Here is a 55,908-nt window from a genome sequence, read left to right on the forward strand (position 1 = left end):
CAAGATCACCCCATACCTTATCCTATCGGCGCTTCATTTGCCATGAGCGCGCCCCGAAACGCTATTCCCAGGACATCTGCCATGACCGACATCTCGCTCGAGCCGCTCGATCTGGCTGCGCTTCTTTGCAGCCGGGTCTGCCATGACGTGATCAGCCCGGTCGGCGCCATCGTCAACGCGCTCGAGGTTCTGGAGGAAGACGATCCCTCGATGCGAGATTTCGCACTCGAACTCATCAAGAAGAGCGCGCGCAGCGCGTCCGCCCGCCTGCAATTCGCCCGGCTGGCCTTCGGCGCGGCAGGGTCGGCGGGCGCGATGATCGATCTCGGCGATGCTGGCACGGTCGCAAATGGCTTTCTGAACGACGACAAGCTCTCGCTCGACTGGGAGGCCCCGCGCGCGCTGCTGCCGAAGAACCAGGTCAAGCTCGTACTCAACCTGCTGATCCTCGCGACGCAGGCCGTGCCGCGCGGCGGACGCCTCGTCGCCCGCACCACCCTGGAGGGCGAGCAGGGCAGCTTCCATATCACCGCCACCGGTTCGCATGCCCGCATTCCGGCCCATGTCGAGGACCTGCTCGCCGGCCGCTCCGAGACGGGCACGATCGACGCTCACGCCGTGCAGCCGCTTTATGCCGGCATGGTCGCCCGCGCGGCCAACATGAAGGTCGCCTTCTCCATCGACGGCGACACCGTGACGATCACGGCCGACAAGACGGACTGAGCCATTCCGGCCGAGAGCGCAGGAACATCGCGCTTTCAGTCCTGTCTCAACCGATCATAAACCCTTCCGCTGCATAGATGGGCGTAGCATTGTTGCGTGGGTAATGGTCTTCGGCATGGACGAATTGCTCCAAGAGTTCCTTGGCGAGACTGGCGAGCATCTCGACACCGTCGACAGGGAGCTCGTGCGCTTCGAGCAGGAACCCAATAATCGCGACATCCTGCGCAACATCTTCCGGTTGGTTCATACCGTGAAGGGCACGTGCGGATTCATTGGCCTGCCGCGCCTCGAAGCCCTGACACATGCGGCAGAATCCGTGATGGGCCAGTTCCGCGACGGAGCAACCGTGAACGCGATTGCGGTCACCGCGATTCTGGAGACCATCGACCGCATCAAGGAAATCATGGCGGAGCTGGCCGACAAAGGCCAGGAGCCGACCGGCAGCGACGAGGTCCTGATCCGCGAATTGCAGGCGCTGGCAGACCAGGCCAAGAAGGAGCTGGCACGGTCCCCCTCGGTCAGCCCGTCGGATCCGGTCGCCGCCTACCTGGCCCGGCACGCAGTGTCGGCGACCGATGACGGCCTCGACCTCGTCTTCCAGAGCGCACCCGGGCCACAGCGCGGACCGGACGGGCGCATCGAAAGCGCCGCCCGCCACGATGCAGCCGCCGACGACGCCTCCCCCCGCGAGAGCCGCTCGGTGGGTCCGGCGAGCCTCCGCGTCAACGTCGATACCATCGAACATCTGATGACGATGGTCTCGGAGCTCGTGCTGACCCGCAATCAGTTACTCGAAATCTCGCGCCGTCAGGATGACGCCGCGCTCAAGGCGCCGCTTCAGCGTCTATCTCTGATCACCGCCGAGCTGCAGGACGGGGTGATGAAGACCCGCATGCAGCCGATCGGCAATGCCTGGTCGAAGCTGCCGCGCATCGTGCGTGACCTCAGCGGCGAACTCGGCAAGCGCATCGAACTCGTCACCGAAGGCGCCGACACCGAGCTCGACCGGCAGATCCTCGACCTGATCAAGGACCCCTTGATCCATATGGTGCGCAACTGCGCCGATCACGCGATCGAACCGCCGGCCGACCGTATCATTGCCGGCAAGCCGGCCCATGGCACCATTCGCCTCGCCGCGTATCACGAGGGCGGGTCGGTCACCATCTCCATCTCCGATGACGGCCGCGGCCTCGACTTCGAACGCATTCGCCGCAAGGCGCTGCAGCAGGGTCTCGCCCATGAGGGCGAGATCGAGCGCATGAGTGAAGCGCAGCTCAGCCGCCTGATCTTCAACGCCGGCTTCTCGACCGCGGAGAATGTCACCGCGATCTCCGGCCGCGGCGTTGGCATGGACGTGGTCAAGTCGAATATCGACGCCATTGGCGGGTTGATCGATATCGCCAGCACAGCCGGTGCCGGCACCACATTGACCATCAAGATCCCGCTCACACTCGCCATTGTGGCAGCCCTGATCGTGGCCTGCGGCGAACAGCGCTTCGCCATCCCTCAGATCGTCGTGCGCGAGCTCGTGCGCGTGAAGGCGGGGGCGGATCACCGCGTCGAGCAGATCAACGGCACCCCTGTCCTGCGACTGCGTGGCCGCTTGCTGCCGATCATCGCACTTGCCGGATTGCTGAACGCAGGTCCCGCAGCTGCAGATGACGGGTTCATCGTGGTGACGCAGATCGGCGAACGTCAGTTCGGCATTTTGGTCGACAGCGTGTTCCACACCGAGGAAATCGTCGTCAAACCGATGTCGACGAAGCTGCGTCACATTCCGATTTTCTCCGGCAACACCATCCTTGGCGATGGCGCGGTCGTCTTGATCGTCGACCCCAATGGCGTCGCAAGCCTCGTCGGGGCGACGACCTCTGCCGATGCCCCCGAACAGAACCCGACCAGCGGACCCTCCCCTGTCGGTGAGCGCACGACCATGCTGGTGTTTCGCGCCGGTGCCGACAGCCTGAAAGCCGTACCGCTTTCGCTCGTAACACGGCTGGAAGAGGTTGAGGCAGAGCGGTTCGAGATCAGCGGCGGTCGCGTGCTGCTGAACTATCGCGGCCGTCTGATGCCGATCATCCCCGTTGGCGAGACACAGGTGAAGAGCAAGGGCCTGCAGGCACTCGTGATCATCGCGGAAGGCGAGCTGACCATGGGCCTCGCGGTCGACGCGATCGTCGACATCGTCGACGAGATTCTCGATGTCGAGTTGCAGGCCATGCTCGACCAGGGCACCGTCGGGTCGGCGATCATCAGGGGACGCGCCACCGAGATCCTCGATCTGGCGCACTACTTGCCCAAGGGCGATCCGAACTGGTTACGGGCCAGCCGTCGCGAAGGCGTTTCCAGCAGCGCGCATGTCCTGATGGTCGAGCCGTCCGAATTCCTGCGCGAAATGCTGGCCCCCGTCCTGAAGGCTGCGGGACTTCGCGTAACACTGGCCGCCGATATCGCCAGCGCCCGGCAGCATGTCGCCGCTGGCGGGCTCAACGGCGTGTTGATCGATCTCGACCGCTACACCGAAGCGGCGCTCGGCTTTGCCGCCGAACTGCGTGAGGGTGAAGACGGTGACGCGGTCCGGATACTCGGCATGACGACCTTCGCCACCCCGGAGCTCTATGCACTGGCAACACAGGCGCGCATGGACGCCATCGTCGCCAAATTCGACCGCCGCGCCTTGCTCGCCGAGCTGGCAGACAACCGTTCCAGGCTGAGGCAGGCGGCATGAGCTCGAAGCAAATCCAGACACGCCCCGCCCCTGACACGACGGGCTTCACGGAATCCCTCGATTACGTCACCGTGACCATTGGCGAGCAGTTGCTCGGGCTGCCGATCGGCCGCGTGCAGGACGTCTTCAATACCAGCCGCATCACGCCGGTGCCACTGGCGCCGCCCGAAATTATCGGCCTGCTCAACCTGCGCGGGCGGGTGGTAACCGCACTCTGCCTGCGCAAGAGGCTCGGCCGGGAGCCCCTGCAGAACGGAGCCAAGGAGTTGGTTGCGGTCGGTATCGATCATGGCGGAGAGGCCTACGCACTGATCGTTGACGCGGTCGGCGAGGTGATACGTCTCGATCATTCCACGCTGGAGCCGGTGCCGGTCCATCTCGACCGCGCCTGGGCCGCCCTGGCGGCCGGCGTTCACCGCCTCGAAGACCGTCTTCTCGTCGTGCTCGACATCGACGCAGTGCTGAAAATCGACCTGCCTTTGGCTGCCTGAGCCGCGGCCCGCCTATTCTGGAGAGTGACCATGAAATATTGCCTCGTCGTCGATGACTCAGCGGTGATCCGCAAGGTCGCGCGCCGCATTCTTGAGGGGCTCCAGTTCCGGATCGCAGAAGCCGAGGACGGCGCCCGGGCGATCGATGCCTGCAAGGGCGAGATGCCGGACGCTGTGCTGCTGGATTGGAACATGCCGATCATGGACGGCTATGATTTCCTGCGTACCCTGCGGCAGATGCCAGGCGGCAAGCGCCCCAAGGTCGTCTTCTGCACGACCGAGAACGACATTGCCCATATCGCACGCGCCATGCACGCCGGCGCCGATGAATACATCATGAAGCCGTTCGACAAGGAGATCGTCGCTTCCAAGTTCCATCAGGTCGGCCTGCTGTGACACAGCGCGCCGCGGCCCGTGCTGTCGCGGCATGTTTCTCGGTGGGCCATTCGTGGCTCGACCAGCCAACCCTGCATTCGACGCACAGGGGTCGTGCCGAATGGTGAGCCCTCGCTCATCCAGCCATGGCAGAACAGCCATACGTCCGAAGACCGTCGTCATCGCCGACGACTCCGTCGTCGTGCGCGGGCTGTTCGCACGCTGGCTCGGCGAGAGCGGCCAGTTTCATGTCGTTGCTGTAGCTGGCGACGGTGAGATGGCCGTGGAGCATGCCACGCGCTACCGCCCCGATATCATGGTCCTCGATCTCGACATGCCCGGCCTCGACGGTCTTGCAGCACTGCCCCAGATCGTCAGAGAGAGCCCGAAGACTGCGATCCTGCTGGCAACGACGCTGACGGAACGCAACGCCCGGCTGGCCCTGCAGGGCATGACCATGGGCGCCATGGACGTGCTGCCCAAGCCCGAAAGTCGCGCCGGCTTGACACTGTCGCTGGATTTCCGGAGCGAATTCCTGATCAAGCTCGGCAGCATCGCCCAATCCTCGCACGAAGCCTTGCTGCCCTTCAGCGAAGTCCCGCCCGACGCGGGTCTGCCCAGCGGCATCATGGATCTCAGGCCGTTGATCTCGATGATGCCGCGCTACCTCGTCATCGGCGCATCGACAGGCGGCCCCCGTGCAGTGGCTAAGGTCCTGACCGATATCGGCGAAAGCCTCCAGGATCTGACAACCCTCGTCGTCCAGCATATGCCTCCGCTTTTTACCGCATCCTTCGCGGAACAGCTCTCCGGGCAAATCGGAGTCAGGGCACGCGAGCCGTTCGATGGCGAACGGCTGAGCAGAGGCACGGTCTATATCGCGCCCGGAGGGCGCCATCTCGGCATCGATCGCAGGCTCGGCCATATCGTCGCGAGCATCGGGGACGGGCCGCCCGTGCGCTTCTGCAGGCCCGCCGTCGATGTGCTCTTCAGCGAGGCCGCCAATCACCTCGGTCCGGCCGCCCTCGGCCTGGTGATGACCGGAATGGGCAGTGACGGCACGGACGGCGCCGGCGCGTTGCGCCGCGCCGGCGCCGCCGTGATCGCACAAGATGAAGCGTCGAGCACGATCTGGGGCATGCCAGGTTCTGTCGTACGCGCCCGCCATGCGAGCACCGTCGTCGCGCTCGACGGCATCGGCCCGGCCATTCGTGCGCTTGTGCGTGGAGGGTCCCCCGCATGACGGAGGCCGATTTCGACTTCCTGCGGACACTGCTGCACCTGCGCTCGGGTCTCTCTCTCAGCACCGAGAAGCGCTACCTCGTCGAGAGCCGGCTCGGTATCCTCTGCCGAAAACGAAATATCGCGGGGCTCGGTCCGCTTGTGCAGCGCCTTCGGCTCGAAGGCGATCGCGGCCTGGAAAATGCCGTCGTCGAGGCGATGACCACGAACGAGACCCTGTTCTTCCGGGACCGGACCCCATTCGATCTGTTCCGCAATGTGATCCTCCCCGAGAAACTCGCCGCGAATGCTGCCCACCGCTCCCTGCGGATCTGGTGCGCCGCCGTTTCGACCGGACAGGAAGCCTATTCGCTGGCCATGATCCTGGACGAGATGGCGGCGCAGCTGGCGGGCTGGAAGATCGAGATCGTCGGAACCGACATTTCCGCCGAAGTCCTGGAGCGCGCCCGCGGCGGGCTCTACACCCAGTTCGAGATCCAGCGCGGCCTGCCGATCCAACTCCTGCTGAAGCATTTCCGGCAGGAAGGCGACAAATGGCGCATCTCCGAGCAGATTCGCGCGATGGTCGAGCTGCGACAGCACAACCTGCTCGATCCGAGCGGTCATTTCGGCCTTTTCGACGTGATCCTCTGCCGCAACGTGCTGATCTATTTTGACGTTCCGACCAAGGCGCGGGTCATGGCCGCATTGGCCCAACGGCTCGCCCCGGACGGAGCCTTCCTGCTTGGCGCCGCCGAGACGGTGATCGGGATCACCACCAGCATCGTGCCGGACAAGCAGCATCGCGGCCTCTACCGCGATGGCCGCTCCGGCAAGGCTCAATCGCCCGGCCTCGGCTATCCCTTCGACCGATCGCGTCCACTGCCCGCGGCCGGCTCCCGTCTCTAATCATCGGACTGGATATCGTATCCGGTCCGATGATCGAACCTTCTGTGCTTGCATCGGCTTTCCCAAAAACCGCAATCCCCTCTTCGGGTCGATGCTCGAGGCCGCTGTTGCCACAAACAAAAACCCCGCCTCTCGGCGGGGTCCCGTCAACCTGTCGTGTACATCCGACGATCAGGCTGTATCTCTTGTCGCATCCGATCGTGACGACCAGATGACACTGATCACGCTGGAATGCGTTCCTCGACATCGTTCGGCTCGCGCAGCACGTAGCCGCGGCCCCACACGGTTTCGATGTAGTTCTTTCCGTCCGACGCATTGGCGAGCTTCTTGCGGAGCTTGCAGATGAAGACGTCGATGATCTTGAGTTCCGGCTCGTCCATGCCGCCATAGAGATGGTTCAGGAACATCTCCTTGGTCAGCGTCGTGCCCTTGCGGAGCGAAAGCAGCTCCAGCATCTGGTATTCCTTGCCGGTCAGGTGCACGCGGGCCGCATCGACCTCGACTGTCTTGGTGTCGAGATTGACGACGAGATCGCCCGTGGTGATGACCGACTGTGCATGCCCCTTCGAGCGGCGCACGATGGCGTGGATGCGCGCAACAAGCTCGTCCTTGTGGAAGGGCTTGGTGAGGTAGTCGTCGGCGCCGAAGCCGAGGCCCTTCACCTTGTCCTCGATGCCGGCCAGACCGGAGAGGATCAGGATCGGCGTCTTCACCTTCGCGACGCGAAGGGAGCGCAGCACCTCGTAGCCCGACATGTCCGGCAGGTTGAGGTCGAGGAGGATGATGTCGTAATCGTAGAGCTTGCCGAGATCGACACCCTCTTCGCCCAGATCGGTCGTATAGACGTTGAAGCTCTCTGATTTGAGCATCAGCTCAATGCTCTGGGCGGTTGCGCTATCGTCCTCGATCAGCAGAACCCGCATGTCACGTCCCCAATTTCGCCCCGAGGCAAGCTCGACCACATTCTCATCCGAACCCTCATGGCTCTGGACGACCAGGCGCTTGCCCGATGAAACGCCACGCGACACGCTACTGGGAAAATGGTTAACAAACCGTGATTCCCGAGCGCAAGCGCTTCCAGGGAGAAAGTGAACGATCCTTGTCGAGGTGAGTCGAAATTGACACGGATCGGGAGACCTTCGCCCGCGAAATCGCCTTTCGCGGAGGACTGTTCCGAGGAACAGGGACAAAAAGCCCCTGCAACACGACACAGCCTCGATGCACAGTGTTAATCACAGAGGTAAATGAAAGATTGACGGGACGGGGAATGAGCGGCGCAAAGCACGGTATAGACAGGTTATCCGACCTCGCCGCCACAATCGGCCACCTCGATGCGGTAACGACATTCGGCCGCGTGACGGGCGTGCGCGGCCTGATGGTCGAGGTCTCCGGACCGATCGGCGCGATGAGCCTTGGCGGGCGCATCGAGATCGAAATTGCGCCGGGAACGCGTGTCCCTTGCGAAGTGATCGGCTTTTCCGGCGAAAAGGCGCTGGTGATGCCCTATGGCGGCCTCGACGGAGTCCGCCGCGGCTGCCCCGCCTATGTGGATAAGGCAGCTCCTGGCATCCGGCCGACCAATGCCTGGCTCGGCCGGGTTGTCGATGCGCTCGGAAGACCTGTGGATGGCGGCCCGCCCCTGCCCCAAGGAGAACATCTTAGCGCCTTCCGCGCCGACCCGCCGCCCGCCCATGCGCGGCGCCGCGTCGGCTCCCCGCTCGATCTCGGCGTTCGCGCGCTCAATTCCTTCCTGACCTGCTGCCTTGGCCAGCGCATGGGTATCTTTGCCGGCTCGGGCGTCGGCAAGTCGGTTCTTCTCTCCATGCTGGCCCGCTACGCGCGTGCCGATGTCAACATCATCGGGCTCGTCGGCGAGCGCGGCCGCGAGGTCCAGGAATTCCTGCAGGACGACCTCGGCCCGGAAGGCCTGGCGCGCTCCGTGGTCGTGGTAGCCACCTCCGACGAGCCGGCGCTGATGCGCAAGCAGGCCGCTCTCACCACCCTCACCCTGGCCGAATATTTTCGCGACCAGGGCGCGCAGGTGATGTGCCTGATGGACTCGGTCACGCGCTTTGCCATGGCGATGCGTGAAATCGGCCTTGCCGCCGGCGAGCCGCCAACGACCAAGGGGTATACGCCGACCGTCTTCGCCGAGTTGCCGCGCCTGCTCGAACGCGCCGGCCCCGGCATCGGCGAAGGTGCCATCACCGGTCTGTTCACGGTGCTGGTCGACGGCGGTGACCATGACGAACCCGTCGCCGACGCGGTGCGCGGCATTCTCGACGGCCATATCGTCATGGAACGCTCGATTGCGGAGCGTGGGCGCTACCCGGCCATCAACGTGCTGAAATCCGTGTCGCGCACCATGCCGCGCTCCTGCGACCCCTCCTACTATCCCGTCGTCCAGAAGGCCCGCGCGACGCTCGCGACCTATTCCGACATGGAGGAGTTGATCCGGCTTGGCGCCTATCGCCAGGGCGCATCGGCGGAGGTCGACGAGGCCATCCGCCTCAACCCGCAGCTCGAAGCCTTCCTGAAACAGGCCAAGGATGAGGCAACATCACTGGGGGAAGGCTACGCCAGACTCGCAGCCATCATGGCGAGCTGACGCGGCGCACCAGGATCAGCATCGCCAGCAGCGCACCGGTCTGGATCGCCGCCGAAATCATCAGCGTCGCGCTGCTGCCAAAGCGCTCGATCATCACCGCAAAGAGCAGCGGCGCGGCTGCGAAGGTCAGGTTCTGCGGAACCGTCAGCCGCCCGAGCATGGTCGCAAAGCCGCGCCGACCGAACAGGGAGAGCGGCAAGGTGGCGCGTGCCACAGCAATGACACCCATGGCGGCGTTGAAGGCAGCGACGAAGACGATGGCCGAAAGCGCGGTCCCTGACGCCAGCGCCATGTAGAGGCAGGAGAGCGGTCCGAGCACGAGGCCGACCAAGGCCACACGCTCGACAGCGAAGCGTTCCCCGGCCAAGACATCGACCAGACGCGCCACAAGCGTTGCAAGCCCGCCAAGCGAAGCGATCGTGACAGCCGTGGCGCTGGTCAGTCCGGAATTCTCCAGCAGACCGATGAGGTGGAGCGGCAGCCCCCAGGAGACCAACCCGCTTGCCGAGAAGGCGAAGGCCAGCAGCCAGAAGATCGGGCGACGCTCTTGCGCAGGCACCCTGCCCTCTTCGGCGGGCAGGGCCGCCGCTGTCGGGCCGGCAGCGGACGCATGAGCCGTTGTCACCGGGATGGCGAGATGGATCGGCAGCACGATCACGATCTGGATCGCGGCAAAGATCAGCAGGGCCACGCGCCAGCCATAGGCAGCGCAAAGGGCTGCGGACAACGGCCAGAACACGCTTGAGGCAAGTCCCGTGACCAGCATCATCACGCCGATGACGCGGCGCGTTCGCTCCCCCATCAGTTGCGCGACCGTAACATTGCCGACATTGGCCAGAGTCAACGAGTGGCCGATGCCAATGACGAACCAGGTCGCGAGATAGCTGATCGGCCCCTGTGCCGCCGCAAGCAAGGCTAGCCCCAGCGCACAGATGACGGCCCCGACACACATGGCACGCCGCGTTCCGCGACGATCGAGATGTCTTCCGACCATCGGCGCGACCACCGCACCGGTCACGAGCAGGATGGTGATGCCTCCGAAGACGATCTCCCCGCTCATCCCGAGCTCTCGGTCGAGATAGGCGGCCAGGACCGACGGTGCGTAATAGGTCGATCCCCAGCCGATAATGCGGGTGAGAGCGAGGCCGCAGAGCAGCGGCCAATGCTCCGGAAGGCGTGATGAGGCGGGCAAGGGAAAGCGATCCGGGAGGGAGAGACGGGCGAACGCCCTGATAACCGACGCAGACTCTATAGGGGACACCCAGGCCACGGCAGCAGCAGCGACGCGGGCTCAATATGCGTCGAAAGCGGGCGGCCTCGGTAAGAAACGGTCAACCTCCTTGCGCCATTGTCCTTTTCGTCTCGCGGATCAAGTTCCGGCGGCGAACCGAGGGGTCGGGGAGCCGCCATGCGTAACCAGGAGTTGGACACGACATGAAGTCGCGAGAGACCCTCTTGCGTCTCAAACGCTTCCAGGTGGACGAAAAACGTCGCCGGGTAAGCCAGATTGAGATGATGATTGCGGATTTCCATCGCATGGCGACCGATCTGGATCGCGAGATCCAGAGCGAGGAGACACGGGCCGGTATTTCCGACCCCGCTCATTTCGCCTACCCGACCTATGCCAAGGCAGCGCTTGGGCGCCGCGATAACCTGCGGCAGTCGGCGGATAATCTGAAGGGCCAGCTCGATGAGGCCAAGGCGGAGCTTCAGGAAGCGTTCGAGGACATGAAGAAGGTCGAGATTCTCGACGATCGCGAGCGTGCGTCCGAGCGGGCAGCCGAAGCAGCGCGCGACCAGTCGATGATGGATTCGATCGGGCTGCGCTCGCGCGCCTGACCGCTCGGCTTCAAGGGTCTTACACGGAGATGGGGCGGAAGGCCGTTAGCCTCCCGCCCCTTTTCTCATTCGATTACCGGATGGTGCGGCACGGAATCGCGCGGCATATGCCCCGCCAGCCGCGGATCATCGTCGACCTCGACACTGCGCTTGAAGACCGTGAAGCCCGAGCGCTGATAGAATTCCAGCGCGCTCTGATGATCGAGCGTGCAGGTATGCACCCAGAAGCGTGAAATCGGCTGCGCCCAGGCCCGTTCAAGAGCCCGATTCATCAGCCAGCGGCCGGCGCCGCAGCCGAGCACGGCTTCATCCAGCCCGAAAAAGCTGAGCTCTCCCTCTCCCGCCACGCGGAAATCAAGCTCCAGCAATCCAACGTCGCGGCCATCGGCCCGAACGGCGAAGAACTCGACGGCTGGGTCCGCCAGGATCGCCTCGATCTCCACCACTGGCTTGACCAGCCGACTGAACCACATCCAGCGCTCGCCGAGCACACGATAGATCGCGAGATAGCGCGCAACGTCCCTCCCGATCGGCTCGAGCGAGAAGCCCGACAGGCCGGGCGGGTCGGCCCGCTTGGCCGGCGGCGCGAACATCTCGAGAGATGTGACGATCGCCGCGATCTTGCCGGGCGGAAGGTCGGTGATGCCGGTCAGGCTAATGGAAATGCTGTCGCTCATGGTCCTGTCTGCGGTATGTTAGCCGAGTGGCCGACGCTCGAAGCCTGCGCCATCGAGGCTGCCGGATAGCGCCGCGATCATGACATGATCCCGGGCGAGAGATCAGGTCGTACGGTGCATGCCCCATTCCCGTCAGGAGAAGCTGTGGCGCGCCGCTTCAACCGAATGAGGATTCTTTCGATGGCCAGACGTGTAAAGCTGAAGCTCGCCGCCGTTCTTTTCGGCATCGCGACACTGGGCGGTGTCGCTGTTGCACAGCAGCATCAGGGCCACGGCACCATGCAGGGCTCGGCGACGAGCGCTGCGGACACGCCGGCGACGACCGCCTACAAGGCCGCCAATGACAAGATGCACAAGGACATGGCGACCTCCTTCACCGGCGACGCCGATGCCGATTTCGTGCGTGGCATGATTCCGCATCATCAGGGCGCCATCGACATGGCCAAGGTCGTGCTCGCTCATGGCAAGGACCCGGAAATCAAGAAGCTGGCCACCGAGGTCATCTCCGCCCAGGAGAAGGAAATCGCCTTCATGCGGGATTGGCTGAAGAAAAACGGAAAATAGGCCTTCCATGCGGCCAGGCGAGGGCAACGCCGCTTGCCCTCGCCTTCCCTCGCTGGCACACAGGCAAAGGTTCGCTCCGGCCGGCTTCCCAGGCCTTCCCCTGCGCGCCGCGACACCGCCTTCGACGCCTCCTCGCAGCCTGCCGGTTTCATGAAACGCTATCTCGACTATCTCTGGCCGCTCATCGGTCTCGTCGCGGTCGTCTGGTCGGTCGAGTTGCTCTGGGACAAGCTCAAGGCCGAGGCCGGCACGGACGCCTCCGTCCAGGCATTGCTGGAACAGGGAACGCTCTGGCAGAACATCAAGATCATTGCGGCCGGCATCGGCCAGAAGATCGCCCTGATCTCGCCGGACGCATTCCTGCACGCGGCCCTCGCAACGCTCGTCGCCTACGCTGCCCTTGCCTGGTACGACCGCATCGCCCTGATCCATCTCGGCAAGGAAAAGGGCATCTCCTGGCCCTATATCGCGCTTTGTTCCTTCGTCACCTATGCGCTCTCGCACAATATCGGCGCCTCGGTCTTTTCAGGCGGCATGGTCCGATTCCGCGCCTATACCGCGAAGGGCCTGTCGACGGCCGATGTCGCTGTTCTGGTGGCGCTGTGTTCCTTCACCTTCGCCTTCGGAACCATTCTGCTGCTCGGGCTCGTCCTGATCGGGGAGCCTCAGATCCTGCGCCCGCTCGGTCGGCTCTCGCATTGGTTCACCCTCGGCGACACGACTGCCCGGCTGATCGGCTTCGGGCTGCTTGCCTTCGTCGGGCTCTACACGGTCGGCTCCTGGCTGAAGTTCAGGCCGCTCAAGATCGGCAAGTTCGAGTTGATCTATCCCCGGCTGCCGGTCGTTGCCCGGCAATATCTCGCTGCGCCTCTGGAACTGATGGGTGCCGCTGGCATCATCTATTTCGCGCTGCCCGACCAGGGGAACCCCGGCTTCTTCATCGTGCTCGGCGCCTTCCTCCTCTCCTTCTCGGCCGGGCTGCTCAGCCAGGTGCCGGGCGGGGTCGGCGTGATGGAAGCGGTGTTCCTCGCGGTCATGCCGGGCGTGCCGGCGCCGGCCGTCTTCGCGGCGCTGCTGATCTGGCGGCTGTTCTACCTGATCCTGCCGCTGGTGATTTCGCTGCCGATCGTGCTGGCCTTCGAGCGCGGCCAGCTCAGGAAGAACACCCGCATCGCACCGCCACCCTGACGAAGGATGATGCCAAAAACTGGGAACCTGCGTTCGGCATCATGTGCTCGAGTATGTCCTCAGCGCCTGAGCGCGATCGCAGCCGCGCCGAACATCAGCACCGCGCCGATTGCCTCCGACGGGCCGAATGGCTCGTGCAGCACGACAACGCCAGCTGTGACAGCGATGGCGGGGCTGACGAAGGCGTACAGCCCGGCATGGAAGGCTCCCCAGTCGCGCAGCAGCCGCATGTAGATGGTGAAGCCGATCAGCGAGCCGCCGAACACCAGGACGGCAACGGCCGGCCAGACCGGCCATTCTGCGAGAGCGCGCATGTCAGCCAGTGTGACGGGCTCAACAGCGAACGAGACCGCAGCAAGGCCGAGCGCGCCAATGATGGTCTGCCAGCCGGCCAGTGTCAGCGTCGGCATGGTGCCGGCAATCCGCCGCGTCAGAACGGCGCCGAAGCAATAGAGCAGCGTGCCAAAGGCCACGGCCGCCAGCCCCCAGATCTCCATCGGATCGCCATGCGCTGCGTTCCAGCCGCTGGAGGCCCGGGTCGCGAACAGAAAACCCAGCCCGATGAGCCCGAGCACGATGGCCGCGATGCGCTGTCCGGTGATCCGCTGCCCCTCGATCAGGCGGCTCGCGATCAGCGTATAGATCGGGATCGTCGCGAGATTGACGATGGCAGCGAGCCCCGACGGCGCATGGGCGGTCCCCCAGAACAGGAAAGTATAATTGCCCGTGTTCACCAGAAGCGCGGTGATCAGCAGGCGGCGCCGCGCTGCCGGCGGAACCGCGAGAACGTCGCGCCCGGCCCAGAGCAGCATCAGGACACCGGCGATCGTGAACCGCGCCGCGGCAAGGAAGATCGGCGGGACATGGGCCGAGCCAATCTTGACCGGCAGGAAGGTCAGCCCCCAGACCAGGCACATCAGGGCGAAATAGAAGGCGTTGCGCGACATAACCCGGTCCTTAGCGATGCCGAAACGACAGGACCAATGCCGGATTGGCGACGGCTGCATGGGCGTGACGCAGGCGAGCGTCCTGCGCTTCCGCGCCGTCTGTCACGGGTTGCGCTCTGAACAATCTACTATAGAAGAATCAACGCTATGATAATGGACGACTTAACGTCAAGGCTTGCCGAGCGCATGCGGATCGAGCGGGAAAGCCGCGGCTGGAGCCTGAGCGATCTCGCCGACAAATCCGGGGTGTCTCGCGCGATGATCAGCAAGATCGAGCGAGGAGAAGCGAGCCCGACCGCTGTCCTGCTCGGTCGGCTTTCCGGGGCCTTCGGGCTGACCTTGTCGAACCTTCTGGCGCGAGCCGAGACGCCGAGCGAGTTTCTCCGACGCTGCGCGGATCAACCATTCTGGCGCGATCCCGAAACCGGCTTCACCCGGCGCGCCATTTCACCGGCGGGCGAAGCAGGCATCGAACTGGTCGATGCCGAGTTGCCGCCGGGCGCGCGTATCTCGTATCCCGCAAGTTCCTATGCTTTCATCAGGCAGCAGATCTGGGTGCGGTCCGGCACGCTCGACTTTCGCGAAGGCGAGACGACGAAGCAGCTGCAGGCCGGCGACTGCCTTGAACTCGGCCCGCCCAGCGATTGCTGCTTCAGCAATCCCGGACCGGAACCAGTGCGCTATCTCGTCGTCGTCGTGCGCCGCTGAGGCCAGCTCAGACGCTTCCCACCGTCTTCAGCCGGACGCGCGGATGGATTTCACCCTGCGACAGGACGGGGGTTTCGCGGCGGAAGCGTTCGATGATCTGACGCACGAACGGTCGTGCCATGCCCGAGGTGACCAGCGCAGGCATCTCGCCGATACGCGCCGCGTCCTCGAAGTTGTCGCGGACCTGATGCACGAATTCCTGCAGGCGCGAGGGCTGCATGGCCAGATGCCGGTCCTCGCCCTGGCCGACGATCGACTCGGCAAAGATGCTCTCCCAGGCCGGCGAGAGCGTGATGATCGGCAAATGCCCCTGCTGGTTCGAGAACTGGGCGCAAATCTGCCGGGCCAGCCGCACCCGGACATGTTCGGCGATGTCGCGCGGGTTCTTGATGCCGCCAGCGACTTCGGCGATGCCTTCGACGACGGTGGCGAGATCGCGGATCGAGATGCGCTCCGCGAGCAGCAGCTGCAGCACGCGCTGGATTCCCGTGGTCGAGATCTGGCTCGGCACGATCTCCTTGACGAGGTCGGCATGGTCCTTGGGCAATTCGCGCAGCAGTTTCTGCACTTCGCCATGCGAGAGCAGCTCCGGCATATGCGACTTCAGCACCTCGGTCAGATGCGTCGAGATCACGGTGGCCGCATCGACCACGGTGAAGCCGCGCAGTTGCGCCTCATCCTGCAGTGACGCGTCGATCCAGGTGGCAGGCAGGCCGAAGGTCGGCTCCAGCACATTGTGGCCGGGCAGGTTCACGCTGCCGCCCATCGGGTCCATGGCCATGAACTGGCCAGCATAGACGATGCCGTGCCCCGCATCGATCTCCTTGATCTTGATGTAGTAGTGATTCGCCTCGAGCTGGACGTTGTCGACGATGCGCACCGCCGGCATCACGAAGCCGAGCTCGGCCGCGAGCTGACGGCGCAGCGCCCGGACCTGATCGGTCAGCCTGTCCTGCCCGCCCGCCGCGTTGACCAGCGGCAGCAGCCCGTAGCCGATCTCGATCTTGAGTTCGTCGAGCTTAAGCAGATCGTTGAGCGTCTCCTCCTTCGGTGTGCCATCGGCGGCAAGCGGCGATGCAGCCTGCGCAGCCTCCGCCACCTGAACTTCCCGTGCCTTGGCGATCTGACCGAAATGGCGCGCGAGCCAGGCCGATCCGCCGGCTAGCAGCAGGAAAGGCAGCATCGGGATACCGGGCAGGATCGCGATCAGCAGCATCACTGCCGCCGACATGCCGAGCGCCTTCGGATAACCTGAGAGCTGCCTGCCGAGCGCCTTGTCGGCCGCGCCACGCACACCGGACTTGGAGACCAGCAGGCCGGCCGCCGTCGAGACGATCAGGGCCGGAATCTGGCTGACGAGGCCGTCGCCGACGGTCAACTGTGTATAGGCGCGCGCCGCATCGCCAAAGCTCATGCCCTGCTGCGCAACGCCGATGATGATGCCGCCAAGGACGTTGATGAAGGTGATGAGCAAGCCGGCAATGGCGTCGCCGCGCACGAATTTCGAGGCGCCATCCATCGAGCCGAAGAAATTGGCCTCGTCCTCCAGCGCCTTGCGGCGCTCCTTGGCGACATCCTGATCGATGAGACCGGCCGAGAGATCGGCGTCGATCGCCATCTGCTTGCCGGGCATGGCATCCAGGGCGAAGCGCGCCGCAACTTCGGCGATGCGGCCCGAGCCTTTGGTGATGACCACGAAATTGACGATGATCAGGATGGTGAAGACGATCACCCCGATCACGAAATTGCCGCTCATCACGAAATTGCCAAAGGCTTCGATGACGTGGCCAGCGGCGGCACTGCCTTCATGGCCGTGAGCAAGGATCAGGCGCGTCGAGGCGAGATTGAGCGCCAGCCGCAGCATCGTGACGATCAGCAGCACGGTCGGAAAAGCCGAGAATTCCAGCGGCTCCTCGATGAAGAGCGCCGTCATCAGCACCAGTACGGACAGGATGATCGACAGGGCCAGGAGCATGTCGAGCAGCAGTGCCGGCAGCGGGAAGATGAGCACCACGAGGATGCCCATGACGCCGATGGCAAGAAACAGGTCGGGCCGGTTGAGGAAATTCCCCATGGCGCCGCCGCTGGGCATCTTGAAGCCGCCACCGGCGCCCGCCGCTACATCCGTCATCGACCAGTCCACTCCCCGTCGCGACGCGGCCGTCAGGCAACCATGCCCCTCCAGCTTCCGCGACGATACCCGGCAATTCTTGCCGGGTTCATGGTGAACGAATGGTTAAGCCAGCCGGAAAATCGGACCGTGGAACCCCTTCCTGAATGGATCGTTATTGAACTGCCGCGTTCTGGCCCCATTCGACCGAACAACTCGCGGGTGGGGGCGACATACTGGCTTCTCTGGCCGACTTGATTGGAGATATTCGTGGATAGACGTTCTTTTGTTTTGAGCCTTTTCGGTGGCCTCGCAGCGGCCGGCCTTGGCGGAGCCGCCATTGCCCAGGCAGCGACGGGCAACGCCACCCAGACGCCGGAGATGCTGCCTGCGAACGAATTGAATGCTGTAGCCAAGGCCGCGCTTGACCGTACCGATGCCGATTTCACTCAGGTGGTGGTCCACGAACGCACCGTCGTCCGGCGGCCGCGTCCAGCCTACCGGCGTCCGGTTGTGGTGCGCGAGCGCGTCGTCGTGCGCCGCCCCGCCCCGCGCTATCGCCGTCCCGTGGTGGTGCGCCGAAATGTGATCGTGCGCTGAGACGCTGGATTTCGGGAAGGCGGTGTCGGAAGGCACCGCCTTCTTCACATGAGGCGAAGCCATGACGGCACGCCAGACGATGAGGGAGGAGCGTCATGCCGCCGCACCATGCGGCTCTGCCCGCGGTCATCGCGACGGACATCCCAGCCAGGCTCGATCGCCTGCCCTGGTCGCGCTTTCACACGCTGGTCGTGGTGGCGCTCGGGATCACCTGGATCCTCGATGGGCTGGAAGTGACCCTTGCCGGCTCGGTCTCGGGGGCACTGAAGGAAAGCCCGGCCCTGCGCTTCACCAATACGGAAATCGGCCTAGCCGGCGCCACCTACATCGCCGGCGCCGTCTTCGGCGCCTTGTTCTTCGGCTGGCTGACCGACAGGCTCGGCCGCAAGCGCCTCTTCAGCATCACCGTTCTTGTCTACCTCGCAGCCACGGCCGCGACGGCGTTCTCCTGGAATGTCACGAGTTTCCTGATCTTCCGCTTCTTCACCGGTATGGGGATCGGCGGTGAATACACCGCGATCAACTCGACCATTCAGGAACTGGTGCCGGCGCGCGTGCGCGGATGGGTCGATCTCGTCATCAACGGCTCGTTCTGGGTCGGAGCAGCCTTGGGCGCAATCGGAGCGATCGTCCTGCTCGACCCCGCCACCATCAACCCCGAACTCGGCTGGCGGCTCGCCTTCTTCATCGGCGCAGCGCTTGGCCTGATCATTCTCATCTTGCGGCGCTGGATCCCTGAAAGCCCGCGCTGGCTGATCAGCCATGGCCGCGCTGAGGAAGCGGCCGCGATCGTGACACGCATCGAGGCGCAAGCCGGCGCCAGCTACAGCACCAATGAAGGCCTGGCGCAGATCCGCCTGCGACCACGACCGGCGACACCACTTGGCGAGGTCTTTCACTCCCTCTTCGTAACGCATCGCCGGCGAGCGCTGGTCGGGCTGGCTCTGATGGTCTCCCAGGCCTTCTTCTACAACGCGATCTTCTTCACCTACGCACTGATCCTGACCGATTTCTATCAGGTGCCTTCGCATCTGATCGGTTGGTTCATCCTGCCCTTCGCCGCCGGCAATTTCCTGGGTCCGCTGTTGATCGGCCGGCTCTTCGATACGCTGGGCCGACGCATCATGATCTCAGCGACCTATGCTCTGTCGGCGTTCCTGCTGGCCGGTACCGGCTATCTGTTCGCCCGGGACCTGGTGACCGCCTCCCAGCTCACCCTGTGCTGGAGCGTCGTGTTCTTCTTCGCATCCGCGGCCGCAAGCTCGGCCTATCTGACAGTGAGCGAGACATTTCCCGTCGAGATGCGCGCGCTTGCCATCGCGGTCTTCTACGCCATCGGCACCGGAGCGGGTGGCATTGCAGGCCCCTGGCTGTTCGGCGCGCTGATCGACACCGGGTCGCGAGCAAGCGTCTTCGGCGGCTACCTGTTTGGTGCGGCCCTCATGCTGGGCGCGGCCATCATTGCATCGCTCTACGCGGTCCGGGCTGAACGACGCCCGCTGGAGAGCGTCGCCCGACCTTTGAATGCGGCGGATTGAGCCCGCTGGACAGCGCGGCCGATGCGAGAGGGAGCGTGATCAGTTGGAACAATGCGCTGCGACACGCGTTAGCATCTGGCACCATTTCGGGGAGGCCGAAAGGGTGGCCGAAACCCTGTCTGGAGGACGCCGTGGATAGACGTTCGTTCATGATGACCCTGTTCGGCGGCATGGCCGTGGCCAGCCTTGGCGGGATGGCCAGCGCCGCAGCGGCCGAGCCCAAGCTCATTCCCACCCCTGAACCGGCCGAGGATGAAGGCAAGCTTGCCGCGGAAACCAGCGAAGCGCTGGACAAGGCGGACGCCGAGTACAGTTATTATTACAGGCGACGCTATTATGGGTATCGCCGCCCCTATTATCGACCAAGATACTACTATCGGCCGCGGTACTATCGCCCTCGGTATTATTACCGACCGCGGTATTATCGGCCCTATTACCGCCGTCGGTACTATTACTGATCTCGTCGGGATCGCCCCGGGTCAGGCAACACTGACGCGCGCCTGGCCCGGCTCGGCAACCGCAATGCCGGCCGAGGTATATTCGCCGAGCTTGTTGCGTAGCGTACGGATCGAGATTCCGAGAATCTTGGCCGCATGCGTGCGGTTGCCGAGGCAATGGTCCAGCGTATCCAGGATGAGGTCGCGCTCGACATCGGCGACGGTCCGGCCCACCAGGCCGCGCGTGACGGCCTCGGCGGTCTGAACGACACGGCTTGCGACGTCGTGCCCCGACGACGGGCCCAGCGTCTCGCCTTCTGGCGTCACCATCGCATCAGGACCGATCTCCGCCCCCTGGGCCAGCAGGACTGCGCGGTGAACCGTGTTTTCGAGTTCCCGCACATTGCCTCGCCAGCCATTGGCCAGCAATGCCTTGCGGGCATCGGCCGCGATCGGACGCAAGGGCATGCCGTTGATCTCGGCATATTTCTTCGCGAAGTGATCCGCCAGAACAAGAATATCGCCCGGCCGCTCGCGCAAGGCGGGCAGCCGCAGATGCACGACGTTCAGCCGGTAGAACAGGTCTTCGCGGAAGGAACCTTCGCGAACAGCTTCGCCGAGATTCCGGTTTGAGGTCGCGATGATCCGCAGATCGACCTTCACGGGCTGCGAGCCGCCCACGCGGTCGATCATCCGCTCCTGAAGCGCGCGCAGGAGCTTCGCCTGCAGGCGGACATCCATCTCGGAAATCTCGTCGAGCAGGAGCGTGCCGCCATGTGCCTCCTCGAACTTTCCGATGCGCCGCGCGATGGCGCCGGTAAATGCGCCCTTCTCATGGCCGAACAATTCCGATTCCAGCAGATTGTCTGGAATCGCTGCGCAATTCACGGCAACGAAGGGCTTGTCCTTGCGCAGCGATTTCTGATGCAGATGGCGGGCAATGACCTCCTTGCCGGTTCCGCTCTCACCGGTCACCAGGACAGGGGCCTCCGAGCGCGCAATCTGGCCGGCAAGCTGCACCACCCGCTCCATGGCCGGATCGCGCCAGATCAGGCTGGACTGATCGGCCGCAACCGCTTCCAGCACGGCCGCGATCAGCTCCGGATCAGGCGGCAGCGGCACATACTCGCGCGCGCCGGCCTGGATCGCAGCGACCGCCGCGCGGGCATCGGTCGAGGTGCCGCAGGCGACGATCGGCGTGCGGATGCGCTCGCTCTCCAACGCCGCGACGAACTTCGCGATCGGCTGGGCGACATCGATCATCAGCAGGTCCGCGCCCTTGGCACGCAACACCGCCAGGGTCTGATCGAGGCCGTCAGTATGGGTCACGGCTGCGCCGTGCGAGATGGCGATCTTGGCCGCAGCGATGATCTGCCCCTTGAGACCGCCGACAATGATGAGGCGCATGGCTCAGGCCTTTCCGGATGAGTGCGTAGCAGGCCGCGTGAACATCACCGGTCGGCCTTGATAATTTCGGTCATTGTGACGCCCAGGCGATCCTCGACGACGACGACCTCGCCGCGCGCGACCAGGCGCTCGTTGACGAAGATGTCGATCGCTTCGCCGACGCGCCGGTCGAGTTCAAGCACCGCACCCGGGCCGATTTGAAGAAGATCGCCAACCGCGATCCGCGACGAGCCGAGCACGGCAGAAACCGTGACGGGGACGTCGAAGACCTGTTCCAGATCCTCGGCGGTTTTGATCGGAACGGGCCCCGAGCGAGCGACCGAAGCGGCGTTGTGGTCGAATGAGAGATCGGCCGGGCTTAGCGGAGGCAGGTTCAGATCGTTCTCCTGGCTCATTGCGATCCTCCCTGGGTGAGGTTGGGCTGGGGCATATGGCCAAAGATGCTGCGCACGGCTTCTTCGACCTTCTGCTCGATCAAGGCGCTGTCGATGGCCATGCCGCCATCGGCCCATTCGATGCGGCCATCACCCGGCCCGATATCGGATTGCCCCAGGACAACGAGGCGGCCGGCAAAGCCGGTTTCCCGGGCGAGCCCCGCCAGCATGCTCTCCATCGTCTCGACCGCGTTCTCGTGGACACGCACCACCAGATGCGGGGCGAGGCGGGCGTGGCTCAGGCATTCGCGCACCACAGCTTCGATCCTCGCGAGCGGTCGCTCGGCCAAGGCCGCGCCGGCGAGGGTCTGCGCCGTCACAATGGCGACCTGGGCGGCCTGTTCCTCGATGGCGAAGGCACGCTTGTCCTCCTCGACGAGCAGCCGCTCGACCGATCGCACGAGATGGGCAAGCAGCCCGTTCAACTGCGCATCGGCCTCGCGCCGCCCCTGCTCCTGCCCGGCGGCAAACCCTTCCGCGCGCGCCGCCGCCAGATCCGCTTCGCTGACGGCACGCCGGTTGCCCTCGCGAAAGTCAGTTCCGAACATGAATTTCTTGGCGGTGCTCATCGTCAGTAGACCAACTCGTCTTCGGAATTGCCCTTGGACAGAACGATCTCGCCCTTGTCGGCAAGGTCCTTCGTCAGGGTCACCATCTTGGTTTGTGCCTCGTCGACCTCCTTCAGTCGAAGCGGCCCGAGGCTTTGCATGTCGTCCTGCATGTTCTTGGCAGCGCGCTGCGACATGGCGCCGAAGAAGAAGGCGCGCATGTCCTCGCTGGCGCCCTTCAGGGCCCGGGCCAGCACATCCTTGTCGACCTGCCGCATCAGGGTCTGCAGCCCCGCTTGATCAAGCTTGGCGAGGTCCTCGAACGTGAACATCAGCGCCCGGATACGCGTGGCCGATTCCTGGTTGGACTCGTCAAGCGCCGACATGAAGCGGATCTCGGTCTGGCGGTCGAAGCCGTTGAAGATCTCGGCCATCATCTCGTGCGGGTCGCGCCTGCGCGTCTGCGTCAGGGTCGCGACGAATTCCGAGCGCAGCGTGTTCTCGATGTGGTCGAGCGCTTCCTTCTGCACCGACTCCATCCGCAGCATGCGGGCGACCACTTCGATCGAAAGTTCGTTCGGAAGGTTGCGCAGGACATTGGCGGAATGCTCGGGCCGGATGCGCGACAGGATCACGGCGATGGTTTGCGGGTACTCGTTCTTCAGGAAATTCGCGAGCACAACAGCGTCGATATTGCCGAGCTTCTGCCACATGTTTCGCCCGGCCGGTCCGCGGATCTCCTCCATGATCAGCGCAACCTGATCGGAGGGCAGGATCTTCTCGAGCAGCGAAATGGTGCGGTCGAAGGAACCGGTGATCGCGCCTGCGCTCGAGAGCTTGCTGACGAAATCAAGCATCAGCCGCTCGACCATGTCGGAATCGACCGTTCCGAGCTCGGCCATAGCGCGGGTGATGATGCGGATCTCTTCGTCGTCGAACTCCTGCCAGATGGGGCGGCCGTGGTCCTCGCCGAGCACCAGCAGGATGACGGCGGCCCGCTGCGGCCCACTCATCCCAGCATAATTCATCGGCACCGGTACGGGATCGTAGTCGGAGGCATCGCCTCCGTCGCTTCCGGAATTGCGTGTCGCGATCGATCGGGTTGCTGCCATGCCTCAGGGCCCCGTCACGCCGGCGCTTTTTCGTGAATCCAGCCGCGCAGCACCGCGACCGTGTCGGCCGGGTTCTGCGTGACCATTGCGCCGATCTTCTCGACGGACTGCGCCTTGAGCTGACCCTTGATCTGCGCGATCGCCAGCATCCGCTCCGACGGCGCCTCGACCTCGACGGCCGTCACTTCTCCATTGGGGCCAATGACCCGCGGGCTCGCAGGATCGCCTGTCCCCTCGTCCTGGATCATTGCCACGCCGTTGCGCATGAAAGTCGGGATCGGACGCACCGACTTGTCGCTTGCGAGCACCTGTTTCAGCAGCGGACGCACCACCACCATCAGCACGATCAAGGTCAGCAGCGAGATGACGCCCATCTCGAAGAGCCGAATGACGTCCTCCCGGGTGAAGGACATCAGCTGTTGCATCATCGTCTGCTCGGTGAGGTCGGCAACGGCCGGAGGGGCCTCGGCAAAGCGCAGATTGACGACCTCGACCTTGTCGCCGCGGGCCTGGTCGAAACCGACAGCGGTGCGAACCAGCTGATTGATGCGCTCGAGCTCTTCCGGGCTGCGCGGCTGATAGCCGAGCTCGCTGCCCTGACCACGGGTGTAGCTGCCATCGACCAGCACCGCGACCGAGAGCTTCTTGACCCGCCCACCTTCGAGGACCTCGGTTCGAGTCGTACGCGAGATCTCGTAATTCACCACCTCTTCGTTCTTGGCGGAGACGTCTCGCTGGTTCTGGGCGTTCTGTCCCTGCTGCTGCGCGCCGGGCAACTCGTTGCCGACGGTGACGGCGCCGTTCTGCGCCTCGTTGCTGGCGGAGTTTTCGGTGCGATTCTGGCTCGACCGGATGACCTTGCTCTCGGGGTCGAACGTCTCCGAACGGCTCTCGATGCGGTTGCTGTCGAGGGTAGCCGAAACCTGCACGCGCGCCCGCCCCTGCCCGACGATGCTGGCGACGATGTCCTCGATCTGTGTCTTGATCCGCTTCTCGATCGCGGTCTGCCGCTCGTCGAGCCCGAGCCCGGCCAGCCCCTGCTCGCCCTGAGCGCCATCGGCCAGCAGTCGGCCGCGCTCGTCGACGATCGAGACACGTTCCGGCTTCAGGCCGTCGACGGCGGAGGCCACGAGGTGACGAACCGCACGAACCTGGGCCGGATCGAGTTCGCCTGCGAGTTTGAGCGCGATCGAGGCGCGAGGCGGTTCGCGATCGCGCTCGAACAGGCGCTTCTCCGGGATGACGAGATGGACGCGCGCCGCCTGCACCCTGCCGATCGAACGGATGGTCCGCGACAGTTCGCCCTCGAGCGCCCGCAGATGATTGATGTTCTGGACGAAGCTGGTCGATGAGAAGGCGTCGCCCTTGTCGAAGATCTCGTAGCCGACGCCGCCGCCGGAGGGGATGCCCTTGCCGGCGAGGTCCAGTCGCAGGCGAGGCACGTCAGTCTTGGCGACCAGCACGGTCTGGCCATCGCTGCGCAGTTCGTACTTGATGCCCCGGGTGTCGAGATCCTTCAGGATCGCGTTCACATCCTGGGTCGACAGATCCGAGAACAGCACGCTCATGGCGGGTTGCGACATCTTCAGCATGACGAAGCCGAAGAAGCCGACGAGCGCGAGCGTGACTGCCAGCATTGCTGCCAGCCGGGCTGCCCCGAATTTCGAAAACTGCTCGACGATCCCGTTCACGCCGTCATCCGTTTCACAACCCCGTCAGAGCAACGCGCGCAACGCCGCTCACTAGGCAAGTTTTTCCCAGTGCATGGTTAGCAACCCGTTAATTTCCGAGACCGGGCTGTAAAGAATGCTGTTGATGGGCCTGTGTCTCGGCGACCTCCACCCGCCGCGCGCGCCAGCGATCAGAGGCCGATACCGGGCAAATCCCGTTTCCTCCGACCCCGATTTTCGTTTAGACAGCACGCAACGTCGGAGGAGAACCGAGTGGCAGGCCAAGGCGAGCATCACGAATTCCGCTCCGGACACGGGGCTGTCGAAGGATCAAGCGATCGCTCGTTCGGGCTGGTCTTCACCGGCGTGTTTGCGCTGCTAGCCCTCTATAATGGCTGGCACCACGGCCGAGCCTGGCCCTGGCTCGTCGGAATCGCCGCAGTCTTTCTCGCGATCACGCTGGTGCGCGCTTCGCTGCTCGCGCCTTTGAACAAGCTGTGGACCCGCTTCGGACTGCTGCTCGCCAGCATCGTCAACCCGATCGTTCTCGGGCTGCTGTTTTTCGCCGTCTTCACGCCGATCGGTCTCCTGGCCCGGCTTCTCGGCAAGGACTTCCTGAAGCTTCGGCACAAGCCTGACGCCGCGAGCTACTGGATCCGCCGCGATCCGCCGGGACCAGAGCCGCTCTCGATGAAAGATCAATTCTAATGGGGCAGCCCTGATGTCGTTTCTGAGAGAGTTCTTCCGCTTCATGAAGGCCCGGAAGAAGTTCTGGCTGATCCCGATCCTGCTGATCAGCCTGTTGTTCGGCGGCCTGCTCGTGCTGACGCATGGCAGCGCAGTAGCGCCCTTCGTTTACACCCTGTTCTGATCGGGCCTGCATGCGCGTTCTGGGGATCTCGGGCCTGTATCACGACAGCGCCGCCGCGCTCGTCGTCGATGGCACCATCGCGGCCGCTGCTCAGGAGGAGCGCTTCACCCGCAAGAAGCACGATGCTGATTTTCCGCATCGCGCGGTCGAGTACTGCCTCTCGGTTGCCGGCTGCGGATTGGACGAACTCGACGCGGTCGTCTTCTACGACAAGCCCTTCATCAAGTTCGAGCGACTGCTAGAGACCTATCTCGCCTTCGCCCCGCGCGGCTTCAGCTCGTTCCGCATGGCGATGCCGCTCTGGCTGCGTGAAAAGCTGTTCCAGAAGCACATCATCGGCAAGGAGCTGCGCAAGATCGCGCCCGGCTTCGAGGCTGAGAAGCTGCTCTTCACCGAGCACCATCTCTCGCACGCCGCTTCGGCCTTCTACCCCTCACCCTTCGAGGAAGCGGCCGTTCTGACCATGGATGGTGTCGGCGAATGGGCGACGATGACGCTCGCCATCGGCAAGGGCAGCGATCTCAAGATCCATAGGGAGCTGCACTTCCCGCATTCGCTCGGGCTGCTCTATTCGGCCATCACCTATTACATCGGCTTCAAGGTCAATTCCGGCGAGTACAAGGTCATGGGCCTCGCGCCCTATGGCGAGCCGCGCTACGCCGCCCTGATGCTCGAAAAACTGGTCGATCTGAAGCCGGACGGCAGTTTCCAGCTCGATCAGAGCTACTTTAACTACGCCACCGGCCTGACCATGACGAACGAGCGCTTCGCCGCCTTGTTTGGCCAGCCGGTGCGTGCGCCCGAACAGTTGCTGAGCCAGTTCCACATGGACATGGCGGCCTCGATCCAGGCAGTGACCGAGGAGATCGTGCTGCGCCTCGCCCGTTCGGTGCGGGCTGAAACCGGCCAGAAGAACCTGTGCCTGGCTGGTGGCGTCGCACTGAACTGTGTCGCCAATGGCAAGCTCCTGCGTGAGGGCATCTTCGAAGGCCTCTGGATCCAGCCGGCTGCCGGCGATGCTGGCGGGGCGCTTGGCGCAGCGCTTGCCGGCTATCATCTTTTCGGTGGCCACCCGCGAAGGCTCAATCCAGGCGGCGGTGATTCAATGCTGGGCAGCTATCTCGGCCCCAGCTTCACGCAGGCTGAGATCGAGGCCGAATTGACGGCTGCCGGCGCGCGCTTCGAGGTTCTCGGTGACGACGCCCTGATCGAGACCACCGCGCAGGCGCTGGCCGAGGGCAAGGCGGTCGGCTGGATGCAAGGCCGCATGGAGTTCGGTCCGCGCGCGCTGGGCGGCCGCTCGATTCTTGGTGATCCACGTTCGCCCGCGATGCAGAAGACGCTGAATCTCAAGGTCAAGTACCGCGAGAGCTTCCGGCCCTTCGCGCCATCGGTGCTGCGCGAGGATGTTGGGACCTGGTTCGAGCTCGATACGGACTCGCCCTATATGCTGCTCGTCGCCGATGTGCGCAAAGAGCGCCGCCGCGACATGACCGAAGCCGAGAAGGCCCTCTTCGGCATCGACAAGCTCAACGTGCCGCGCTCCGACATTCCGGCCGTGACCCATGTCGATTATTCCGCACGCATCCAGACGGTGCATGAGGATACCAACCCGCGCTATCATGCACTGCTCAGCCGCTTTAAGGACCTGACCGGCTGTCCGGTGCTGGTCAACACGAGTTTCAACGTGCGCGGCGAGCCCATCATCTGCACCGCCACCGACGCTTTCCGCTGCTTCATGGGGTCGGAGATCGAGATCCTCGTCGCCGGCAACTGTATCCTTCGCAAGGAGGTGCAAGATCCCGGCCTCAAGCTCGATTACAAGGAAGCCTTCGAGCTCGACTGAAACGCAAAAGGCGCGCCTCGCAGCGCGCCCTTTGTGCCCGGACAGGACGGATTTTGCAAAGCGCGAACGCTCCGCTCCTCCGGCCTACTGACGATAATGCTGGATGCGCGTAGTGCGCAGCCCGGCGAGCCCGTGCTGGTCGATCGACATCTGCCAGCTCAGGAACTCGTCAACGGTCAGGGTATAGCGCTGGCAGGCCTCTTCAAGGCTGAGCAGGCCACCGCGCACGGCAGCAACCACCTCGGCCTTACGCCGGATGACCCAGCGGCGCGTATTCATTGGCGGAAGATCGGCAATCGTCAGCGGACTTCCGTCCGGGCCGATCACATACTTCACCCGCGGTCGCAACGGCTCGGTCATGATACACTCACACAACTCAACAGACCTAGTTGTGTTGACCTTAAGACCGCGGCTTTAAGAATTGCCTAAAGCGATAGCGTCGGATTTCGGTATCGGCACGAATGCTCACTGCCCCCGCACCACGGTCTTCACCTTGTCGATCGGAACGCTGATGGTGCCGATCTTGAGCATGGGGATCGAGCTGGTGAAGTCGACGCCGTCGACGACGCCGCTGATCTGGGTCTTGGCGGTCATCGCCTGTCCGGTGGTATCCTTCGCATCGATGCTGATGGTGTAATCGCCCGCAGGCGCATTCACGCCGGTCGAGGTCTTGCCGTCCCAGGTGTACGTCTGGTCGCCCGCATCGAGGTTCCTGGTGAGGGTCTGGACGACGCTTCCCGTGGAATTCTTGATCGTGATGGTCGCGGAACCGCCCCTCGGGGCGTTGATCTTCCACGCAGCTGCACCGTCCTTCAGCCGCGCAGTCGCGCCCTCGGCCGTGATCGTCGCGCCGATGAAGCCGACGGCGTTGGTCGCCGTACTGGCGGCGCTGAGACCAAGCAGCGAGCCCAGCGTCTCGTTGGTCTTGAGCTGCTGCTCGACGCCCGCGAACTGCACGAGCTGCGCCGTGAACTGGTTGGTGTCGAGCGGATCGAGCGGGCTCTGGTTCTTGAGCTGGGTCGTCAGCAGCGTCAGGAACTGATCGAAATTATTGGCGATAGAGCTTCCGCCGCCACTGAGATTGGTGGCCGAGTTGGTGCCAGAGCTCGATGAGGTGTTGGAAACGGTCATGATCCGCGCCCTTCAGATGCTGAGATCGACGCCGCCGAGCCTGACGAGGCGGCGGATGGGCGCGGGCTGCGCCGGAGTGGCTGAGGCATCGCCGAGCTCGGCGGCATCAGGCTGGATGCGGGCACGGCGCGGCGCCTCGTCGTCCTGCCGCTGCTGGCGGAAACCGGGCTGATCGTTCGGATCGCGCAATGTGATGTCGACGCCGCTATCCGAGGGTTTGAGACCGGCCTGCTCGAAGGCACGCTCGAGCGTCCGCGCATCGCGCTGAAGCAGGTGCAGGGTCTCCACACGGTCGACGATCAGTTTTGCACTGACCTCGCCCTTCTCCGAGATCTCGAGATTGACGTCGACGCGTCCAAGTTCGGGCGGGTCGAGCCGAATATCGAAGCGCTTGCTGCCGGCAAGTGCACGCAGACCGATCTCGATCGGTACGACATGCAGCGGTGTCGGCTGGCCGTCAGCCATGCCGCGATGCATGCCGGTCGAAGGCTGCTGCCCCGCCTTGGCCGAGTCGAGATCAGGCAGACCGGCAATGCCTTCCGGTTTGCCGGAAGGCGGCGCCACGCCCGCGGACAGCTCGATCGGCACCCCAGCCTGCTGCACGGCCTCGACCGGCTTGAACAGGTCGGCGAGCGGCTGTCCCGCGGCGACTAAGGTATTGGCCGGGCCGGTCGCAGTTTCCTTTGATGCGGCGATCGTCGGTCCCGCATGCGGTTTCTCCGCCGGCTTGCCGACCTCGTCGCCTTCGGAGGTCGACGCGGCAGCATCGATTGCAGAAACAGCGGCCATGACAGGCGCCTCGGCAGCCGGGGCGGCTGTCACGATGATCTGGGCCGGCATAGCTGCCTGCGCCATACCGGCGGGAATCCCCTGAGCCGCCTTCGCACCACCTGGAACGGCTTCATTGCCGATGCCTGCCGCAGAGATGTCGCCGCCGACCAACGGCAGAGCAACGACAACCGGGATGGCCGCCGCCGTGGGAATTGGCATCACCACAGCAGCCTCGACAGGCTTGTCAGCGGAGGCCGCTTCCTTCGGCTCGGAATCCGTCGGTTTTTCTTCGGCACCAGGCTTGCCAGCGACGGCGGTCTTGCCGGCTGCGGCCTGTTCGGCGGCGGCAATGGCGACGAGCGCGCCGATATCCGGCTTGGGTTGTGTCGCGGTCGGGGCTGCTTCGGCGGCCTCCGCCGCCGGCGCCACCGCGGTGGCCCCCTTGAGCAGCACCGCAGGCTGCACCGTTGCTAGTGCGGAGGCGGTTGCCTTCTGCTCCTGTGTCGCACTGGTCTTGCCGCCTGCCTCCGGCTTCGTCGCGGCAGCGTCGTCCTTCGCCGCGGCCGGCACCTCCGGGTCGCCGCCGCCCTCAGGCAGGCTGAATGGCGCGCCCGCAGCATCGGAGCCGCGCTCTGGCGCACGGCGGCGCGACGCAGTCTGCTCGACATTGGGCGAGGCGACTGAAGGGGAGACGGCAGACATCAGGTAAATCCGGACCGCGGACAGGAACATGCCCAGGCCGCGAGCAGCAAGTCTCGCGCCAGGACGCCGTTCCTTTGTTTTCAAGGCGGTAGCGGCCGTGCCCGGACCGTTCGCGGCAAGATTCTCCTTGCCCTCTCCGATGAGGCGGCAGGATTTGCCGATCGCTCACTGGCCCGCCCCTGTCAAAGCCGGTATAGAACCGCCACATAGTCGCCTTCGCCAGGATGATCCCGCTCGCCATGACCTCTCCCCTCAACTCCCTCGACATCGCCAGGCCGCCCGCGGCGACGCGCGTCGTCGCGGCGATGTCCGGAGGCGTGGACTCGTCCGTGGTGGCAGCCCTGCTCAAGCGCGAAGGCTATGATGTCATCGGCGTGACCCTGCAGCTCTACGATCACGGAGCCGCTGTCCATCGGGCCGGGGCCTGCTGCGCGGGGCAGGACATTCATGACGCCCGCCGCGTCGCCGAGACGATCGGCATCCCGCATTATGTTCTCGATTATGAGAGCCGCTTCCGCGACGCGGTGATCGAGCGCTTTGCCGAGAGCTATCTCGCCGGCGAGACGCCCATTCCCTGCGTCGAGTGCAATCGCACCGTCAAGTTCCGCGATCTGCTCGGGCTCGCCCGCGAACTCGGCGCCGATGCGCTTGCGACGGGGCACTATGTCGTCAGCCGGGCCCTTGGCAACGGCCATCGCGGCCTCTTTCGCGCCGCGGACGAAGCCCGCGACCAGAGCTATTTCCTTTATGCTACGACGCAGGATCAGCTCGACCTGCTGCGTTTCCCACTCGGCGAGATCGACAAGGCTCAGACTCGCGCCCTTGCCGCCGAGCTCGGCCTCGCCATCGCCGACAAGCCGGACAGCCAGGACATCTGCTTCGTGCCGAATGGCCGCTATGCAGACGTCATAGAACGGCTGAAGCCGGGTGCTGCGCGCCCCGGCGACATCGTCCATCTCGATGGGCGCGTGCTGGGCCGCCATGAAGGCGTCCTTCGCTACACTGTCGGACAGCGCAAGGGCCTCGGGATCAGCACGACGGAACCGCTCTATGTTCTGAGGCTCGATGCCGATCAGGCGCGTGTCATCGTCGGACCGCGCGAGGCACTCGGCGTGCGTGAAGTCCGGCTGCGCGATCTCAACTGGATCGGCGATGTCGCGCTGGACGCCTTGCCGCCCGAAGGCCTCGATGTGGCCGTGCGTGTCCGCTCGACCCGGGCCCCGCGCGAAGCGCGGCTGCTGCGTGACGCTTCCGGCCTCTTGATCGTGCTAGCGGGCGAGGAGGAAGGCGTTTCTCCCGGCCAGGCCTGCGTGATCTACGACCATGCCGGATCCGGTGCTCGTGTCCTTGGTGGCGGCACCATCATCTCGCCTGCGGCCCAGGCTGCGGCTGCCCGGCTCGAGCTTGCCCTCGCCGCATCGTGATTGCGGCTCTACCTCCCCCACCCACGCCACTCCGATCCAGTCGAGCTGCCCTATGCCTGTGACCTATGACCTCGAAGGCCAGAAGCGGGTCTATGCCACCTGGGCCAAGTTCTACGACAAGGTCTATTTGCGCCTGCTCGCCCGCGCCCAGCGCGAGGCGGTTGCCGCCGCGTGTGCCTGTGGTCCCAATATTCTCGAAATCGGCGTCGGCACTGGACTCACGCTTGCCTATTTCACGCCGGACCGCCGTGTGCTTGGCGCCGACCTCTCGCTCGACATGCTGAAAGTGGCCAACCGCAAGGTCGCCAGCCAAGGGCTGAAGCATGTGAAGGGGCTGATGGTGATGGACGCCTGCCGCCTCGGCTTCGGCGATGAGCGCTTCGATGCGGTGACCGCGCAGTTCGTCATCACGCTGGTGCCAAACCCGGAACAGGCACTCGATGAAATGGATCGCGTCCTGAAGCCAGGTGGCGAGATCATCATCTCAAGCCGGCTGGTCGACGACAGTGCGCTGACAGCGCCGCTCTGGGCCGCGCTCGCACCGATCGCCAAGGCGATCGGCTGGAGCACGGATTTCAAGGTCCGCCGGCTGACCGATTGGGCCGCGCGAACGGGCCGCTACGACACGGTCCATGTCGGCAAGGGCTACTTCAAGGTCGTCAGACTGAGAAAGCGCCCGGCAAGCGCCTGAAGCCCGACCGGGCGCAATCACTCAGCGAGGCCTGCGCTCAGCGAAACTTGCTGGTGGAGACCGGCGCACTCGCCGCTTGCGGCGCAAAGCCGAAGCAGCCCTTCTGCACCATATTCGGATCGTTCTGCTCAGCCATCCTCTGACAGAAGGTCAGACGCGTGCAGTAATCGGCGGCAATCCCCATGCCCGAGCCGAGCACACCGAACTGGGTCTTGTAGGAGCAGGATTGCTGCCAGGGTTCGGCAGCCTGCACCGCGGCGGGAGCCATCATCACGAAGGGCGCCGTCACCAGAGATACGGCTGCCGCGCCAGCGAGCAGGCTCCTTCGGGCGAACAGCCTCAAACCCATCGAGAAGCTGGACTGTTGTACGAGCGAGCTCATTTGCGAGGACTCCTGGATCATGGCCTCGCGAGCAACAGCGCCCCCAGCCGCCGGCAGCAACATGCAGCCTCGGCCTGCGATGACCAACATTTGTGCCCCTCTCCCGTGAGTTAGGCACGCTCGAACCGGGATCAAGCATCCTGCCATTGCAGGAATGCATGGCAGCCCCTGAGCAATTGCCATACCCGCCCGGGGAAGGCCGCTCGCATCGGCATAAAGGATGTGAAGCATTCACCAGCAGGCTTGACGGCTCCCTGCTGTGCCCCCTATATCCGCGCCATCGCAAGCCACCGGCGCCGCTGTCGCCGGTCTTGGGGCGGGGTAGCTCAGCTGGTTAGAGCAGCGGAATCATAATCCGCGTGTCGGGGGTTCGAGTCCCTCTCCCGCTACCAACCTTCTTAAAGCAAAATCAAAGACTTAGCGAACTGCGAGGCTGAACCAGAGCCTCGCTACCCATGCAACACGTTGCAATATTTCCGCAGATTCCGCCGGTTTTCGCGTGTTGCAATTAAGTCCATGCAACACGCTGCAACACGGATTCCCGCTAGCTCCGCGCGTGGTGGGCATTCCGCCAAATGAAAAACTGCAGTGACGAGGCGTGGTGGCACTGCCGCCCAAATTCCGACACGCAGCCCCAGCACTACGAGTCACCGCCTCAGAGATGCGGCGGCGGACGTCGAGTCGCGTTCAAAGCCCCCCGGCCCAGCGGCTCGGCGTCCTCATCGCTCTGCGTGTCTCAGGCACCTTCGCGTCGCATCGCCCGAATCATGGCCTCGATTGCCACGATTTCGCTGTGCCTGAAGCCGGCCACACTCAGGCCGTCGAAGGCGTCGGCTGCATCAAGGCTGGGAAGGGCGTTAGGTGTGTCGGCGAGACGCCGGGCTACACCATACAGCCGCCCGACGTCTCTGCCGTCCATAAGGCTGCTGGCGTCGATTACGTCCAACGCGGCCAGTAGGGCGTCCGTGCCTATCGTGAGGGTGCGCGGGGTCATACAGCCCTCCCGAACACATATTCGCGGATGACGTTTTCCGGCTCGCGCGTGTCCTTGCTGGTCCGCACACCGATCACAACGTCAAACGGCTTTAAGTGCAGTTCCCAAGTACTCTGCGGGCTGTGGACGCCCGTCGCACGACGCAACGCTGCGAAGTCGCGCTGGCCGATCTGCTGGGTTTCCGCGTCTTCGTGCTCCAGGCAAAGGTTCAGATAGTAGGGGCGCCCATCGTAATCGCCGCCGACGATCTGCGCCGTGCACTTCAAGAGCATGCCGGTGCGAGTGCTGTTCGGCTCGTACGCCGACTCGACTATTTCGATCATTTGGCGGCCAGCGGGGAGGTGGGTCTGCAGGCTGTTAAGCATGGCGGCGGGAAAGGCGCTCATCGCGTTGCTCCTTGCGGCGAATTCGTGATACCTAAGTCTCAATGCCACGATGACACCTAGGTATCAATCGCTTTGTCAGATTCCGCTCAAATTCGCGCAGGCCGCCACCTTCTCGACCTCTCGCAGAAGGATGTCGCGAAAGCCACGGGCCTGTCCCTGCCAACCATTAAGAGAGCGGAGAGCGAAAAGGACGTTTCAGTGTCCGGAGACGCAGTCGCTCGCATCCGCGCCTCGCTCGAGCAAGCAGGCGTCACCTTCATCGAGAAAGGGGACATTGCCACAGGCCCGGGTGTCGCGTTGAAGGCCAGGCCATGAGCGGCGGACGGTCAGACGATGACGTTACCGCGCAGCCTCCCCTCGGCACGAACCAGCATCTGACGGAGCACCTCGCCGCCATAAGGCATGTCGAAGCCGCCATAGAAGCGTTTATCCGCGGTGACTTCGATATCTGCATCACCCTGGCAGGCGCCGCGGAGGGAATGTTCGAACGCCGAAAGGGCAGCGACCTTCATACCGTAATGATGTCCGATCCACGGGCCAAAGAATTCGGAGTTAAAGACGTTAATTCCAGTGCGAACATGGTCCGCGATTGGCTAAAACATGACAATCCGCGACATCCGGCGAGTATAGAAATCGCCCCGTTCGAAGCTGCAGTGATGCTCGTTCGGGCAATGACAAAGCTTGATGGGTGGACGACTAAAATGGATGCAATCAAGCCCGCAATCTACGAAGTCATCGTGGGCGAACCCATTTCTACGCCCTCGCCTTTGCTAACGCCGGAGGGTGCATCCGCATATGGAAGCGCTGCAATGCGCGATAAAACAAACATTACAGAAAATTTGACATCAAACGTCAGCAACAATTGACATTTGACAAATTCATAACCCGCTTTGACAAATACTCCATTAGCATTTGCCAAATGATGGTCGATTCAACTGCTTACAAATCGACAATGCGAACTATGGACTCCGCCACTCTGCGCTGCCATAACTAGGGCTCCACGTGGGGCATCTCATGCAGGACGAAAACAATCACCGACCAGTCTTCGTTACCCGCCATACGGCTGCGGCACTCATGCAGATATGGGTCGACTCGTTCGACACCTGGGTCCGCTCCGGCTACGTCCCACGCGCCACCATCAACCGCGGCCAAATAATTCGTTGGCATTGGCCATCGTTGGAGGAAAGGCTCGTTGAGCTAGCAAAGGGGCCGCCGATCGACCCGAGCATTGTCGATCCAACCAGACCCTATATTCCCCGACGCCGCGGCCCGAAAAAGCGCACGCCCGAGCCAGCCAAATGAGCGACGGCGCACCCTATCCTCGCCTCATGTCCAAGGCGGATGCCGCCGCGTATTGTGGAGTGTGCCCCGCCACCTTCACCAACTGGGTTGCGTCTGGAGTCATGCCCACTCCATTTCGCGGCACGCGCATGTACGATCGCCATGCCATTGACGCGGCCATCGATCGCGATAGCGGCATCATGCGAGCCATGGCGCCCATGGAGGACGCATTCGACCGCTGGGAACGGGAGCAGCGCGAAGCAAAGGCGCCCTCGCTCCCCGGCGAAGACTCTCTCGAGCGATGGCTTTGCGAGAACAAGAACCGGCCCATAGAAAACTCGTACGACGAGTGGCGGCGCAAGAGCCTGGAACGGAGAGCCCGTAAAGCTGCACGCGCTCGGTCTGCTGCTGGAAAGGCACCACCATGAGCGGCGAGGCCCCTCCCCAACCATCTGGCCCTCTTGGGCGGATCTACAGCCTGCAGGAGGCGGCGGAGTACCTGCGCGTTTCAAAACAAGCAGTCGCCCGGGCCGCTAAGAGGCACGGAATTGGCGCGCTTCGGCAGGGATCTGCGGTTCAACGAGGACGATGTCCAGCAAATGTGGGAGGCCGTGCGCTGCCACCCGAACGAGACCGGTCTTCAAACAGCGATATCCCGACGCGATGCCGATAGGGCCTACCAAAACTTGGTGAACCGCGCCCTTTCTAAGCGGACCGCGGCGCTTCTGGGTAAGAAAGAACGCTAGGAGGTTCCATGGATAAGGCTGTCGAAACACTCGTCGCCGAGCCGATGCAGGTACGCATAGCTACCGTGTTGCCCGGCGGCGCTGTTGTCGGTGACGATGTGCTCACGCTCGATTATTTCGGCGGGTGCTGCCGGGGGAGAACGACAGCCTACGTTCGGAGTTCCGACGAGTACCAGTTCAAGGTTGTTCAGAAGCGCCATTTCTTTAGGGAGGCGAACGGCCTCTGTTACTGGAATCTCGTCGTTCGAAACGCCGATCCGTCGCACCACCTAACCACGGTAACTGACCACGCCCTTGCGCTGACTGACCTGCGCCGTGCGATTCGCGCTGGGCGACCCATGAAGGAAATTATCGCAAAGCGTCGGAAGGTAAACGGCGAAGTCGGTTGAGCTATGCTCGCGAGTCTGGCGCTCGTTATGAATTGAAAGCTCGGCGAGACGCTGTGGATGCCAATGTCTAACCACTAGAATTCCGCCCAAATTTCGAACCACAAAACCGTGCCCGCCGGAACTTGGACAGGTTGGGTGCCGCTGGCGCGCTGTGGCCGCAGAAGTGCCAGCGGAACCCAAACGATCGATGACCGTTCCGCTCTCTACCGCGCCCTCCAGCGCCAAGGAGACAGATTATGATCGACGCAAAGGCGGTGGATGCCGCCGCCCCATACGCTTTACTCGTCGTGACCGTGGGCTGGCTGATCGTCTGGGTGCTCGCCCTGGCCTTTGGGCGCCTGCGTCGCTAGGAGCCCCACCCATGACGACGGGGGGCTATCCCCCAATCTTGATTTATCAAACCGCTGCCGCCCATATTCGAACGGTTCCAATTAGCATCTAGAGCAGTACCACTATGGATGATGCCGCCAAGTCCCGCCTGACCAGGGCGTCCGCCTATGCTCTGTGGCTCCTTTCCGTTCTCCTTGGAGGTATGTGGCTCGTCCAGGGTGAATCAAAGAACCATTTAACGGACTTGCCCGGTTTCTTGGGCCTCATCGTCGTCTTCGTAGGGTGCGCTTGGCTGTGGTGCGGCAAGGACGAGCAATCCGGGGCACCTTAGAGGCGGGATGTTTAGAGGCCCGACCAACGCCCAAATGGCCCTCTCCGCGATCGCGGTTATTCCGCAAATTTATCAATAAAGGCACGTTGGATTAGAGCCCATTCGTCAGGATATGGCTCGTGATCCTGCCGGTGCTCCGTCGGGTATTCACCCCAGCCCTGAAGCTTCCAGTATTTCGTCATGACATCGAAATGGCTATGCCCAGTTATCTCGCCAGCCTTCACAGCCCCCTCATTAAGAAGCGCACTGAAGCCGTCCCCCATGGGACCAGCAAGACAAAGGCCGGGGAGCAGTTGACCATCGGGCTCGGGATCGAGCCAGATTTCGTGGACCAGTTCGTTTTTCATGGATCGCGGGCTGGCAACTCGCAATGTCATTCGCGAGCGCGGTCGCACCACGTCCAGGAGCAAGGAGCGACGCGCCGAGCGCCGACAATCCGGCAAGCTGGAAATCGGCGTCGACATTCCTACCCGAATGGAGATCAAGGCGTTCATAGCCGCGCTGGAAGGACGGTGGCGCCCTCTCCTACTAACCGCGGTGTTCAGCGGCTTGCGGGCCAGCGAGCTTTGAGGGCTGCGTTGGTCGGATATCAATTTGACGGCAGGGACATTGACCGTGTCGCAGCGCGCCGACAGGTACAACGAGATCGGCGCACCGAAGTCAGAAATGGCTGGCGCACCATCCCAATCCCGCCCGCGCTAGTCGATGCTCTAAAAGTATGGAAGAGCAGTGCCCCAAGGGTGAGCTAGGACTCGTCTTCCCGACGGGCGCGGGCAACGTCGAGTCGCTTGCCAACATCCGCCGCCGCGGTCTCATTCCTGCTTGGGAGCTTGCCGGTGTTGTGGTGCCGTCCGAAAATGTTGACGAAAAAGGCGAGCCGATCGCTCAGGCTAAATATGAGGGCATGCATTCGCTAAGGCATTTCTACGCAAGCTGGTTGATCAACCGGAAGGTCGACGGTGGGCTGGAACTGCCGCCGAAGACCGTCCAAGCGCGCATGGGCCATTCGTCGATCATGGTGACGCTGGACACCTACGGGCACTTGTTTCCAAGCGCCGATACGGGTGCCGAAATGGAATCCGCGGCAATGGAATTGATTGGCTGAAATATGGAGGCATGCAACACACCTGCAACACAAACTGAAATTTGCAAGTCAATTCAACAGATGCACGCAAAATCATAATCCGCGTGTCGGGGGTTCGAGTCCCTCTCCCGCTACCATCCCAAAGGCATACTCCATTGGGATAGGCGGCTCCGCGGAACAGCTCACTCAGGTCGCATTCAATCGAATCTCCGGGCTCTCGCCGGCCGCCGCCGGGTGAACGGCTACCGTTGCGATCAAGTCGCGTAACACCGTCCAGCGGCTCGATCGCCGCCAGATTATGGTTCTTCGCCGTCGACGGCAGGCGTGATCCTTCGTTAACCACTCCCTGCAACGCTTGCTTGTCCACGAACTGTCATGACAGTCTGCCATTGACGCGACGATGCCTGAAATAGCGTCCCGGCCACCACGCCAACGACGCACGCCATATCGGTGTTCACCGGAGGGTTGGGCCATTGACTGCGGGAAACTGGATTGCGCTGAGCGGACTCGTGATCGCTGTCGCTTCGCTGTCGTTATCGATACGGATGAGGAGACAATATCGGAGGCTCCTCGACGAGGTCGCGGAACGAGAGCGATCGGTTCGCGCCTGGGTCTTTCGCATCGCACAGGATGATGAGGCCTCGGCGCCACTTCAGCGCTGCACGCTCTCGTTGAAGCATCCGCTCCTCGGGGGCGCGTGCGAACTGAATGCCGTGGAGATTGAGACCAGCAGCGCATTGCGGGCTGATCTGTCGCATTCGGGCCATTGTACGTCGTTCACGACGGGGGGCGTGCGGCGCCTGGATCCTCCGATCCGTCTTGGCAGTGAGGCCGTTCAGGTGAACCTCGCCCTGCATCTCCTCAAGCGCGAGCAGGTGGAGGCGCGGGTGGTCTTCAAGGGCCTGCGTCTCGACGCCGAACGAACCCCGATTCAATGCGCAATCCCACTCCGGCCCGAAGAGTTCCGGCCAGGTTTGGCGGCCCCGGCGTAGAGACGGCCCAGAGCCCTCCAGGGGAGGCGTCGGACTATCCCGATTTGCCAGCGCCTGGATTGCGACCGACATCTGGTTAAGGAAGCCCCCCGGCGAAGCGCGGGGAATACGTGGGCAACTTATGGGGCCAAGGCGTTTGACAGGCCATTGAAAACGGCCCGTGTTTGCAGCCCCCTTCCGAGTCCGCCCATTAGACTGTTCGGCGATACCGAATCGGGTATGCTTTTTCGAGCACTGCGCTCTCCCGCGACCAACGATAACGATCTGGCGCCCATTCCGTGACGATCAAAACCGCACCGCAACGGGTTCTGCTCACAGGCGCGGCAGGTTTCGTCGGCTTCCATGTGACCGAGGCCCTGTTGGCGCAGGGCGTTCAGGTGCTCGGCATCGACAATCTCACTCCCTATTATGATCCTGCCCTCAAGCAGGCTCGGCTTGATCGGCTAACCCCGCGCAACGGCTTTTCATTCGAGCAGCTCGACATTGCCGAGTATGACGCATTTCAGAACGCCTTTGCGCTCTTTCGCCCGGACGCCGTGATCCATCTCGCCGCGCAGGCCGGCGTGCGCTATTCGCTCGAGAACCCGCGCGCCTATGCGAGCGCCAATCTCGACGGCTTCCTCTCGGTGCTCGAGGCTTGCCGGCACCATCCTGTCCGGCACCTGATCTATGCCTCGTCGAGTTCGGTCTATGGCGCCAATGCCAAGGTGCCCTTCAGCGAGCACGATGGCGCCGACCATCCCGTCTCGCTCTACGCGGCGACCAAGCGCGCCAATGAGCTGATGGCGCATTCCTATGCGCATCTTTATGGCATTCCGGTCACTGGCCTGCGCTTCTTTACGGTCTACGGCCCCTGGGGCCGACCGGACATGGCCTATTTCAAGTTCACCAAGGCGATTCTCGAAGGCCGTCCGATCGACGTCTACGCCGAAAGCGAGATGAGCCGCGATTTCACCTATATCGACGACGTCAGCGAGGCGATCGTTCGGCTGATCGGAGAGCCGCCGATTCCCTCGCCCGACTTCAACCCCGCCTCGCCCGATCCTGCGACGGCCGCAGCGCCTTATCGCATCTACAACATCGGCAATCACACGCCAGTCCGGCTCGATCGCTTCATCGCGGTGATCGAGGCTGCCTGCGGCAGGAAAGCTACCAAGCGCCATCTGCCCATGCAGCCGGGCGACGTACCCGCGACCTATGCCGATGTCAGCGCGCTGGCGGCGCGCGTCGGCTTCAGCCCCTCGACCTCGATCGAGGATGGCATCCGGCATTTCGCCGATTGGTATCGTGACTTCTATGGCTGAAACAAAGTAGCGGCGCTGCCAACGCGTCGGCCTCTCGGCCTGACAGGTCAGGAAATTCACGATCGGCTGCATATCAAACGACGCGCTCTTGCGCCAAGCGCGGCCAGTAGGTCCCACGCACGCGATGGAAGCCCTGCACGAACATGCGGCTTCAATGTCGGCCTGTTGAACTGCCCCCCCTTATCGAGTAGACCGCCGTCCAGTTCATAGCATTTAGGATCAGCGCGCTTGCCAAAGGATACCATCATCATCACGGCCGAGAGCCAGGATGGAAACTATTGGCGCGACCTCTGGCGCGAACGGGAGCTTCTCGCCTTTCTTGCCTGGCGCGATTTGCTTGTGAGATACAAGCAGACCTTTGTTGGGATTGCCTGGACGGTTCTTAAGCCGCTCGCCGTCATCCTGGTTTATACGTTCGTATTTGGAGTTTTGGCGCAACTGCCGTCACATGGCGTGCCATACACCTTGATCGTGCTGACGGGCCTATTACCGTGGCAATTGTTTTCAACGGTCATGCTCGTGTCGAGCGACAGCCTCCTGAGCAATGCACACTTGGTTCAGAAGGTCTACTTTCCGCGCATCATCATTCCGGTTTCCTCGATCGTGGTCTGTATCGTCGATCACCTGGTCTCCTTCCTGATCATTTTCCTGATGCTGGCTTGGTTCGGTGTCGCACCGGGATGGCAGTTTCTGCTGCTGCCTTTCGTGACCTTTCTCGCGGTCTGCTGCGCCCTCGGCCTGGGCCTGATCGCCGCAGCACTCAATGTGCGCTATCGCGATGTTCGGCAATTGCTGCCAATCCTGCTTCAAATTGGTGTCTTCGTCTGCCCGGTAGGTTACGCAACGAGCCTGGTCTCGGAGCGCTGGCAATGGCTCTATGCGCTTAACCCGGTCGTTGGCATCATCGATGCCTTTCGCTGGTGTGTTCTGGGCAAAACCGAGCTGATCTTTCCTCCCAGCATTCTTGTCTCGATCGTTTTCGCGGTAGTCTCTCTGGCTGTGGGTGTGCGGGTCTTTCGGCGCGCCGAGCCTTCCTTTGCGGATGCTATGTGATGAGCCTGGCTATTCGCGTTGAAAACCTTGGCAAGCTCTACGCCATCAATCGGGATGGCGCGCCGGCCGCGAGCTCGCTGCGCGAGCAGATGGCGCGCGGCTTCGGCCGGCTGATCGGGCAAGGCAGCCCGGCCGTACCCCGTCCCGATGAGCGGGCGGCGGCCGTCCGTGACAAGGAATATTGGGCGCTTCGCGACATTTCCTTCGAGGTCAATACGGGCGAGCGCGTGGGTGTCATCGGCGCCAACGGCGCTGGCAAGTCGACACTGCTCAAGATTCTCAGCCGCGTTACCGCCCCTACCGAGGGCCGTGTCGAGATTCATGGAAAGGTCGCAAGCCTGCTCGAGGTCGGCACTGGCTTTCACCCCGAGCTGAGCGGTCGCGAGAATATCTTTCTCAACGGAGCCATCCTGGGCATGTCGCGCCAGGAGATCCGGAAGAAATTCGATCAGATCGTCGATTTCTCAGGCGTCGAAAAGTTCATCGATACACCGGTGAAACACTATTCGAGCGGCATGTATGTCCGCCTCGCCTTCTCGGTGTCGGCCTGGCTCGAGCCGGATATTCTCATTGTCGATGAGGTTCTAGCGGTTGGCGATCAGGCGTTTCAGACGAAATCGGCGGCACGCATGCGCGAGTTGACTCAGGAGGGGCGAACCGTGCTCTTCGTCAGCCACAGCATGGCGACCATGAACCAGATGTGCCAGAAGGCGCTCTATCTGGAGAATGGACGCGTATCTTCCTTCGGTACGGTGGAGGAAACAACGATTGAGTATCAGCGCGACGTAATCGAGCAGATTGAACAAGGGCCTTGGCATCGCGCCGAGTTCACGCCTCCGGATGCGCGGGTGACATTGGCTCGCCCTGAGGACAGCGCCGCAACACTACTATCCGTACGCGTCTGTGATCGGGAGAATCGCACAAGGGATTTCCTTGATATTGCCGAGACATTTGCGATTGAAGCCAGCTATAGCCTAGATCAACAGGTCCCGGACGGCGTTGTTCCCAATTTGCACTTCTACGATGAGATGGGCGGACGGGTTTTTATCAGCCTCCCGGCCCAGCTGATGCCAGGTGTTGGGGGCGGCTACAAAGTGCGTTGTGTTATTCCAGCATTCGCGTTGAATGTTGGGCGCTATTTGGTGGGATTCGCCCTGAGCACTTTCGGAGCAGAGACAAGGAACCACTTCGACGCGCAACTCTGCCTGCGTTTCGAAGTTGTCGAGGGCGATCTATCCCTCGACAAGCGCAGGCATGGGTACCTCGGTACTTTGCCGGGCTTTTCACGCCCTCGTTTCGATTGGACGAACAGCTGAAGCGGCGCCAGTCGAACAACGGTCAGCAGCGAACGCAACACTACTGTGAAGCCGTCACGGTGTGCAATCTCGGCGCGAGTGGAAATCCGGTGCTGATCCTCGTCGAAGCGAAAGCCAACGCGCTGGTCGTTGTCCATGAACAGCTCGCCTGCGGGCGCCGCTTTCGCAACCTTAGTGGCGTCGCCAACGTGATACCGGTATGCTTTGCATCCCATTCCGGACGACTGCGCTGAAGGAAGAACGAATTCGGCTGATGGCTGAACTCGCAGCGAGAGTGTGCGAAGCGCACCAACCAAGTCTCGCAGTGATGACGATGTGCTACTTAGGTATCTCGGCCCCGCGCCGGAAAATGAACTCCTGAAGCCGCTCAAAAAAGGTTTTCTCCTGCGCAATCGGGATTTTCCGCAACTCGGCGGGAAGTATCTGCAACTCCTCCGGCCCGTACTCGATACCGTGCCAGATCAGCTTGCGATTGCCTGCCACGAGCAGAGTGCCGTCGAAACCGTGAAAGATGGCGGCTTCATATTCGGGGTTTTTGACCTGCGCCGGCGTATAGGTCGCCAACCCATGCTCCTTCACGAGCTCGTCTCGCATGAAGAATGCGTTCCAGTCGGTTGCCGCGACCATTGAGTAGCCCTTTTGCCCGGCCAATTCCACGAACGCCGCGACGGAAGCGCCACGATTTATCTCAGGGTCGTTCTGCTGGACATAGACGACATGCGCCGGGATCGAAGGATTGAACTCCACAACCACGAGCTTAGGCAGATGGCGTTCTAGACCCTCCCATACATGATAATCGTTGCCGTCGATGTCTATCGACAGGAGCTCGAAGTCCCGTGGCGCCCCAGCCGAGTCGAGCAAATTGTCGAGCGAGTTCGCTCCTCGCGCCTCAACAAACGCGTTCAGCCTCGCAATCCTGCCATTTCGCGCATAATTCGCTTCAAGATCCTGGAAGCGCTCCGCGGAGCCTTCGATGAAACAGCCGCGCCAGCCCTCGTCTGCAAGTTTCGCCGAATTGGAGAGATGCCGCCCATCCCAGGCGCCGAACTCGACAAAGTACCCCCTCGCGCAACCGATCTGCTTGAACAGGTGCTCAATAATACCGTCTTCGCCCGACTGTGAATGAACGTTTCGGCACCACTTCTGAAAAGGAAGGTCCGGCTTCCCACCTAGGGTTCTTAGGATCATGAGCCGCTCGCCCTAATGCTTTTCTGCGCGTAAGAACGCCCGTCTAGACGGGGCGTGTGCGGTTGACAAGGCTGACCCTAGACCATAACCAGCCCGCGTTTCCCTACACTGGCGGCGTGATTGCCGCTTACCTGCGGGCGTGCTCGATGGACGATCCTCCTCGGCACGGAGAGTAGACAAATGCGCACCGTCACAGTCCGTTTGATCGGCGGCCTCGGCAACCAGCTCTTTCAATACGCAACCGCGCGCGCGCTAGCGCTGCGCAACGGCGGCGCTGTCAAGCTCGATGTCAGCGGATTCGAGGCTTACGGTTTGCGGCGCTATGAACTCGATGCATATCCTATTGAAGCCAGTCTCGCGACAGCGCAGGATCTGGCGGCTTTCGAGACACAGTCGCCACCTGCCGGCACCTTCGGGCGCATCATGCGGAAGCTCCGGCCGCCTGCACGGATCTACCGCGAGCCGCACTTTCACTATGATCAACAGCTCGCCTCGCAGCTGCTGCCGATCTATCTCGACGGCTATTGGCAGAGCGAGCGATATTTCGTCGAAGCTGCCGATCAGTTGCGCCGTGACCTGACGCCGCGCGAGCCTCTCGATCCCGACAATGCAGCTCTGGCTCACGAGATTGAGGCTGTCGAGGCCGTATCGCTTCATGTTCGGCGAGGCGATTATGTGAGCAACGCTCATACCAACGCCTATCACGGCGTCTGTTCGCTCGATTATTATCGGGCGGCCATCGCGCTCATCCGCCAACGCGTGGGCGCGCCGCATTTCTTCGTGTTCTCCGACGATCACGATTGGACGCGCGAAAATCTTCGCCTTGACGGCCCTGCAACATACGTTACCGCCAACCCGGCTGACCGCGGCTTCCGTGACATGCAACTGATGGCACGCTGCCGACATCACGTCATCGCCAACTCCTCGTTCAGTTGGTGGGGCGCCTGGCTGAACCCCTCCCCTGACAAGATCGTGGTGGCACCGAAGGGCTGGTTTGTCAGCCAGGACAACGATACGCGCGATCTGTTGCCGACTGGTTGGATCCGGCTATGAGCAATCCCTGGGTCAGCGTCGTGATGTCCGTCTATAACGGCGCTGCCGACGCACCGAAGGCGATCCGTTCGATTCTTGATCAGACTTTTGGCGATTTCGAATTGATCGCCATAGACAACGGATCCTTCAAGGACGACACTCGGGCTGTCCTGGAATCGATTGCGCAGAAGGAACAGGACGCCCGCCTGCGCATCGTGACGCTTGACCAGAACATTGGCCTCGCCGGCGCCCTCAATCACGGCATAGCGTTGGCGCGCGGGCGCTATATCGCAAGACAGGATCACGACGACCTCTCGCTGCCGGATCGGCTGGCCCGCCAGGTTGCCTATATGGATTCACATCCCGGCTGCGGCTTGCTGGGGACGCGTGCGGAAATCTGGATCGGAGATCAGCCGACAGGCCGCGCCCACGATCATCCGCTCGACAATGCGACATTGCAGCTCGCCCTGCTCTTCAATAATCCCTTCGTGCATTCGTCCGTGATGATCCGCAGGTCGGCGCTCGACCTGGTCGGCGACTACACGACCGACCTGGCACGACAGCCACCCGAAGATTACGAACTGTGGTCCCGCATTGCACGTCGCTTCGAGGTGGCGAATCTGCCGGAGCGGCTGCTCGTCTATCGCGAGATGCCGAACAGCATGTCACGCAACGGACCCAATCCATTCCTGGATCGGTTGTTGCTGCTTGCCTCAGAGAATATCGCGTTCTGGAATGGCCTCGCGGTGCCGGATACAGCGTGCCACGACGCCGCTGCGCTGAGCGTGACGGCCTATGATCGACTATCCCCAGGGGCCGACATACAGACGATCTGTGCGCGCGTGGAGCAAGCGATCGATGCGATTGACGCTTCAGCTTTACCCCCGACAGCGGTTGCGGACCGGGCTCAGGCCCTCGCCAATTTGCGCCACCATTATGGGTTGGCTCGAAAGCTTCCGAACTGGTCCAGACCCTTCATCAAGCTCGGGCGCAAGATTCCGCTGTCAACGTCACTCAGAAAATATGTCAAGAATTGGCTGACCCGGTAAAGCGAGGCGGCAGCCTTTCTACATCTCCATTCAAAGAGTATTTCAATGCGCCTGCTTCTTGCTTGCGAATTTTATCATCCGAGCCGTGGCGGCGTGCAAGAAGTGATGCGTCAGATCGCCGAGCGCCTGGTGGCCGCCGGGCATGATGTGACCGTGGTGACGACGCGCCTCCCGGAGCGAGATTTCAAAAGCCACAATGGCGTGAAGATCGAGGAATTCGCCGTATCCGGCAACCTCGTCAACGGCATCAACGGCGAGACCCAGGCATACGTTGACTATCTCAAGGCCTTCGACGGCGACGCCGTTATGATAAAGGCCGCGCAACAATGGACCTTTGACGCATCCTGGCCAGCGCTCGATGCAATCAAAGCCCGAAAGATTTTCATCCCGTGCGGATTTTCGTGCCTCTACGAAACGAACTACAAGAGATATTTCGATGAATTGCCAGAGATACTGGCAAAATTCGATAGGCTGATCTTCTACGCCGAGCGCTATCGCGATGTCGATTTCGCACGGGCGCACGGCCTCGACAAGCTCTCCTTCATCCCCAACGGGGCGAGCGATGTCGAGTTCGAGCACAGGCCAGCGCCAGGGCTGCGCGCCCGCCTCGGTATTTCCGAAGACGCGTTGCTGATCATGACGGTCGGCACCCCCATCAACGCCAAGGGACATACCGAGCTGGCGCGCGCCTTCGGCGCCCTTGACCCCAAAGGGAGGGAACTCGCGCTCATCCTCAACGGTCAATGGCCCAAGCCCCCGCCCGAGCCTGTGTTCGAGGCGGAAGATGCCCAGTCGGGATCCGTGTCCAACGCGCTGCCTCCAGGCACGAAGCCACGGACATCCAGTGCGGTCGCCCGGATTCTGGGCAATGCCAGCGAGATATGGCGTCGTGATGGATCGAGCGCGTTCCTGGCGCGCGCATTACAATTTGCCCGATATCGCGCGATAGGAGTGCTGCGATCCGCCACAGCACCGTTCTACCGGGCCTGGCGCGCAGCCCATGCCGCTTCGAACGGCGCCTTCCCCGCTCCACCTCCTGCGCCTCGGACCATCGACGACGACATCGCCGACGCCGAGGCTCAGCCCCTCAAGCGCGTCTTCAAGACGAACCTGTCGCGCGACGACCTGATCGGCGCCTTCTTCACCGCAGACCTGTTCGTCTTTGCCTCGAATGTCGAGTACTCGCCACTCGTGCTCTTCGAGGCAGGGGCAGCCGGCCTGCCCTATGTGACCGTTCCCGTCGGCAATGCGGAAGAGATCGTGCGCTGGACCGGCGGAGGAGAGATTTGTCCCGCGGCCAAGGACGAGCGCGGCTATACTCGCGTGGCCCCGGATCAGTTGGCGATGCATATTCAGGCTCTGCTCGATGATCCGGCCCGGCGGAGGGCATTGGGCGAGGCCGGCCGGGATTCATGGCGAAAAATCTATAATTGGGCAGCAATCACATCCCGATATGAGGCTGTCCTTAGCGGCAAGGGCGGTGAGTTTACCTCTGAATTTCTCAGCGGCGCGTCCCGGAGAACTCACCATGACTGAGAAGATGGATTTTCAAGCCGCTCGATTGGCCGGGCGACTGGCCAGCTCCTGGGATCGCCTCAAGAAGAAGGTCCATCTGGTTCGGACGTATGATCTTGACCAAGAGGACTTGCTCGAGAAGGTTCTGCAGAATCAGGCATTGGTAGATGCCACGCTCACGCATCGCGATCTCGCTGCCGAAGCCCTGCGCATGCGAGAATATACCCAGCGCGTCCTTGACGAGCGCTACTGGCTACAAGACGTCCTTGACCAAAAAGACTTCGTCATGGGCGAGATGGATCGCAAGCGGGGAGATGAGGCGTCCCAAGCCGCCTTCCGAGCGGAGCTCCAGATCTTCAAGACAGAAGCGAACGCGCTGGGACAAAGACTGCCTGTTCGCGATGAGGATATCTATCCGCAACTCGGGGACCGCACCGCCAGCACGCCATTTGACCGGCACTATCTGTATCATCCTGCCTGGGCTGCGCGTGTTCTTGCGCGAACCCGCCCGGTTGAGCACGTCGATATTTCGTCAATCCTTCAGTTTGCGACAATGCTCTCGGCATTTGTCCCGACAAGATTTTACGACTATCGGCCAGCCCCGCTCGACATAGCCGGCCTCACCTGCGGCGCTGCTGACCTGGCCGCACTTCCCTTTGCCGATCAAAGCCTGCCTTCGCTGTCCTGCATGCATGTGCTGGAGCATATCGGGCTTGGCCGCTACGGTGACCCACTCGACCCCGATGGCGATCTCAAGGCGATTGCCGAACTGGTGCGCGTATTGGCTCCTGGAGGAAACCTGCTGATTGCGACGCCTGTCGGGCGCCCGAGAGTGCAGTTCAACGCGCACCGCATTTATGACCACGAGGCCTTTGCCAGCTACTTCGCCCCGCTCGAACTCGTGGAATTCGCCCTTATCGAGGAGCATGGCGAGCGTGGGCCTATTGTCGCTCCTCCTGCTGAGCTAGTACGCAGCCAGAATTATGGTTGTGGTTGCTTCTGGTTCCGGCGGGCGGCATGAACGTCACTGCCGATCAGACCAAGCCGGAAAACACGATGACACAGGGTACCGCCCCCTCGCTTCCTTTTGAGCATGGCTTCGCCGGCCGCAAGGTGCTTGTCACCGGTCATACCGGCTTTACCGGGGGCTGGCTTGCGCTTTGGCTGACACAACTCGGTGCCGAGGTGACCGGGCTTGGGCTGGATCCGATCACCACACCTAATCTCTTCTCGGGCGCCAAGATCGGAGGGGAGGTTCACTCTGTCATTGGCGACATCCGCGATGCCGCGCTGACGCGCGATATTGTGGCTCAGGCCGCCCCTACCGTCATATTCCATCTGGCCGCCCAGCCCCTCGTCTCCCGCGCCTTTGAAGATCCACTTGAAACCTTCGCGACCAATGTCATGGGCACTGCAAATGTGCTCGAAGCCGCCCGCAGCACCCCGAGTGTCAGGGCCGTGGTGTGCGTGACGACAGACAAGGTCTACGCTGATCAGGCGTGGCATTGGGGTTACCGCGAGAATGATGCCCTGGGAGGCAAGGACCCCTACAGCGCCTCGAAGGCGTGCACGGAACTTGTCGCCGCCTCCTATCGTGCCACGCTGGCGGCGCGAGGCAATGGAGTGCGCATAGCGACGGCGCGCGGCGGCAACATCATCGGCGGGGGCGACTGGTCCGACAACCGCATCGTGCCGGACTTCGTCCGGGCGGCAGGCACTAACGAGCCGCTCGTCATTCGCAATCCAGCCGCTGTCAGGCCATGGCAACATGTCCTGGCCTTAGTGCATGGCTATCTGATGCTCGCGGACCGGTTGCTCGCATCGGATGCCGATGCCAACTGGAACTTCGGCCCGCAGAATGACGAAGCCAAACCTGTCGCCACGCTGCTCGACACGCTTCAGAAGCATTGGCGCCAAATCCCAATCGAACAAACTCCAGGCGCGTTCCCCGAAACGCATTTCCTCCATCTCGACAGCACCAAGGCGCGGCAGCTCCTTGGCTGGCAGCCGCCCATCCGCTTCGACGATACCGTCCGTTTGACAGTTGACTGGTATCGCCGCGAAGCGGACGGCGCAGACCCGCGCGCACTCACGCTTGAGCAGATCGCTTTCTACCGCGAGGGCCTCCGCAAGCAGTTACCAGCGCTGGCGCAGTGACTCAGAATCTTCTCATTCTCGGCGCGTCCGGCTTTCTCGGAACCCATCTCGTGGCGACCTGCCGGCGGGAGGGGCGGCCATTTCTGGCGGCCAGGCGCAAGGGCGCATCAGCCGGCATTGCGGCCGACATACCGCATGCCGAGGTCGACCTCTTTGATGAGGGCAATTGGGCCCAGCTTATTGCCAGCCACCGGATCAACGCCATCATCAATCTTGCAGCCTCAGGTGTTGCGCCCACGGACCGCGACCCACTCACCATGCAGCGCGTCAATGTCGACTTGCCGGCCACGCTGGCCCGGGCGGCTGCCGGGCACGCAATCCTAGTCAATGCCGGCAGCTGTTCCGAATACGCCCCCCCAGCATCGGGCGAGCCGATCGACGAGGATGCACCACTCGAGACGGGGAAGCTCTACGGCTCCTCGAAGGCCGCAGGCGGGCTGATGAGCATGGCTACGGCGACAGCGCTTGATGTGCCTATGCGCCATCTGCGCTTTTTCAACATTTTTGGGCCCGGAGAAGCGGCCCATCGGCTGCTCCCCAGTCTTCTCACCGCTGAACGCGAAGGCACCCGGGCGGCACTTTCGTCGGGTGCTCAGATTCGCGATTTCATCCATGTCGACGACGCTGTCAGCGCAATTCTCCGCGCAGCGGAGCGCCTGGGCTCCGGGATCGCAAGCGGCGCTGCGGCTTTGAATGTTTGTTCGGGCGTCGGCACGAGCGTCCGAACCTTTGCCGAGACCGCAGCCAGAACCCTGGGCTTGCCGGCAGAATATCTTGGCTTTGGCGACATCCCGATGCGGCCCGACGATATTCCCTATCTCGTGGGCGATCCGACCAGGATGCGTTCCGACCTTGATTGGGAACCGGCTTTTAATAGCGCCAGCGGAATAACAGCTTCCATCATCGCAATGAGCGGCGCACATCGCCTGGAGGAAAGAACGTGAAAGTTGTGATTCTCGCCGGCGGCTTCGGTACGCGGCTTTCTGAAGAAACCGATATCCGCCCAAAGCCGCTGGTCGAAATCGGCGGAAAGCCGATTCTCTGGCATATCATGAAAATCTACGCGGCCGCCGGCCTGACGGATTTCATTATTTGTTGCGGCTATAAAGGGCAGATGATCAAGAACTACTTCGTGAATTATTTCACGGAGAATTACGATATTACCGTAGACCTCGGCTCCAACAGCGTCGATTTCATCGGAAACCCCAGCGAAAAATGGAAAGTTACGCTGATCGATACCGGTCCGATGACGATGACCGGCGGACGTCTGAAGCGCGTGTCTCACCTTCTCGGTGGCGAGACCTTCTGCATGACTTATGGCGACGGCGTTGCAGATATCGACATCAAGCGCGTCATTGCTCATCATCGCGCTGAAGGGCGCCAGGCAACGGTGACCGCTGTTCCCTCGCCGGGCCGGTTTGGCGTGCTCGAACTCGGCGGAGGCGTCGTGTCGGAGTTTCGTGAAAAGCCTGCCAATGAAATGGGCTGGATCAATGGCGGCTTCTTCGTTCTCGAACCGGAGACAATCGACCTCATCGCCAACGACGCGACAACCTGGGAACGCGAACCACTGGAGCAACTCGCGGCCAAGGACCAACTCGCCGCCTACCGCCACACCGGTTTCTGGCGCCCAATGGACACGCTGCGCGACAAGCGCGAGCTCGAGCAGATGTGGGCCACCGAAGCTGCGCCCTGGAAACTCTGGTAGCAACGAGCCCCAGGTCAGCAGCGCCTTGCATGGACGCCACCACGTCGCGAAGTATTGTGATGTTCAGGGCGCTGCTTCAAAATTTGGATCGCGATCAGCGCTCCGAGACGTGTGGCAAGAACCCTCGGATGCCGCGCGCAAGGCCTGACGCAATTGTTTGACTGACGCACGCGATTTGGGTTTGCACCATGCTGCGGCTTCGGCTACGGCCAACCTTTCGCGCAAGTTCCGCCACGCGCCGAAGGACCTGTCGCTCGCGACAAGGCCTCTCGTTATACTCAAGCGAGAGCTGTCTAGGGAATTACATTGATGACGAGTGCTGAGACCAAAGGGCGCGTTGCGCTGATCACGGGCGTCACGGGTCAGGACGGCGCCTATCTCGCCGAACTCCTCCTGGCGAAGGGCTATGTTGTTCACGGCGTGAAGCGCCGCTCATCCTCCTTCAATACGCAGCGTATCGATCATCTCTACAGCGACCCTCACAAGGGAGACACCGCATTTCGCCTGCACTATGGCGATATGACGGATTCGACCAACCTCATTCGTCTCGTCCAGGACACTCAACCTGACGAAATCTATAATCTCGCGGCCCAGAGCCACGTCGCAGTAAGCTTCGAAAGCCCGGAATACACCGCCAACGCCGACGGAATTGGCGTGCTGCGCCTGCTTGAAGCGGTGCGCATTCTCGGCATGGAGAAAAAGACGCGCTTCTATCAAGCGTCGACGTCCGAACTCTACGGCTTGGTTCAAGAAACGCCGCAGAGGGAGCGCACCCCCTTCTATCCGCGTTCACCCTACGCCGCAGCCAAGCTCTACGGCTACTGGATCACGGTCAATTACCGCGAAGCCTATGGAATGCATGCTTCGAACGGTATTCTCTTCAACCACGAAAGCCCGATCCGCGGTGAAACCTTCGTGACCCGCAAGATCACCCGCGCGGTGGCCCGCATTGAGGCGGGCCTCGAGGACTGCCTCTATCTCGGCAATCTCGATGCTCAGCGCGATTGGGGCCATGCGAAGGACTACGTGCGCGGCATGTGGATGATCGTGCAGGCCGAGCAAGCAGACGATTTCGTGCTCGCCACCGGCGTGACCAGGACCGTGCGAGAGTTCGTCGAGCTGGCGTTCTCGGAACTCGGCCGCAAGATCGAATGGCGCGGCACGGGCATCGAGGAGACCGGTGTCGATGTCAAAACCGGCCGGACGGTGGTGTGCATCGACCCACGTTACTTTCGACCGACCGAGGTGGAGCTCCTGATTGGCGATCCAGCCAAGGCGCGCGAGCAGCTGGGTTGGGAGCCCGAGATTTCGTTTGCCGAACTCATCGGTGAAATGGTTTCAAGCGATTTTGCCGCCGCCTGCAGGGAGCGCGATCATGGCATCGGCTAACTACGCACTCGCGGGAAAGCGCGTTTACGTCCCGGGCCATAACGGCATGGTCGGCGGCGCAATCGCGCGTCGCCTGGCGTCGAAGGGATGCGACATTCTGACGACCGAGCGTTCAGAGGTCGATTTGCGCGACCAGGCTGCAGTCGAGGCCTGGTTCAAGAGCAACAAGCCTCAAGCCGTGTTCTTGGCCGCCGCCAAAGTGGGCGGAATCCACGCCAATAACGTCTATCGCGCAGATTTCATCTACGACAATTTGTCGATCGCACTGAACATAATCCATGCCGCTCATCGGCACGAGGCGGAGAAACTCATGTTTCTCGGCTCCTCCTGCATCTACCCAAAGCATGCCCATCAACCGATGGATGAAGGGCAGCTATTGCAAGGGCCGCTCGAGCCGACCAATGAGCCTTACGCAATTGCCAAGATCGCCGGCCTCAAGCTGGCCGAGAGCTATCGGCGCCAGTACGGCCGTGATTTCATCAGCGTCATGCCCACGAATCTCTATGGGCCCGGCGACAACTATCACCCCGAGAACAGCCACGTGGCAGCTGCGCTCCTGCGGCGCTTTCATGAGGCGAAGCTCACCAGTGCGCGAGAAGTCGTCGTATGGGGGACGGGCACGCCCCGCCGCGAATTTCTTTACGTAGAGGATCTCGCAGATGCCTGCGTCCATCTGATGGAAACCTACTCGGCCGACGAACCGGTCAATATCGGTACGGGCGAGGATGTGACGATCAAGGAACTGGCGGAGCAGGTGGCGCAGACTGTTGGCTATGGCGGAGATATTGTCTTTGACCGCAGCAAGCCCGATGGTACTCCGCGCAAGCTCCTGGATGTGTCCCGCTTGAAGAAACACGGCTGGAGCGCAAGAACGCCTCTCGCCGATGGCCTCAAGCTGACTTACGCTTCGTTCCTCCACAGCGTGCACCGTTCGGCCTGACCCCGCACCGCAGGGAAGCGACAAGAAGGTACGGATGCTTTCTCATGCAAAACGGTTCGCATATGGCGCCGTTTCGAAGTTCCTCCGTGCTCTGATCCGGCTAACGGCCACACGGTCTCCGCGCTTGCGGGGTCCGCTGCACTATCTCGACACCCTCGTAAGCCAGGGGCGCTATGGTGAGTTTAATGCGCTCATCGCCCACGGCATCGGCAGGTTGGCCGGCAAGCTCCGTCCTGGGCCTGCTGGAGGCGCGGATCGGGGCAAACAGCATGCATTCAGAGCCATTAGGATCGATGCAGCAACGCAGCGTCTGTCGATCGACGGGAAGCCGATCGAGAAGGACTACATCTATTCCTTTCCAGACTCCGGAGCCAAAACGCTAGTCTCCGTCATTATTACGTGTCGTAATCACGGCGAATACCTGCCGGATACGCTTGTCGCGGCAAGGGCGCAAACGCTGGTCTCTCGGGATATCATCATCATAGACGATGGATCAACGGAACCAGAGACAGTTGGACTACTTGATAGATTTCGAACAGAAAATGATCTGATCGTATTGCGGCAAGCTGAGCAGGACATACCAAACGTCCGCGATATTGGCATTCGTCAGGCACAAGGCGAATTCATCTGCTGCCTTGATGCCGGCGATCTGATTGACCCGACTTATCTCGAATGCGCCATCGCACGACTGCTGGCGGACCGCTCTACAGGCTTCGTCTACCCCTATGTCCGCGTTCTCGGTGAAGCAGTAGAGGTGCGGCACACGGAAGATTTCGACATTGATCGCGCGATACTCGGCAACTTTACTGCCGTGTCTGCAGTATTCCGGCGAGACGACTGGGACCAGATCGGCGCCTGTTCGGCAGGAATGCGCGATCCTTCCGAGGATCGGGCGTTCTGGGTAAGGCTTGCGAGCCTCGGCCGGCGCGGCCATGTGATCCAACGCCCCCTAGTCGCTCATCGGCGTCCCGATCGCACCCTGACAAATGACGCGAAGGAAATGCATGAGGAGTTGCCCTCCCCTACGCCGGCGTTCATTCCGCGTGCCTTTGCCGAGCCCAGCTTCCGGCAACTTCTGAAGCGCATTGCGCCGCCCGAAAGGCCCGATGCAAACCCGTTCACAAAGCTCAAGCAAGCCATCGCTCGGCCTGAGAAGCCCGGCCTTCTTGTCGTAGTACCCTGGCTGCGGCGCGGGGGAGCCGAGGTACTCCTGCTATCCCTGCTCAGAGGGCTAAGCCAACAATGGCACATCGTATTAGCCACGACCGAAGATGATCCGCACCTCATGCACGATGAGTTCGCCGCTGTGGTGCCGGAGATATTTCACCTGACCGCCATATTGGAGCAGGCGGATCGCACAGCATTTCTTGCCTACCTCGTCGACACACGCGCAGTTACCCATTGCTTGTCGAGCCAGTCCGCATGGCATCTGGCCCAACTACCGGAGCTCAAGAAACAATTCCCACATCTGCGCACCGCGAATATCCTGCATAATCACGTACCGGATCGGGTTTTTAGAGCGGCGCTCGGCGCGGGGAGTGCACTCGACCGTCATCTCGCCGTGTCGGGCGCTGTCGTAGATACCTTGAAAGCCTCCGGTATCCCCGAAACACGCATCAAGGAAATCGCCAATGGCATTGATGTCGAGCCAGGTGCCGGCGCAGCAAAACACCGCTCGGCCACCCGCGCAGAGCTTGGCGTGCCGGACGATGCTCGATTGCTGCTCTGGGTAGGCCGCTTTGGTGAGGAAAAGCGCCCCGGCCTCTTCGTCGAGATCGTCGCCTCTCTCTCGGCCGATCCATCGCTTCAGGCCATCATGGCGGGAGAGGGCCCCTTGGAAGCATCGGTCGATTCAGCCATTCGACATTTCGGGATGGCGACGCGGATCCAACGGTTGGGCCATCGTGACCGGGGCGAAATCACACGACTGATGGCCGCGGCGGACATCCTGGTCCTGACCTCTACCGTTGAAGGCATGCCCTTGACGGTCCTTGAAGCGCTTGCCGCGGGTTGCCCCGTCGCGTCCGTCGATGTCGGCGACGTGGCTCGCGTGATCAAGCCTGGCTTCAACG

At 62.5% G+C, this 55,908-nt stretch carries 57 protein-coding genes and 1 tRNA gene (1 of these 58 running past the window's edge); 40 read left to right on the forward strand and 18 right to left on the reverse strand.

The annotated features are described in order from the left end of the window. Positions 1-81 precede the first annotated feature (81 nt). The 6 genes from chpT to AB4099_RS03055 all read left to right on the forward strand — a co-directional run bounded on the left by chpT (position 82) and on the right by AB4099_RS03055 (position 6,447). Positions 82-723 (forward strand): histidine phosphotransferase ChpT, encoded by a 642-nt coding sequence (gene chpT, locus AB4099_RS03030; protein WP_113510880.1) that lies wholly within the window; start codon positions 82-84, stop codon positions 721-723. Positions 724-838: 115 nt separating this feature from the next. Next, the gene (locus AB4099_RS03035; RefSeq protein WP_441476987.1) at positions 839-3,451 is read left to right on the forward strand and encodes a hybrid sensor histidine kinase/response regulator; all 2,613 of its coding nucleotides are present in this window, start codon (positions 839-841) and stop codon (positions 3,449-3,451) included. Next, a complete protein-coding gene (locus AB4099_RS03040; RefSeq protein ID WP_441476988.1) occupies positions 3,448-3,942 on the forward strand; it encodes a chemotaxis protein CheW in 495 nt (164 codons plus the stop codon). The genes AB4099_RS03035 and AB4099_RS03040 overlap by 4 nt, the downstream gene beginning before the upstream one ends. 30 nt (positions 3,943-3,972) lie before the next feature. After that, on the forward strand, positions 3,973-4,338 hold the full coding sequence (locus tag AB4099_RS03045; protein ID WP_043237911.1) for a response regulator: 366 nt from the start codon (positions 3,973-3,975) through the stop codon (positions 4,336-4,338). 100 nt (positions 4,339-4,438) lie between these two features. Next, positions 4,439-5,560: a chemotaxis-specific protein-glutamate methyltransferase CheB gene (gene cheB / locus AB4099_RS03050; RefSeq protein ID WP_113510882.1), complete on the forward strand. Its 1,122-nt coding sequence runs from the start codon at positions 4,439-4,441 to the stop codon at positions 5,558-5,560. Beyond that, positions 5,557-6,447 carry a CheR family methyltransferase gene (locus tag AB4099_RS03055; protein ID WP_113510883.1) on the forward strand — a complete coding sequence of 297 codons (891 nt, stop codon included), beginning with the start codon at positions 5,557-5,559 and terminating at the stop codon, positions 6,445-6,447. The genes cheB and AB4099_RS03055 overlap by 4 nt, the downstream gene beginning before the upstream one ends. Positions 6,448-6,668: 221 nt before the next feature. On the opposite strand, the gene ctrA is transcribed toward AB4099_RS03055, so the two are convergent. Further along, on the reverse strand, positions 6,669-7,370 hold the full coding sequence (ctrA, locus tag AB4099_RS03060; protein ID WP_069882553.1) for a response regulator transcription factor CtrA: 702 nt from the start codon (positions 7,368-7,370) through the stop codon (positions 6,669-6,671). Between the two features lie 344 nt (positions 7,371-7,714). On the opposite strand from ctrA, the gene fliI reads away from it, so the two are divergent. Beyond that, positions 7,715-9,055 carry a flagellar protein export ATPase FliI gene (gene fliI / locus AB4099_RS03065; protein WP_441476989.1) on the forward strand — a complete coding sequence of 447 codons (1,341 nt, stop codon included), beginning with the start codon at positions 7,715-7,717 and terminating at the stop codon, positions 9,053-9,055. Here fliI and AB4099_RS03070 read toward each other — a convergent pair. Beyond that, the gene (locus tag AB4099_RS03070; RefSeq protein WP_441476990.1) at positions 9,042-10,247 is read right to left on the reverse strand and encodes an MFS transporter; all 1,206 of its coding nucleotides are present in this window, start codon (positions 10,245-10,247) and stop codon (positions 9,042-9,044) included. The two genes, fliI and AB4099_RS03070, sit on opposite strands and share 14 nt — an antisense overlap. 242 nt (positions 10,248-10,489) lie before the next feature. Between AB4099_RS03070 and fliJ the strand changes: the two genes are divergently transcribed. Further along, a complete protein-coding gene (gene fliJ / locus AB4099_RS03075) occupies positions 10,490-10,894 on the forward strand; it encodes a flagellar export protein FliJ (protein WP_043237924.1) in 405 nt (134 codons plus the stop codon). Positions 10,895-10,959: 65 nt separating this feature from the next. Here fliJ and AB4099_RS03080 read toward each other — a convergent pair whose 3' ends face one another. Then, positions 10,960-11,571 carry a GNAT family N-acetyltransferase gene (locus AB4099_RS03080; RefSeq protein ID WP_441476991.1) on the reverse strand — a complete coding sequence of 204 codons (612 nt, stop codon included), beginning with the start codon at positions 11,569-11,571 and terminating at the stop codon, positions 10,960-10,962. 180 nt (positions 11,572-11,751) lie between these two features. Between AB4099_RS03080 and copM the strand changes: the two genes are divergently transcribed. After that, on the forward strand, positions 11,752-12,135 hold the full coding sequence (gene copM / locus AB4099_RS03085; RefSeq protein ID WP_113510955.1) for a CopM family metallochaperone: 384 nt from the start codon (positions 11,752-11,754) through the stop codon (positions 12,133-12,135). A 150-nt stretch (positions 12,136-12,285) separates the two neighbouring features. Next, the gene (locus AB4099_RS03090; RefSeq protein WP_113510956.1) at positions 12,286-13,323 is read left to right on the forward strand and encodes a lysylphosphatidylglycerol synthase transmembrane domain-containing protein; all 1,038 of its coding nucleotides are present in this window, start codon (positions 12,286-12,288) and stop codon (positions 13,321-13,323) included. Between the two features lie 59 nt (positions 13,324-13,382). On the opposite strand, the gene AB4099_RS03095 is transcribed toward AB4099_RS03090, so the two are convergent. After that, positions 13,383-14,270, reverse strand: coding sequence for a DMT family transporter (locus AB4099_RS03095; RefSeq protein ID WP_162767913.1), 888 nt, complete (start codon positions 14,268-14,270; stop codon positions 13,383-13,385). Positions 14,271-14,423: 153 nt separating this feature from the next. Here AB4099_RS03095 and AB4099_RS03100 point away from each other — a divergent pair, with 153 nt between their 5' ends. Next, complete coding sequence (locus AB4099_RS03100; RefSeq protein WP_441476992.1) at positions 14,424-14,978, forward strand: helix-turn-helix domain-containing protein; 555 nt, start codon at positions 14,424-14,426, stop codon at positions 14,976-14,978. A 7-nt stretch (positions 14,979-14,985) separates the two neighbouring features. On the opposite strand, the gene flhA is transcribed toward AB4099_RS03100, so the two are convergent. Next, positions 14,986-17,070, reverse strand: a complete 2,085-nt coding sequence (flhA, locus tag AB4099_RS03105; protein WP_441477658.1) for a flagellar biosynthesis protein FlhA — start codon at positions 17,068-17,070, stop codon at positions 14,986-14,988. Positions 17,071-17,358: 288 nt separating this feature from the next. Here flhA and AB4099_RS03110 point away from each other — a divergent pair, with 288 nt between their 5' ends. The 3 genes from AB4099_RS03110 to AB4099_RS03120 all read left to right on the forward strand — a co-directional run bounded on the left by AB4099_RS03110 (position 17,359) and on the right by AB4099_RS03120 (position 19,684). Next, complete coding sequence (locus AB4099_RS03110) at positions 17,359-17,688, forward strand: hypothetical protein (RefSeq protein WP_441476993.1); 330 nt, start codon at positions 17,359-17,361, stop codon at positions 17,686-17,688. Between the two features lie 95 nt (positions 17,689-17,783). Beyond that, complete coding sequence (locus AB4099_RS03115; protein ID WP_441476994.1) at positions 17,784-19,226, forward strand: MFS transporter; 1,443 nt, start codon at positions 17,784-17,786, stop codon at positions 19,224-19,226. Between the two features lie 131 nt (positions 19,227-19,357). After that, positions 19,358-19,684: a hypothetical protein gene (locus tag AB4099_RS03120; RefSeq protein WP_441476995.1), complete on the forward strand. Its 327-nt coding sequence runs from the start codon at positions 19,358-19,360 to the stop codon at positions 19,682-19,684. A 21-nt stretch (positions 19,685-19,705) separates the two neighbouring features. Here the strand turns inward: AB4099_RS03120 and flbD are convergent, their stop codons facing one another. The 5 genes from flbD to fliF all read right to left on the reverse strand — a co-directional run bounded on the left by flbD (position 19,706) and on the right by fliF (position 24,855). Next, positions 19,706-21,070 carry a sigma-54-dependent transcriptional regulator FlbD gene (gene flbD, locus AB4099_RS03125; RefSeq protein WP_113510892.1) on the reverse strand — a complete coding sequence of 455 codons (1,365 nt, stop codon included), beginning with the start codon at positions 21,068-21,070 and terminating at the stop codon, positions 19,706-19,708. Between the two features lie 44 nt (positions 21,071-21,114). Then, positions 21,115-21,465 carry a flagellar motor switch protein FliN gene (fliN, locus tag AB4099_RS03130; RefSeq protein WP_113510893.1) on the reverse strand — a complete coding sequence of 117 codons (351 nt, stop codon included), beginning with the start codon at positions 21,463-21,465 and terminating at the stop codon, positions 21,115-21,117. Then, positions 21,462-22,052, reverse strand: a complete 591-nt coding sequence (locus AB4099_RS03135; RefSeq protein WP_441476996.1) for a FliH/SctL family protein — start codon at positions 22,050-22,052, stop codon at positions 21,462-21,464. Before AB4099_RS03135 ends, fliN begins: the two co-directional genes overlap by 4 nt. Positions 22,053-22,075: 23 nt before the next feature. Next, complete coding sequence (fliG, locus tag AB4099_RS03140; RefSeq protein ID WP_441477659.1) at positions 22,076-23,080, reverse strand: flagellar motor switch protein FliG; 1,005 nt, start codon at positions 23,078-23,080, stop codon at positions 22,076-22,078. 98 nt (positions 23,081-23,178) lie between these two features. Further along, a complete protein-coding gene (gene fliF, locus AB4099_RS03145) occupies positions 23,179-24,855 on the reverse strand; it encodes a flagellar basal-body MS-ring/collar protein FliF (protein ID WP_441476997.1) in 1,677 nt (558 codons plus the stop codon). A gap of 252 nt (positions 24,856-25,107) precedes the next feature. On the opposite strand from fliF, the gene AB4099_RS03150 reads away from it, so the two are divergent. The 3 genes from AB4099_RS03150 to AB4099_RS03160 are packed head-to-tail and all read left to right on the forward strand — an operon-like array spanning position 25,108 to position 27,551. Then, on the forward strand, positions 25,108-25,542 hold the full coding sequence (locus AB4099_RS03150; RefSeq protein ID WP_113510897.1) for an SxtJ family membrane protein: 435 nt from the start codon (positions 25,108-25,110) through the stop codon (positions 25,540-25,542). 13 nt (positions 25,543-25,555) lie between these two features. Continuing rightward, entirely contained in the window at positions 25,556-25,705 is a 150-nt protein-coding gene (locus AB4099_RS03155; protein WP_162835449.1) for a DUF5989 family protein, read from the forward strand. A gap of 10 nt (positions 25,706-25,715) precedes the next feature. Further along, complete coding sequence (locus AB4099_RS03160) at positions 25,716-27,551, forward strand: carbamoyltransferase family protein (protein WP_441476998.1); 1,836 nt, start codon at positions 25,716-25,718, stop codon at positions 27,549-27,551. Between the two features lie 84 nt (positions 27,552-27,635). Here the strand turns inward: AB4099_RS03160 and sciP are convergent, their stop codons facing one another. From sciP to AB4099_RS03175, 3 genes are all read right to left on the reverse strand, one after another. Then, a complete protein-coding gene (sciP, locus tag AB4099_RS03165; protein WP_038359348.1) occupies positions 27,636-27,911 on the reverse strand; it encodes a CtrA inhibitor SciP in 276 nt (91 codons plus the stop codon). 105 nt (positions 27,912-28,016) lie between these two features. Further along, complete coding sequence (locus AB4099_RS03170; protein WP_441476999.1) at positions 28,017-28,682, reverse strand: flagellar hook assembly protein FlgD; 666 nt, start codon at positions 28,680-28,682, stop codon at positions 28,017-28,019. A 12-nt stretch (positions 28,683-28,694) separates the two neighbouring features. Beyond that, the gene (locus tag AB4099_RS03175; protein ID WP_441477000.1) at positions 28,695-30,155 is read right to left on the reverse strand and encodes a flagellar hook-length control protein FliK; all 1,461 of its coding nucleotides are present in this window, start codon (positions 30,153-30,155) and stop codon (positions 28,695-28,697) included. A gap of 239 nt (positions 30,156-30,394) precedes the next feature. Here AB4099_RS03175 and mnmA point away from each other — a divergent pair, with 239 nt between their 5' ends. Next, a complete protein-coding gene (mnmA, locus tag AB4099_RS03180; protein ID WP_113510901.1) occupies positions 30,395-31,579 on the forward strand; it encodes a tRNA 2-thiouridine(34) synthase MnmA in 1,185 nt (394 codons plus the stop codon). A gap of 52 nt (positions 31,580-31,631) precedes the next feature. Beyond that, positions 31,632-32,270 carry a class I SAM-dependent methyltransferase gene (locus tag AB4099_RS03185; protein WP_441477001.1) on the forward strand — a complete coding sequence of 213 codons (639 nt, stop codon included), beginning with the start codon at positions 31,632-31,634 and terminating at the stop codon, positions 32,268-32,270. Between the two features lie 37 nt (positions 32,271-32,307). On the opposite strand, the gene AB4099_RS03190 is transcribed toward AB4099_RS03185, so the two are convergent. After that, entirely contained in the window at positions 32,308-32,652 is a 345-nt protein-coding gene (locus AB4099_RS03190) for a hypothetical protein (protein ID WP_441477002.1), read from the reverse strand. Between the two features lie 315 nt (positions 32,653-32,967). Between AB4099_RS03190 and AB4099_RS03195 the strand changes: the two genes are divergently transcribed. Next, positions 32,968-33,044: transfer RNA gene (locus AB4099_RS03195), tRNA-Met, on the forward strand. Between the two features lie 344 nt (positions 33,045-33,388). Here AB4099_RS03195 and AB4099_RS03200 read toward each other — a convergent pair. After that, complete coding sequence (locus AB4099_RS03200) at positions 33,389-33,646, reverse strand: hypothetical protein (RefSeq protein ID WP_441477003.1); 258 nt, start codon at positions 33,644-33,646, stop codon at positions 33,389-33,391. After that, positions 33,643-34,032 carry a DUF669 domain-containing protein gene (locus AB4099_RS03205; RefSeq protein WP_441477004.1) on the reverse strand — a complete coding sequence of 130 codons (390 nt, stop codon included), beginning with the start codon at positions 34,030-34,032 and terminating at the stop codon, positions 33,643-33,645. The genes AB4099_RS03200 and AB4099_RS03205 overlap by 4 nt, the downstream gene beginning before the upstream one ends. Before the next feature lie 72 nt (positions 34,033-34,104). Here AB4099_RS03205 and AB4099_RS03210 point away from each other — a divergent pair, with 72 nt between their 5' ends. From AB4099_RS03210 to AB4099_RS03225, 4 genes are all read left to right on the forward strand, one after another. Then, positions 34,105-34,347: a helix-turn-helix domain-containing protein gene (locus AB4099_RS03210; protein ID WP_441477005.1), complete on the forward strand. Its 243-nt coding sequence runs from the start codon at positions 34,105-34,107 to the stop codon at positions 34,345-34,347. Then, on the forward strand, positions 34,344-34,898 hold the full coding sequence (locus AB4099_RS03215) for a hypothetical protein (protein WP_441477006.1): 555 nt from the start codon (positions 34,344-34,346) through the stop codon (positions 34,896-34,898). The genes AB4099_RS03210 and AB4099_RS03215 overlap by 4 nt, the downstream gene beginning before the upstream one ends. Positions 34,899-35,330: 432 nt before the next feature. After that, on the forward strand, positions 35,331-35,741 hold the full coding sequence (locus AB4099_RS03220) for a helix-turn-helix transcriptional regulator (protein ID WP_441477007.1): 411 nt from the start codon (positions 35,331-35,333) through the stop codon (positions 35,739-35,741). Positions 35,742-36,067: 326 nt separating this feature from the next. After that, complete coding sequence (locus tag AB4099_RS03225; protein WP_441477008.1) at positions 36,068-36,448, forward strand: hypothetical protein; 381 nt, start codon at positions 36,068-36,070, stop codon at positions 36,446-36,448. 717 nt (positions 36,449-37,165) lie between these two features. Here the strand turns inward: AB4099_RS03225 and AB4099_RS03230 are convergent. After that, the gene (locus AB4099_RS03230; RefSeq protein ID WP_441477009.1) at positions 37,166-37,603 is read right to left on the reverse strand and encodes a hypothetical protein; all 438 of its coding nucleotides are present in this window, start codon (positions 37,601-37,603) and stop codon (positions 37,166-37,168) included. A 224-nt stretch (positions 37,604-37,827) separates the two neighbouring features. On the opposite strand from AB4099_RS03230, the gene AB4099_RS03235 reads away from it, so the two are divergent. The 6 genes from AB4099_RS03235 (at position 37,828) to AB4099_RS03260 (ending at position 43,091) form a co-directional block, all read left to right on the forward strand. Next, positions 37,828-38,214, forward strand: a complete 387-nt coding sequence (locus tag AB4099_RS03235; RefSeq protein ID WP_441477010.1) for a hypothetical protein — start codon at positions 37,828-37,830, stop codon at positions 38,212-38,214. Positions 38,215-38,666: 452 nt separating this feature from the next. Then, complete coding sequence (locus AB4099_RS03240) at positions 38,667-39,185, forward strand: hypothetical protein (protein WP_441477011.1); 519 nt, start codon at positions 38,667-38,669, stop codon at positions 39,183-39,185. A gap of 278 nt (positions 39,186-39,463) precedes the next feature. After that, a complete protein-coding gene (locus AB4099_RS03245) occupies positions 39,464-40,489 on the forward strand; it encodes an NAD-dependent epimerase (protein ID WP_441477012.1) in 1,026 nt (341 codons plus the stop codon). 228 nt (positions 40,490-40,717) lie between these two features. Beyond that, a complete protein-coding gene (locus AB4099_RS03250; protein WP_113510909.1) occupies positions 40,718-41,542 on the forward strand; it encodes an ABC transporter permease in 825 nt (274 codons plus the stop codon). Continuing rightward, on the forward strand, positions 41,542-42,858 hold the full coding sequence (locus AB4099_RS03255) for an ABC transporter ATP-binding protein (protein ID WP_441477013.1): 1,317 nt from the start codon (positions 41,542-41,544) through the stop codon (positions 42,856-42,858). The genes AB4099_RS03250 and AB4099_RS03255 overlap by 1 nt, the downstream gene beginning before the upstream one ends. After that, positions 42,843-43,091 carry a hypothetical protein gene (locus tag AB4099_RS03260; protein ID WP_441477014.1) on the forward strand — a complete coding sequence of 83 codons (249 nt, stop codon included), beginning with the start codon at positions 42,843-42,845 and terminating at the stop codon, positions 43,089-43,091. Before AB4099_RS03255 ends, AB4099_RS03260 begins: the two co-directional genes overlap by 16 nt. Positions 43,092-43,176: 85 nt before the next feature. On the opposite strand, the gene AB4099_RS03265 is transcribed toward AB4099_RS03260, so the two are convergent. Beyond that, positions 43,177-44,046, reverse strand: coding sequence for a class I SAM-dependent methyltransferase (locus AB4099_RS03265; RefSeq protein ID WP_441477015.1), 870 nt, complete (start codon positions 44,044-44,046; stop codon positions 43,177-43,179). A gap of 201 nt (positions 44,047-44,247) precedes the next feature. On the opposite strand from AB4099_RS03265, the gene AB4099_RS03270 reads away from it, so the two are divergent. The 10 genes from AB4099_RS03270 to AB4099_RS03315 all read left to right on the forward strand — a co-directional run. Further along, entirely contained in the window at positions 44,248-45,099 is an 852-nt protein-coding gene (locus AB4099_RS03270) for an alpha-1,2-fucosyltransferase (protein ID WP_441477016.1), read from the forward strand. Beyond that, the gene (locus AB4099_RS03275) at positions 45,096-46,127 is read left to right on the forward strand and encodes a glycosyltransferase family 2 protein (protein WP_441477017.1); all 1,032 of its coding nucleotides are present in this window, start codon (positions 45,096-45,098) and stop codon (positions 46,125-46,127) included. Before AB4099_RS03270 ends, AB4099_RS03275 begins: the two co-directional genes overlap by 4 nt. Before the next feature lie 45 nt (positions 46,128-46,172). Beyond that, positions 46,173-47,663, forward strand: coding sequence for a glycosyltransferase family 4 protein (locus tag AB4099_RS03280; RefSeq protein ID WP_441477018.1), 1,491 nt, complete (start codon positions 46,173-46,175; stop codon positions 47,661-47,663). Next, the gene (locus AB4099_RS03285; protein ID WP_441477019.1) at positions 47,656-48,663 is read left to right on the forward strand and encodes a DUF268 domain-containing protein; all 1,008 of its coding nucleotides are present in this window, start codon (positions 47,656-47,658) and stop codon (positions 48,661-48,663) included. The genes AB4099_RS03280 and AB4099_RS03285 overlap by 8 nt, the downstream gene beginning before the upstream one ends. Then, positions 48,660-49,799: a CDP-glucose 4,6-dehydratase gene (rfbG, locus tag AB4099_RS03290; RefSeq protein ID WP_441477020.1), complete on the forward strand. Its 1,140-nt coding sequence runs from the start codon at positions 48,660-48,662 to the stop codon at positions 49,797-49,799. Before AB4099_RS03285 ends, rfbG begins: the two co-directional genes overlap by 4 nt. Continuing rightward, positions 49,796-50,743, forward strand: a complete 948-nt coding sequence (locus AB4099_RS03295) for an NAD-dependent epimerase/dehydratase family protein (protein ID WP_113510916.1) — start codon at positions 49,796-49,798, stop codon at positions 50,741-50,743. The genes rfbG and AB4099_RS03295 overlap by 4 nt, the downstream gene beginning before the upstream one ends. Then, positions 50,740-51,507: a glucose-1-phosphate cytidylyltransferase gene (gene rfbF / locus AB4099_RS03300; protein WP_113510917.1), complete on the forward strand. Its 768-nt coding sequence runs from the start codon at positions 50,740-50,742 to the stop codon at positions 51,505-51,507. The genes AB4099_RS03295 and rfbF overlap by 4 nt, the downstream gene beginning before the upstream one ends. Before the next feature lie 309 nt (positions 51,508-51,816). Beyond that, a complete protein-coding gene (gene gmd, locus AB4099_RS03305) occupies positions 51,817-52,896 on the forward strand; it encodes a GDP-mannose 4,6-dehydratase (protein WP_113510918.1) in 1,080 nt (359 codons plus the stop codon). Further along, a complete protein-coding gene (fcl, locus tag AB4099_RS03310) occupies positions 52,883-53,836 on the forward strand; it encodes a GDP-L-fucose synthase (protein WP_113510919.1) in 954 nt (317 codons plus the stop codon). Before gmd ends, fcl begins: the two co-directional genes overlap by 14 nt. A gap of 34 nt (positions 53,837-53,870) precedes the next feature. Further along, a protein-coding gene (locus AB4099_RS03315; RefSeq protein ID WP_441477021.1) for a glycosyltransferase crosses the window boundary here: on the forward strand, positions 53,871-55,908 show its 5' portion. It continues 173 nt past the right edge of the window; only the first 2,038 of its 2,211 coding nucleotides appear in the window; it begins with the start codon at positions 53,871-53,873; the stop codon falls past the right edge of the window.

The sequence above is a fragment of the Allobosea sp. 2KB_26 genome (assembly GCF_052115715.1).
Lineage (GTDB): Bacteria > Pseudomonadota > Alphaproteobacteria > Rhizobiales > Beijerinckiaceae > Allobosea.

Excerpts from the sequence above, each read along its gene's own strand:
- AB4099_RS03035 (WP_441476987.1), top strand. The coding sequence starts at position 839 with ATGGACGAATTGCTCCAAGAGTTCCTTGGCGAGACTGGCGAGCATCTC.
- AB4099_RS03045 (WP_043237911.1), top strand. The coding sequence starts at position 3,973 with ATGAAATATTGCCTCGTCGTCGATGACTCAGCGGTGATCCGCAAGGTC.
- AB4099_RS03225 (WP_441477008.1), top strand. The coding sequence starts at position 36,068 with ATGGATAAGGCTGTCGAAACACTCGTCGCCGAGCCGATGCAGGTACGC.
- AB4099_RS03185 (WP_441477001.1), top strand. The coding sequence starts at position 31,632 with ATGCCTGTGACCTATGACCTCGAAGGCCAGAAGCGGGTCTATGCCACC.
- AB4099_RS03230 (WP_441477009.1), bottom strand. The coding sequence starts at position 37,603 with ATGAACGCCTTGATCTCCATTCGGGTAGGAATGTCGACGCCGATTTCC.
- AB4099_RS03170 (WP_441476999.1), bottom strand. The coding sequence starts at position 28,682 with ATGACCGTTTCCAACACCTCATCGAGCTCTGGCACCAACTCGGCCACC.
- AB4099_RS03095 (WP_162767913.1), bottom strand. The coding sequence starts at position 14,270 with ATGTCGCGCAACGCCTTCTATTTCGCCCTGATGTGCCTGGTCTGGGGG.
- fliN (WP_113510893.1), bottom strand. The coding sequence starts at position 21,465 with ATGAGCCAGGAGAACGATCTGAACCTGCCTCCGCTAAGCCCGGCCGAT.
- sciP (WP_038359348.1), bottom strand. The coding sequence starts at position 27,911 with ATGACCGAGCCGTTGCGACCGCGGGTGAAGTATGTGATCGGCCCGGAC.
- rfbG (WP_441477020.1), top strand. The coding sequence starts at position 48,660 with ATGAACGTCACTGCCGATCAGACCAAGCCGGAAAACACGATGACACAG.
- AB4099_RS03080 (WP_441476991.1), bottom strand. The coding sequence starts at position 11,571 with ATGAGCGACAGCATTTCCATTAGCCTGACCGGCATCACCGACCTTCCG.
- fliG (WP_441477659.1), bottom strand. The coding sequence starts at position 23,080 with ATGAATTATGCTGGGATGAGTGGGCCGCAGCGGGCCGCCGTCATCCTG.
- AB4099_RS03040 (WP_441476988.1), top strand. The coding sequence starts at position 3,448 with ATGAGCTCGAAGCAAATCCAGACACGCCCCGCCCCTGACACGACGGGC.
- AB4099_RS03100 (WP_441476992.1), top strand. The coding sequence starts at position 14,424 with ATGGACGACTTAACGTCAAGGCTTGCCGAGCGCATGCGGATCGAGCGG.
- AB4099_RS03220 (WP_441477007.1), top strand. The coding sequence starts at position 35,331 with ATGAGCGACGGCGCACCCTATCCTCGCCTCATGTCCAAGGCGGATGCC.
- gmd (WP_113510918.1), top strand. The coding sequence starts at position 51,817 with ATGACGAGTGCTGAGACCAAAGGGCGCGTTGCGCTGATCACGGGCGTC.
- AB4099_RS03255 (WP_441477013.1), top strand. The coding sequence starts at position 41,542 with ATGAGCCTGGCTATTCGCGTTGAAAACCTTGGCAAGCTCTACGCCATC.
- AB4099_RS03275 (WP_441477017.1), top strand. The coding sequence starts at position 45,096 with ATGAGCAATCCCTGGGTCAGCGTCGTGATGTCCGTCTATAACGGCGCT.
- AB4099_RS03285 (WP_441477019.1), top strand. The coding sequence starts at position 47,656 with ATGACTGAGAAGATGGATTTTCAAGCCGCTCGATTGGCCGGGCGACTG.
- mnmA (WP_113510901.1), top strand. The coding sequence starts at position 30,395 with ATGACCTCTCCCCTCAACTCCCTCGACATCGCCAGGCCGCCCGCGGCG.
- copM (WP_113510955.1), top strand. The coding sequence starts at position 11,752 with ATGGCCAGACGTGTAAAGCTGAAGCTCGCCGCCGTTCTTTTCGGCATC.
- AB4099_RS03200 (WP_441477003.1), bottom strand. The coding sequence starts at position 33,646 with ATGACCCCGCGCACCCTCACGATAGGCACGGACGCCCTACTGGCCGCG.
- AB4099_RS03090 (WP_113510956.1), top strand. The coding sequence starts at position 12,286 with ATGAAACGCTATCTCGACTATCTCTGGCCGCTCATCGGTCTCGTCGCG.
- AB4099_RS03265 (WP_441477015.1), bottom strand. The coding sequence starts at position 44,046 with ATGATCCTAAGAACCCTAGGTGGGAAGCCGGACCTTCCTTTTCAGAAG.
- ctrA (WP_069882553.1), bottom strand. The coding sequence starts at position 7,370 with ATGCGGGTTCTGCTGATCGAGGACGATAGCGCAACCGCCCAGAGCATT.
- AB4099_RS03215 (WP_441477006.1), top strand. The coding sequence starts at position 34,344 with ATGAGCGGCGGACGGTCAGACGATGACGTTACCGCGCAGCCTCCCCTC.
- fcl (WP_113510919.1), top strand. The coding sequence starts at position 52,883 with ATGGCATCGGCTAACTACGCACTCGCGGGAAAGCGCGTTTACGTCCCG.
- fliJ (WP_043237924.1), top strand. The coding sequence starts at position 10,490 with ATGAAGTCGCGAGAGACCCTCTTGCGTCTCAAACGCTTCCAGGTGGAC.
- cheB (WP_113510882.1), top strand. The coding sequence starts at position 4,439 with ATGGTGAGCCCTCGCTCATCCAGCCATGGCAGAACAGCCATACGTCCG.
- AB4099_RS03115 (WP_441476994.1), top strand. The coding sequence starts at position 17,784 with ATGCCGCCGCACCATGCGGCTCTGCCCGCGGTCATCGCGACGGACATC.
- AB4099_RS03175 (WP_441477000.1), bottom strand. The coding sequence starts at position 30,155 with ATGTCTGCCGTCTCCCCTTCAGTCGCCTCGCCCAATGTCGAGCAGACT.
- AB4099_RS03135 (WP_441476996.1), bottom strand. The coding sequence starts at position 22,052 with ATGTTCGGAACTGACTTTCGCGAGGGCAACCGGCGTGCCGTCAGCGAA.
- AB4099_RS03280 (WP_441477018.1), top strand. The coding sequence starts at position 46,173 with ATGCGCCTGCTTCTTGCTTGCGAATTTTATCATCCGAGCCGTGGCGGC.
- AB4099_RS03155 (WP_162835449.1), top strand. The coding sequence starts at position 25,556 with ATGTCGTTTCTGAGAGAGTTCTTCCGCTTCATGAAGGCCCGGAAGAAG.
- AB4099_RS03055 (WP_113510883.1), top strand. The coding sequence starts at position 5,557 with ATGACGGAGGCCGATTTCGACTTCCTGCGGACACTGCTGCACCTGCGC.
- AB4099_RS03235 (WP_441477010.1), top strand. The coding sequence starts at position 37,828 with ATGGAAGAGCAGTGCCCCAAGGGTGAGCTAGGACTCGTCTTCCCGACG.
- flhA (WP_441477658.1), bottom strand. The coding sequence starts at position 17,070 with ATGCCCAGCGGCGGCGCCATGGGGAATTTCCTCAACCGGCCCGACCTG.
- flbD (WP_113510892.1), bottom strand. The coding sequence starts at position 21,070 with ATGCGCCTCATCATTGTCGGCGGTCTCAAGGGGCAGATCATCGCTGCG.
- chpT (WP_113510880.1), top strand. The coding sequence starts at position 82 with ATGACCGACATCTCGCTCGAGCCGCTCGATCTGGCTGCGCTTCTTTGC.
- fliI (WP_441476989.1), top strand. The coding sequence starts at position 7,715 with ATGAGCGGCGCAAAGCACGGTATAGACAGGTTATCCGACCTCGCCGCC.
- AB4099_RS03190 (WP_441477002.1), bottom strand. The coding sequence starts at position 32,652 with ATGAGCTCGCTCGTACAACAGTCCAGCTTCTCGATGGGTTTGAGGCTG.
- AB4099_RS03160 (WP_441476998.1), top strand. The coding sequence starts at position 25,716 with ATGCGCGTTCTGGGGATCTCGGGCCTGTATCACGACAGCGCCGCCGCG.
- AB4099_RS03205 (WP_441477004.1), bottom strand. The coding sequence starts at position 34,032 with ATGAGCGCCTTTCCCGCCGCCATGCTTAACAGCCTGCAGACCCACCTC.